The sequence below is a fragment of the Pseudaquabacterium terrae genome (assembly GCF_013266755.1).
Taxonomy (GTDB): Bacteria; Pseudomonadota; Gammaproteobacteria; order Burkholderiales; family Burkholderiaceae_C; genus Pseudaquabacterium; species Pseudaquabacterium terrae.
In genome coordinates, this window is record NZ_JABRWJ010000002.1 from 676,353 (window position 1) to 733,264 (window position 56,912).

General features: G+C 69.6%; 49 protein-coding genes and 1 pseudogene (2 of these 50 cut by a window edge). 25 read left to right on the forward strand and 25 right to left on the reverse strand.

The genetic code is table 11. The annotated features are described in order from the left end of the window. Positions 1 to 839: the 3' portion of a DMT family transporter gene (locus HLB44_RS08190; RefSeq protein ID WP_343051252.1), read on the forward strand. The gene continues 109 nt to the left of window position 1, outside the view; only the last 839 of its 948 coding nucleotides appear in the window; its start codon lies beyond the left edge, outside the window; its stop codon occupies positions 837 to 839. A 28-nt stretch (positions 840 to 867) separates the two neighbouring features. On the opposite strand, the gene HLB44_RS08195 is transcribed toward HLB44_RS08190, so the two are convergent. From HLB44_RS08195 to HLB44_RS08240, 10 genes are all read right to left on the reverse strand, one after another. Then, positions 868 to 2,202: a HipA domain-containing protein gene (locus HLB44_RS08195; protein WP_173122054.1), complete on the reverse strand. Its 1,335-nt coding sequence runs from the start codon at positions 2,200 to 2,202 to the stop codon at positions 868 to 870. Beyond that, positions 2,192 to 2,434, reverse strand: a complete 243-nt coding sequence (locus HLB44_RS08200; RefSeq protein WP_173122055.1) for a helix-turn-helix domain-containing protein — start codon at positions 2,432 to 2,434, stop codon at positions 2,192 to 2,194. Before HLB44_RS08200 ends, HLB44_RS08195 begins: the two co-directional genes overlap by 11 nt. A 120-nt stretch (positions 2,435 to 2,554) precedes the next feature. Further along, positions 2,555 to 4,111, reverse strand: a complete 1,557-nt coding sequence (gene garD / locus HLB44_RS08205; RefSeq protein ID WP_173122056.1) for a galactarate dehydratase — start codon at positions 4,109 to 4,111, stop codon at positions 2,555 to 2,557. An 11-nt stretch (positions 4,112 to 4,122) separates the two neighbouring features. Next, a complete protein-coding gene (locus HLB44_RS08210; RefSeq protein ID WP_173122057.1) occupies positions 4,123 to 5,214 on the reverse strand; it encodes a lactonase family protein in 1,092 nt (363 codons plus the stop codon). Positions 5,215 to 5,233: 19 nt separating this feature from the next. After that, a complete protein-coding gene (locus tag HLB44_RS08215; protein ID WP_173122058.1) occupies positions 5,234 to 6,211 on the reverse strand; it encodes a Bug family tripartite tricarboxylate transporter substrate binding protein in 978 nt (325 codons plus the stop codon). 25 nt (positions 6,212 to 6,236) lie between these two features. Beyond that, positions 6,237 to 7,217: an SMP-30/gluconolactonase/LRE family protein gene (locus tag HLB44_RS08220; RefSeq protein WP_246312117.1), complete on the reverse strand. Its 981-nt coding sequence runs from the start codon at positions 7,215 to 7,217 to the stop codon at positions 6,237 to 6,239. Between the two features lie 3 nt (positions 7,218 to 7,220). Next, complete coding sequence (locus HLB44_RS08225) at positions 7,221 to 8,510, reverse strand: TRAP transporter large permease (RefSeq protein ID WP_173122059.1); 1,290 nt, start codon at positions 8,508 to 8,510, stop codon at positions 7,221 to 7,223. Beyond that, the gene (locus HLB44_RS08230; RefSeq protein ID WP_173122060.1) at positions 8,501 to 8,947 is read right to left on the reverse strand and encodes a TRAP transporter small permease; all 447 of its coding nucleotides are present in this window, start codon (positions 8,945 to 8,947) and stop codon (positions 8,501 to 8,503) included. Before HLB44_RS08230 ends, HLB44_RS08225 begins: the two co-directional genes overlap by 10 nt. Before the next feature lie 104 nt (positions 8,948 to 9,051). Continuing rightward, positions 9,052 to 10,023 (reverse strand): TRAP transporter substrate-binding protein, encoded by a 972-nt coding sequence (locus tag HLB44_RS08235; protein WP_173122061.1) that lies wholly within the window; start codon positions 10,021 to 10,023, stop codon positions 9,052 to 9,054. Positions 10,024 to 10,063: 40 nt separating this feature from the next. Beyond that, the gene (locus tag HLB44_RS08240) at positions 10,064 to 10,885 is read right to left on the reverse strand and encodes an NAD-dependent epimerase/dehydratase family protein (protein WP_173122062.1); all 822 of its coding nucleotides are present in this window, start codon (positions 10,883 to 10,885) and stop codon (positions 10,064 to 10,066) included. Between the two features lie 138 nt (positions 10,886 to 11,023). On the opposite strand from HLB44_RS08240, the gene HLB44_RS08245 reads away from it, so the two are divergent. Continuing rightward, positions 11,024 to 11,968 (forward strand): sugar kinase, encoded by a 945-nt coding sequence (locus tag HLB44_RS08245; RefSeq protein ID WP_173122063.1) that lies wholly within the window; start codon positions 11,024 to 11,026, stop codon positions 11,966 to 11,968. 17 nt (positions 11,969 to 11,985) lie between these two features. On the opposite strand, the gene HLB44_RS08250 is transcribed toward HLB44_RS08245, so the two are convergent. From HLB44_RS08250 to HLB44_RS08265, 4 genes are all read right to left on the reverse strand, one after another. Continuing rightward, positions 11,986 to 15,303, reverse strand: coding sequence for a GDSL-type esterase/lipase family protein (locus HLB44_RS08250; protein WP_173122064.1), 3,318 nt, complete (start codon positions 15,301 to 15,303; stop codon positions 11,986 to 11,988). Next, positions 15,303 to 18,653: a pectate lyase family protein gene (locus tag HLB44_RS08255; RefSeq protein ID WP_173122065.1), complete on the reverse strand. Its 3,351-nt coding sequence runs from the start codon at positions 18,651 to 18,653 to the stop codon at positions 15,303 to 15,305. The genes HLB44_RS08250 and HLB44_RS08255 overlap by 1 nt, the downstream gene beginning before the upstream one ends. A gap of 15 nt (positions 18,654 to 18,668) precedes the next feature. Next, on the reverse strand, positions 18,669 to 21,629 hold the full coding sequence (locus HLB44_RS08260; RefSeq protein WP_217283565.1) for a TonB-dependent receptor: 2,961 nt from the start codon (positions 21,627 to 21,629) through the stop codon (positions 18,669 to 18,671). Positions 21,630 to 21,787: 158 nt separating this feature from the next. After that, the gene (locus HLB44_RS08265) at positions 21,788 to 22,120 is read right to left on the reverse strand and encodes a cupin domain-containing protein (RefSeq protein ID WP_173122066.1); all 333 of its coding nucleotides are present in this window, start codon (positions 22,118 to 22,120) and stop codon (positions 21,788 to 21,790) included. Positions 22,121 to 22,294: 174 nt separating this feature from the next. Here HLB44_RS08265 and kduI point away from each other — a divergent pair, with 174 nt between their 5' ends. From kduI to HLB44_RS08355, 18 genes and pseudogenes are all read left to right on the forward strand, one after another. Next, a complete protein-coding gene (kduI, locus tag HLB44_RS08270; protein ID WP_173122067.1) occupies positions 22,295 to 23,131 on the forward strand; it encodes a 5-dehydro-4-deoxy-D-glucuronate isomerase in 837 nt (278 codons plus the stop codon). 5 nt (positions 23,132 to 23,136) lie between these two features. Further along, positions 23,137 to 23,898, forward strand: coding sequence for a 2-dehydro-3-deoxy-D-gluconate 5-dehydrogenase KduD (gene kduD, locus HLB44_RS08275; RefSeq protein WP_173122068.1), 762 nt, complete (start codon positions 23,137 to 23,139; stop codon positions 23,896 to 23,898). 78 nt (positions 23,899 to 23,976) lie between these two features. Then, the gene (locus HLB44_RS08280) at positions 23,977 to 24,864 is read left to right on the forward strand and encodes a carbohydrate ABC transporter permease (protein ID WP_173122069.1); all 888 of its coding nucleotides are present in this window, start codon (positions 23,977 to 23,979) and stop codon (positions 24,862 to 24,864) included. Beyond that, on the forward strand, positions 24,861 to 25,709 hold the full coding sequence (locus HLB44_RS37085) for a carbohydrate ABC transporter permease (protein ID WP_217283566.1): 849 nt from the start codon (positions 24,861 to 24,863) through the stop codon (positions 25,707 to 25,709). The genes HLB44_RS08280 and HLB44_RS37085 overlap by 4 nt, the downstream gene beginning before the upstream one ends. A gap of 6 nt (positions 25,710 to 25,715) precedes the next feature. Beyond that, positions 25,716 to 26,843 (forward strand): sn-glycerol-3-phosphate ABC transporter ATP-binding protein UgpC, encoded by a 1,128-nt coding sequence (locus tag HLB44_RS08290; protein WP_173122070.1) that lies wholly within the window; start codon positions 25,716 to 25,718, stop codon positions 26,841 to 26,843. After that, positions 26,828 to 28,129 carry an extracellular solute-binding protein gene (locus HLB44_RS08295; RefSeq protein WP_173122071.1) on the forward strand — a complete coding sequence of 434 codons (1,302 nt, stop codon included), beginning with the start codon at positions 26,828 to 26,830 and terminating at the stop codon, positions 28,127 to 28,129. The genes HLB44_RS08290 and HLB44_RS08295 overlap by 16 nt, the downstream gene beginning before the upstream one ends. Before the next feature lie 11 nt (positions 28,130 to 28,140). Further along, entirely contained in the window at positions 28,141 to 29,319 is a 1,179-nt protein-coding gene (locus tag HLB44_RS08300; protein WP_173122072.1) for an oligogalacturonate lyase family protein, read from the forward strand. Positions 29,320 to 29,379: 60 nt separating this feature from the next. After that, entirely contained in the window at positions 29,380 to 30,201 is an 822-nt protein-coding gene (gene kdgR, locus HLB44_RS08305) for a DNA-binding transcriptional regulator KdgR (RefSeq protein WP_173122073.1), read from the forward strand. Between the two features lie 73 nt (positions 30,202 to 30,274). Then, positions 30,275 to 31,057: a FadR/GntR family transcriptional regulator gene (locus tag HLB44_RS08310; RefSeq protein WP_343051254.1), complete on the forward strand. Its 783-nt coding sequence runs from the start codon at positions 30,275 to 30,277 to the stop codon at positions 31,055 to 31,057. A 103-nt stretch (positions 31,058 to 31,160) separates the two neighbouring features. Further along, a complete protein-coding gene (locus HLB44_RS08315) occupies positions 31,161 to 32,126 on the forward strand; it encodes a Bug family tripartite tricarboxylate transporter substrate binding protein (RefSeq protein WP_173122075.1) in 966 nt (321 codons plus the stop codon). A 1-nt stretch (position 32,127) separates the two neighbouring features. Continuing rightward, complete coding sequence (gudD, locus tag HLB44_RS08320) at positions 32,128 to 33,471, forward strand: glucarate dehydratase (RefSeq protein WP_173122076.1); 1,344 nt, start codon at positions 32,128 to 32,130, stop codon at positions 33,469 to 33,471. Positions 33,472 to 33,483: 12 nt separating this feature from the next. Continuing rightward, the gene (locus tag HLB44_RS08325; protein WP_173122077.1) at positions 33,484 to 34,458 is read left to right on the forward strand and encodes a Bug family tripartite tricarboxylate transporter substrate binding protein; all 975 of its coding nucleotides are present in this window, start codon (positions 33,484 to 33,486) and stop codon (positions 34,456 to 34,458) included. 16 nt (positions 34,459 to 34,474) lie between these two features. Then, the gene (garL, locus tag HLB44_RS08330) at positions 34,475 to 35,248 is read left to right on the forward strand and encodes a 2-dehydro-3-deoxyglucarate aldolase (RefSeq protein ID WP_173122078.1); all 774 of its coding nucleotides are present in this window, start codon (positions 34,475 to 34,477) and stop codon (positions 35,246 to 35,248) included. 4 nt (positions 35,249 to 35,252) lie between these two features. Beyond that, a complete protein-coding gene (locus HLB44_RS08335) occupies positions 35,253 to 36,149 on the forward strand; it encodes a 2-hydroxy-3-oxopropionate reductase (protein WP_173122079.1) in 897 nt (298 codons plus the stop codon). 182 nt (positions 36,150 to 36,331) lie between these two features. After that, positions 36,332 to 36,637 carry a M48 family metalloprotease gene (locus HLB44_RS08340; protein WP_246312118.1) on the forward strand — a complete coding sequence of 102 codons (306 nt, stop codon included), beginning with the start codon at positions 36,332 to 36,334 and terminating at the stop codon, positions 36,635 to 36,637. Between the two features lie 139 nt (positions 36,638 to 36,776). Next, the gene (locus HLB44_RS08345) at positions 36,777 to 37,733 is read left to right on the forward strand and encodes an ABC transporter substrate binding protein (protein WP_173122081.1); all 957 of its coding nucleotides are present in this window, start codon (positions 36,777 to 36,779) and stop codon (positions 37,731 to 37,733) included. A 211-nt stretch (positions 37,734 to 37,944) separates the two neighbouring features. Then, positions 37,945 to 38,262 (forward strand): annotated as a pseudogene (locus tag HLB44_RS08350) (NAD-binding protein); the annotation flags it as partial. Positions 38,263 to 38,327: 65 nt separating this feature from the next. Next, positions 38,328 to 39,473 carry an ATP-binding protein gene (locus HLB44_RS08355; RefSeq protein WP_173122082.1) on the forward strand — a complete coding sequence of 382 codons (1,146 nt, stop codon included), beginning with the start codon at positions 38,328 to 38,330 and terminating at the stop codon, positions 39,471 to 39,473. 16 nt (positions 39,474 to 39,489) lie between these two features. Here the strand turns inward: HLB44_RS08355 and HLB44_RS08360 are convergent, their stop codons facing one another. The 6 genes from HLB44_RS08360 to HLB44_RS08390 form a co-directional block, all read right to left on the reverse strand. Beyond that, positions 39,490 to 39,708, reverse strand: a complete 219-nt coding sequence (locus tag HLB44_RS08360) for a hypothetical protein (RefSeq protein ID WP_343051255.1) — start codon at positions 39,706 to 39,708, stop codon at positions 39,490 to 39,492. Positions 39,709 to 40,041: 333 nt separating this feature from the next. Continuing rightward, complete coding sequence (locus HLB44_RS08365; protein ID WP_173122083.1) at positions 40,042 to 40,524, reverse strand: GNAT family N-acetyltransferase; 483 nt, start codon at positions 40,522 to 40,524, stop codon at positions 40,042 to 40,044. 18 nt (positions 40,525 to 40,542) lie between these two features. After that, entirely contained in the window at positions 40,543 to 41,082 is a 540-nt protein-coding gene (locus HLB44_RS08370) for a hypothetical protein (protein WP_246312120.1), read from the reverse strand. After that, positions 41,079 to 42,422 (reverse strand): tetratricopeptide repeat protein, encoded by a 1,344-nt coding sequence (locus HLB44_RS08375; RefSeq protein ID WP_173122084.1) that lies wholly within the window; start codon positions 42,420 to 42,422, stop codon positions 41,079 to 41,081. Before HLB44_RS08375 ends, HLB44_RS08370 begins: the two co-directional genes overlap by 4 nt. Then, positions 42,419 to 43,213 (reverse strand): SRPBCC domain-containing protein, encoded by a 795-nt coding sequence (locus HLB44_RS36735; protein WP_246312121.1) that lies wholly within the window; start codon positions 43,211 to 43,213, stop codon positions 42,419 to 42,421. The genes HLB44_RS08375 and HLB44_RS36735 overlap by 4 nt, the downstream gene beginning before the upstream one ends. An 8-nt stretch (positions 43,214 to 43,221) precedes the next feature. After that, the gene (locus HLB44_RS08390) at positions 43,222 to 43,782 is read right to left on the reverse strand and encodes a DUF1697 domain-containing protein (protein ID WP_173122085.1); all 561 of its coding nucleotides are present in this window, start codon (positions 43,780 to 43,782) and stop codon (positions 43,222 to 43,224) included. Positions 43,783 to 44,083: 301 nt separating this feature from the next. On the opposite strand from HLB44_RS08390, the gene HLB44_RS08400 reads away from it, so the two are divergent. Genes HLB44_RS08400 through HLB44_RS08410 form a run of 3 tightly spaced genes read left to right on the forward strand, consistent with a single transcriptional unit; the run spans position 44,084 to position 48,566 of the window. Beyond that, positions 44,084 to 44,464 carry an ANTAR domain-containing protein gene (locus tag HLB44_RS08400; protein ID WP_173122086.1) on the forward strand — a complete coding sequence of 127 codons (381 nt, stop codon included), beginning with the start codon at positions 44,084 to 44,086 and terminating at the stop codon, positions 44,462 to 44,464. Continuing rightward, the gene (locus tag HLB44_RS08405; protein WP_173122087.1) at positions 44,461 to 47,793 is read left to right on the forward strand and encodes a PAS domain-containing protein; all 3,333 of its coding nucleotides are present in this window, start codon (positions 44,461 to 44,463) and stop codon (positions 47,791 to 47,793) included. The genes HLB44_RS08400 and HLB44_RS08405 overlap by 4 nt, the downstream gene beginning before the upstream one ends. A 53-nt stretch (positions 47,794 to 47,846) precedes the next feature. Next, on the forward strand, positions 47,847 to 48,566 hold the full coding sequence (locus HLB44_RS08410; protein ID WP_173122088.1) for a response regulator: 720 nt from the start codon (positions 47,847 to 47,849) through the stop codon (positions 48,564 to 48,566). A gap of 16 nt (positions 48,567 to 48,582) precedes the next feature. On the opposite strand, the gene HLB44_RS08415 is transcribed toward HLB44_RS08410, so the two are convergent. Beyond that, complete coding sequence (locus HLB44_RS08415) at positions 48,583 to 49,278, reverse strand: aspartate/glutamate racemase family protein (RefSeq protein WP_173122089.1); 696 nt, start codon at positions 49,276 to 49,278, stop codon at positions 48,583 to 48,585. 56 nt (positions 49,279 to 49,334) lie between these two features. On the opposite strand from HLB44_RS08415, the gene HLB44_RS08420 reads away from it, so the two are divergent. Both HLB44_RS08420 and HLB44_RS08425 read left to right on the forward strand, forming a co-directional pair. After that, positions 49,335 to 49,553, forward strand: coding sequence for a hypothetical protein (locus HLB44_RS08420; protein WP_173122090.1), 219 nt, complete (start codon positions 49,335 to 49,337; stop codon positions 49,551 to 49,553). Positions 49,554 to 49,664: 111 nt separating this feature from the next. Continuing rightward, a complete protein-coding gene (locus HLB44_RS08425; RefSeq protein WP_173122091.1) occupies positions 49,665 to 53,189 on the forward strand; it encodes an EAL domain-containing protein in 3,525 nt (1,174 codons plus the stop codon). A 246-nt stretch (positions 53,190 to 53,435) separates the two neighbouring features. Here the strand turns inward: HLB44_RS08425 and HLB44_RS08430 are convergent, their stop codons facing one another. From HLB44_RS08430 to HLB44_RS08445, 4 genes are all read right to left on the reverse strand, one after another. After that, positions 53,436 to 54,506 (reverse strand): alpha/beta fold hydrolase, encoded by a 1,071-nt coding sequence (locus HLB44_RS08430; protein ID WP_173122092.1) that lies wholly within the window; start codon positions 54,504 to 54,506, stop codon positions 53,436 to 53,438. A gap of 25 nt (positions 54,507 to 54,531) precedes the next feature. Continuing rightward, a complete protein-coding gene (locus tag HLB44_RS08435; RefSeq protein WP_173122093.1) occupies positions 54,532 to 54,840 on the reverse strand; it encodes a DUF2917 domain-containing protein in 309 nt (102 codons plus the stop codon). A 240-nt stretch (positions 54,841 to 55,080) separates the two neighbouring features. After that, the gene (locus HLB44_RS08440; RefSeq protein WP_246312122.1) at positions 55,081 to 56,256 is read right to left on the reverse strand and encodes an ABC transporter permease; all 1,176 of its coding nucleotides are present in this window, start codon (positions 56,254 to 56,256) and stop codon (positions 55,081 to 55,083) included. Between the two features lie 37 nt (positions 56,257 to 56,293). Beyond that, positions 56,294 to 56,912, reverse strand: partial view of an ABC transporter permease gene (locus HLB44_RS08445; RefSeq protein WP_173122095.1) — the 3' portion only. 590 nt of this gene lie beyond the right edge of the window; 619 of the gene's 1,209 nt are visible here — the last part of the coding sequence; the start codon falls outside the window, past its right edge — the gene reads right to left on this strand; the stop codon is at positions 56,294 to 56,296.

A 56,912-nucleotide genomic window follows, 5' to 3' on the forward strand; every position in this document is an offset into this window, starting at 1 on the left:
CCGCCGCGGCCGCGCCGGTGCTGATGGCGCTGTGGGTGCGCTACGTCGTGCAGACGGTGGTCACGGGCGCGATGCTGCTGCCGAAGCAGGGCCGGTCGCTGTTGCGCAGCGAGCGGCCGGGGTTGCAGCTGCTGCGCGCGCTGCTGCTGATCACCTGCAACGGCATCGGCTTCGTCAGCCTGGGCCGCATGCACGTCGGCGAGTTCACCGCGATCGTGATGTTGACGCCGCTGCTGCTGACGGTGATTGCCGCCTTCGGCATGAACGAGCGCGTGTCGTGGCTGCGCTGGGCCTGCCTGGCCGGTGGTTTCGCCGGCACGCTGGTGATGCTGCGCCCGGGCCGCGAAATGTTCACGCCGGTGTTGCTGCTGCCGCTGGTGCTGGTGGTGGCGAACGCCGGCTTCCAGGTGCTGACCAGCGCGCTGGCGAAGATCGACCAGCCCGGCACCATTCACCTCTATTCAGGCCTCGGCGGCTTGGGGGTGACCAGCGCTTCGCTGCCCTTCGTGTGGCAGCCGATGCCCGGCCCGATCTGGGTCGCGATGGTGCTGATGGGCCTGTTCGGCGCGCTCGGCCACTTCCTGCTGATCATGGCCTACGCCCGCGCGCCGGTGGCCGTCCTCACGCCCTACCTGTACCTGCAGGTCGGCTTCGGCACGCTCGCCGGCTGGCTGGTGTTCTCGCACGTGCCGGACGCCTGGTCGCTCACCGGCATCGGCCTGATCGTCGCGTGCGGCGTCTACGGCACCTGGTTGACCGGGCGCGAGATCCTGCGCGGCGAGCGCACGCCCGACGCGCAGTCGAGCATCGCGGCGATCGCGGGGGCGGACGAGCGGTGAACGTGCCGCGTCGTCGCGACAGGCGCCGTCAGATCCGCCCCGCCATCTCCGCCGCCTGCGCCGCGCGCGCGAGCACGCGCGGCAGGACCTCGTCACGCAGGAAGGCCGCGTTCGCGTCGCCGACGCGCGGCGCGAGGCGCTCGAATTGGGCCGGCGCATCGCGCGCAATGGCCTTGCCGAGATTGCGCAGGGCAAGCCGCAGCGCCTGGATGCGCACGCGGTGCGGCGCCAGGCAGGTCTCGTGGAAGGCGGTGAAATGTTCCGGCGTGATGCGCGTCTCGTCCTCGCAGCCGCCGATCATCAGCGCCGGTGCGGCGTCGAGCCAGCCGTAGGCGGTGGTGCACATCATGTCGTACGGGGGCGAGACATCCCAGCGACCGCGGTTCCACAGCAGTGAATGGTTCTTCCAGTGCGCGTCGGCGTTGCACATCAGGAAGTTCATCACCCGCAGGTTCAACAGCGCCGACAGCGCGGCGGCGGGCGCAGTGGCATAGCGGGCGGCCAGGCTGAACATCAGCGCCATCTTCGCGCCGCCGGATTTCTCGTACTTGGCTGCCGTGGTCGCCCATTCGTTGCGCAGCTGCAGGAAGTCGATCTGGTGCAGCCGGCGCACGTGGCCCGCGGCCTCGCGCCGATCGAACCGGGTGACCGCATAGGCCCACTCGCGTTCACCACCGGGCTCGTGACCGTCGGCGCTGTGGAGCAGGAAGGGTTTGGGCGCACCGACGAGCGCGTGCGCGAGCGACATGCAGAAGAACTCGTTGACCGCCACGTGCTTCAGCCGGCGCTCGCGCGGGGGCTCGGGCTTGAGGATGTGGGTGGTCGGCGCCTGGTCGACGGGTTCGAGCAGCTCGGCGATCGGGGTGATGTCCGCCGCCGGCGTGGTCCGCACAGCCAGCTTGTCCTGTGCGCCGGCCAGCGACATGCGCGAGGCTTCGAGCAGCGAGCCGCCCTCGACGCGCATGCGTCGAATCCGCGTCAGCAGCTCGGCGGCCGGCAAGGGCCGGTAGCGCTCGTCCTGCGGCAGCGCGTGCGGATCGGCGGACACGGTGATCGCGCCCGCGGTCTCGCGACCGAAGCGGCGCAGCAGGTCGAAAGTGTCGCCGGCGCTCGCATCGAGGCGGTGTTCCAGCCGCCGGCGCGCGTCGCCTTCCGGCAGCAGGTTGTCGAAGTACTTCTCGACCAGACCGTCCTCGGCGGCGTCGTCGTAGGGTGACGCACGCAGCGCCAGGTGGGGCGACAGCGGAAAGGCTTCAGGATCGTTCAGCCAATCGGCTGCGTAACTCAGCCGCCAGCCGCGCGGCCCGTCCTCGAGCGTGCCGACACGCTTGCCGTCGTTGAAGAGGAACAGCTCATCGGCCATGCCGGTCCTCCGCCGTCTGGCCCGGGCCGTGCACGTGGATCTGCAGCCCCAGCGCCGCGCAGACCTCGAGGACCTTGGTGGTCGACAGGCCGGCGCGCTTGCCGCCTTCGAGCTGATTCAGGAAGGGCACGCTGACGCCACAGGTGGCAGCCGCGACGTCCTGCGTCAGACCGAGCGCCTTGCGCGCCGAGCGAACCGCCGTGCCGAGTTCGGCCAGGGTGTGGACCTGCATGACTAAACCATCGTGTAGGAAGCACGACGATGGTAGCCACCCGGATTATGAAACTCAACAAATGATTAGTAAATCAGGTGAGGCGAGACGCATTCTAAAAAACTAAACATTCACTTAGCTTCAGGTCACCGGCCCCGGTGCGAAAAGCACCAGCGAATTCGCCACGCCCCACTTCTCGGCCCAGGTCTTCCGGCCGCTCGCCGTCTCCAGCAGCAACCGGAACAGCTCCCAGCCCATCTCCTCGATCGACACCTCGCCGTCGGCGATGCGCCCGGCGTTCAGGTCCATCAGGTCGTGCCAGCGGCGCGCCAATTCGCTGCGCGTCGCGACCTTGATCACCGGGCAGGCCGCCAGGCCGTAGGGCGTGCCGCGGCCGGTGGTGAAGACGTGCAGGTTCATGCCGGCCGCCAGTTGCAGCGTGCCGCAGATGAAATCGCTGGCCGGCGTCGCGGCGTAGATCAGGCCCTTCTGGTCGGGCCGCAGCTTCTCGCCCGGCGGCAGCACGCCGCTGATGGCGCTGGAGCCGCTCTTGACGATCGAGCCCATCGCCTTCTCGACGATGTTGGACAGCCCGCCTGCCTTGTTGCCCGGCGTGGTGTTCGCGCTGCGGTCGGCGCGGCCGCGCGCGAGGTAGCGGTCGTACCAGTCCATCTCGCGCACCATCGCCTCGGCCACTTCCGGTGTCGCGGCGCGGGCGGTGAGCTGGTCGATCGCGTCGCGCACTTCGGTGACTTCCGAGAACATCACCGTCGCGCCGGCGCGCACCAGCAGGTCGGCGGCGATGCCGACCGCCGGGTTCGCGGTGACGCCGGAGAACGCGTCGCTGCCGCCGCACTGCACGCCGACGACCAGCGCGCTGGCCGGGCAGGGCTCGCGGCGGCGCTGGTCCAGCAGCGCGAGGTGGCGCTCGGCGCTCTCGAGGATCGAATGAATCATCGACTGGAAGCCGATGTGCGCCGCATCCTGCAGGCACACCGTGTCCAGCGCCTCGCCGCGCTCGTCGTTCAGCGGGATCGTGCCCGGCGGCAACAGCCGTTCGGGCTGCAGCTTCTCGCAGCCCAGGCTGACGACCATCACCTCGCCGCCGAAGTTCGGGTTCAGGCTGATGTGGCGCAGCGTGCGGATCGGGATCGCGGCATCGGGCGCATCGATCGCCACGCCGCAGCCGTAGCCGTGCTCCAGGCCGACCACGTCGTCGACGTTCGGATAACGCGGCAACAGCTCGTCCCGGATGCGCTTGACCGCGTGCTCGACGACGCCGGCGACGCACTGCACGGTGGTCGTGATGGCCAGGATGTTGCGCGTGCCCACCGAGCCGTCGGCGTTGCGGTAGCCCATGAACGTGAAGCCTTCGAGCGGCGGCTGCGGCGGTGGCTTGACGGTGGCGATCGGCAGACCGTCGAGCGCACGCGCGGCGGGCATCTCGAGCAGCCGTTCGTGCACCCAGCTGCCGGCCGGGATGTCGGCTTTGGCAGTGCCGATGGTCGTGCCGTAGCGCATCACCGGCGCGCCGGCGGCGATGTCGACCAGCGCCACCTTGTGGGCCTGCGGCACCTTCTCGCGCAGCGTCGGCCCGCCGGGCAACGCGGTGCCCGACGGCAGCCCGCCTTCGTTCGCCACGATCGCCACGTTGTCGGCGTCGTGCATGCGGATGATCAAGGGGCTCGTGTTGCTCATCGGTTCACAGCTCAGGGCAGCTGGACGATCTCGACCCAGTTCGGGTTCTTGCCGAGGATCAGCGTGGTCTGCGGCGCCAGCCGGCCGCTGTCGGCATCGATGCGGTAGACGCTCATCTGGTGCGATAGCTGACCGACCGCCAGCAGCCAGCGGCCGGAGGGGTCGATGCGGAAGCCGCGCGGCTGCTTCTCGGTCGGCTGGTGGCCGATCAGCGTCAGCTCGCCGGTCGTGGCGTTGACCTTCCACATCGCCAGCGTGCTCGTCGTGCGCTCGCTGGTGTAGAGGTGGCGGCCGTCGGGCGTCAGGTGCAGGTCGGCGGCCCACGGCTTGCCGCCGAAGCCCGGCGGCAGGCTCGACCAGTGCTTGCGTGCCGTCAGCGTGCCGCGCTGCGCATCGATGTCCAGCAACTCGACGCTGGCGTCCAGCTCGTTCAGCAGGTAGGCGTGGCGGCCGTTCGGGTGCAGCACCAGGTGGCGCGCACCGCTGCCTGGGCGCAGCGCCAGCGCGGGCGGCTCGGTCGGCGTCAGCGCGCCGCTCGCGGCATCGAAGCGCCACTGCATCACCTGATCGCTGCCCAGGTTGGTGACGTACAGGTGCCGGCCCGCGGCGTCGGGCACCGCCGCGTGCGCGTTCTTGCCGGTGGCCAGGATCTGCTGCGCGGCGCCGGCCACGCCGTCGGCGCCGATCGGGCTGACGCTGAGCTTGTGGCCGCCGTACGAGGCGGCGAAGAGCCAGCGGCCGGTCTTGTCGGTGGCGATGTAGGCCATGCTGTCGGGCAGAGGCGCCTGGCCGATGGCCTTCAGCTGGCCGGCGCTGTCGCCCGCGCTGCGGTCGATCGCGAAGCTGGCCACCGTGTAGGGCTCGGAGCGCAGCGCGGCGTACAGGAAGCGCTGGTCCGGGCTCAGCGCCAGCGGCATCACCGTGCCGCTGACGGGCACCGTCTGCAGCGGTTTTACTGCCCCCGCGCCATCGAGCGCCAGCACGCTGATCTCGCGGCTGTCGGCATTGGCGACGTAGGCGACGCTGCGCGGCGGGGTGCTGCAGGCTTGCATCAGCAGGATTCCGATCGCGGCGCCCAGCACCGAAAGTGAGCGTGTGACCATGCGTTGACTCCGTGAATGTTCATTCGACCTTGATGCCGCCTTCCTTGACGACCTTGGCCCACTTCTCGCGTTCCTTGATTTCGAACGCCGCCAGCTCTTCCGGCTTCATGCCCGAGGGCTCGAGCCCCAGCGCATCGAGCCGCTGGCGGATGTCCGGCTGCGCCAGCGCCGAGGCGATCTCGGCGTGCAGCCGGGCGACGATCTCCTTGGGCGTGCCGGCCGGCGCATGCACCGTCTGCCAGCTGACGACGTCGTAACCCTTGACGCCCGATTCGGCGATCGTCGGCACGCTCTCGAAGCCCTTGACGCGCTTGCCCGCGGTGACCGCCAGCACGCGCAGGGTGCCGGCCTTGATGTGTGCCGCGGTGGCGACCAGCGTGTCGATGCCGAAGTTCACCTGGCCGGCGATCACGTCCTGCACCGCCGGGCCGCTGCCGCGGTACGGGATGTGCACGATGAACATGCCGGCCATCTGCTTGAGCAGCTCGCCGCCCATGTGCTGCGACGAGCCGGTGCCGGCCGACGAGAAGCTTAAGCGGCCGGGATTGGCGCGCGCGTAGCTGATCAGGTCCTGGATCGTCTTGAACGGGCTCGAGGCCGGCACGACCACCGCGTTGCTGGTGGTGCCGATCATGGTCACCGGCGCGAAGTCCTTGGCCGCGTTGTACGGGATCTTCGGGTTCAGGACCGGGTTGATCGCCTGCGTCGAGATCGTGCTGCCGAGGATCGTGTAGCCGTCGGGCGGCGCCTTGGCGACCATGTCGGCGCCGAGCACGCCGCCGGCGCCGGCCTTGTTGTCGATCACGAAGGTCTGGCCGAGCACATTGCCGATCTTCGGGCTCAGCAGGCGCGCCAGGATGTCGGTGGTGCCGCCGGCCGCGAACGGCACGACGTAGCGGATCGGCTTGTTGGGCCACGGTGACTGCGCGCGAGCGCCTGCGAACGGCGCGGCGGCGAGCAGGCCGAGCGAGGATTGCAGCAGGCGGCGGCGTTGCATGGAAAGTCTCCTTTGACCGGCGCCTTCAGGCGGCGCCCTGGGTATTGACGTAGAGGGCGTACAGCGAGTGGCTGGCCGCCATGAAGAGCCGGTTGCGCTTCGCGCCGCCGAAGCAGACATTGGCGCAGCGCTCAGGCAGGTGGATGTGGCCGATCGGCGTGCCATCACGATCGAACACGCGCACGCCGTCGAGCGCGGCGGCATCCGCGCCGGCCGAGCCGTCGCTGCCCCAGCCGCACCACAGGCGGCCGTCGATGTCGACCGCGATGCCGTCGAGCGCACCGGGGCCGTCGGCGTCGATCTGCAGGCGCTTGTTGATCAGGCGCTGGCCGTCGACGTCGTAGGCCCAGACCTTGCGATGCGGCTTCGCGCGGCTCTCGACGACGTAGAGCACCGATTCATCGGGCGAGAAGGCCAGGCCGTTCGGGCCGGCCAGGTCGTCGAGCACGCAGTCGAGGCGGCCGCTCTCGCCATCGATGCGGTAGACGGCGTGCGGGCGCTCGGCCTCCGCCGGGTCGCCCTCCCACCAGCCGGCGATGCCGAAGGTCGGGTCGGTGAACCAGATGCTGCCGTCGCGCGCGCAGACGATGTCGTTCGGCGAATTGAGGCGCTGGCCCTCGAAGTGAGCGGCCAGTTCGGTGATGCTGCCGTCGTACTCGGTGCGCGTGATGCGGCGGCCGCCGTGCTCGCAGGTCAGCAGTCGACCCTGGCGGTCTCTCGCCAGCCCGTTCGCATGGCGCGCGGGCTGGCGGAACACGCTCGTTCTCCGTGAGCATTCGTCCCATCGCAGGATGCGGTCGTTCGGTATGTCGCTCCACAGCAGGCAGCGCAGGTCGCCGAACCACTGCGGCCCCTCGGCCCAGCGGCAGCCGCTGTAGAGCTGCTCGATGCTGGCGCTGAAGAGCCGCAGCGCGCGGAAGCGCTCGTCGAGCACCTCCACCGCCGCATCGGGATAGCGGGCGCTGGGGGTGAACGGCACCGTGGTGCGCATGGCCGCGTCCTTCATGCGCTACTTCATCAGCCCCGGCAGCCACAGCGAGAAGGCCGGCACGTAGGTGACCAGCATCATCGTCGCGATCAGTGCGCCGTAGAACGGAGCGATCGAGCGCATCACCTCGCCGACCGAGATGCCGCCGATCGCGCAGCCGACGAACTGCGTGGTGCCCACCGGCGGCGTGTTCAGGCCGAGCGCGCAGTTGATCAGCAGCATGATGCCGAACTGCGTCGGATCCATGCCGTACTGCTGGCAGATCGGCAGGAAGATCGGCGTGCAGATCAGGATCGTCGCCGCCATGTCGAGGAAGGTGCCGAGCACGAACAGCAGCACGTTGACCATCAGGAAGATCAGCCACGGCTGCTCGGTCACCTGCTTCATCAGCTCGCCCGTCTGCTGCGGCACTTCGTACAGCGCCATGAAGTAGCCGAAGGCGGCGGAGATGCCGATCAGCAGCAGCACGACGCCGGTGGTCTTGCAGGCCTTGGCGCAGGCCTTGAGGAAGTTCTGCCACGACAGCGTGCGGTAGACGAAGACGGTGATCAATAGCGCCCAGAACACCGCGGTCGCCGCCGACTCGGTGGCGGTGAAGACGCCCGACAGGATGCCGGCGAGGATGATCACGACGACCATCAGCCCTGGCAATGCGGCGATGAAGGCGAGGAGCACCGCGCCCCAGCCGGGGAACGCGCCATGCGTCGGATAACCGCGTTTGACGGCGACCCAGTACGCGGCGACCAGGTTCGCCACCGTCAGCAGCATGGCCGGGATGACACCAGCGAGGATCAGGTTGAACACGCTGACCGAGGCGATGCCGGTGGTGGCGAGCGCGAAGATGATCAGGTTGTGCGAGGTCGGCATCAGCGCGCCGACCAGCGCGGCATGCGTCGTCACGTTGACCGCGTAATCCGCGTGATAGCCCTCCTTCTTCATCAGCGGGATCATCACCGAGCCCATCGCCGACACATCGGCCAGCGGCGAACCGGCCACGCCGCCGAACAGCGTGCAGCCGACGACGTTGCTCATGCCCAGCCCGCCGCGCACGTGGCCGACCAGGCTGTTGGCGAAGCGCACGATGCGCTCGGCGATGCCGCCGTAGAGCATCAGCTCGCCGGCGAAGACGAAGAACGGGATCGCCAGGAAGCTGAAGACCTGCATGCCGCCGACCATCTTCTGGAAGACGATGGCCACCGGCAGCCCGGCGGCGACGATGGTGGCCACCGACGCCAGCCCGATCGAGAAGGCCACCGGCACGCCCAGCAGCAGCAGCAGCGTGAAGCTGGCGCCGAGCACGGTCAGTTCCATGCCGGCTCCACGATCGTGCCGCGCAGCAGCGCGACGATGTGCTCGATCGAGAACAGCACGATCAAGGCGCCGGCGATCACCAGCGGCAGGTAGTCCAGCCCCGCGGGCACGGGCAGCATCGGCTTGCGCTCGCTCCACTTCAGCGTCGTCCACATCCAGCCGCTGTGCAGCATCAGCGCGCCGAACAGCGCGACCAGCGCATGGATCAGCAGCTCGAGCTTCAGCCGCCAGGCCTCGGGCAGCAGCCCGATGACCGATTCGAGCCCGATGTGGCCGGCATCACGCACGCCGACCGCCACGCCGAGCGCGGTGACGTAGGACACCAGCAGCAGCGCCAGCGCCTCGGCCCAGGTCGGCGTGTCGTTGAAGAGGTAGCGGCCGATCACCTGGTACTGCACGCACAGGATCAGCGCCAGCAGCCCGGCGATCGCCAGCATCAGCGCGCCCTTGGAGAGCGTGGCGCAAAGGCTTAGAGCAGCCCTGGCGCTTCGCGCCTCCCCGCCAAGCGGGGGCTGAGCCCCTTCGGGCGGCCGGGCGGGGCTCACTTGGTGTCCTGGATGGTCTTGACCAGGCGCTTCAGGTCGTCGGTGGTCATGAACTTGCTGTAGACCGGACTCATCACGCCCTGGAACGAGGCCTTGTCGACCTCGACGATCTCGGCGCCGCCGGCCTTGACGATGGCCAGCGACTTCGCTTCCTGCTCGTCCCACTTGCGGCGCTGGAAGGCGACCGATTCCTTCGCCGCGGCGCGGATCATGTCCTGCTCGGCCTTGGGCAGCTTGTCCCAGACGGTCTTGCTCATCAGCAGCATCTCGGGCGCCATCGAGTGCTCGGTGCGCGAGTAGTACTTGACCGCCTCGAAGTGCTTGAAGCCGTCGTAGCTCGGGATGTTGTTCTCGGCGGCGTCGATCAGCTTGGTCTTCAGCCCGGTGTAGACCTCGCCGATCGGCATCGGCGTGGCATTCGCGCCCATCGCACTGACCAGCGCCACCCACAGGTCCGACTGCTGCACCCGGATCTTCATGCCCTTGGCATCGGCCACCGTCTTCACCGGCTTGTTGCCGTAGATCGAGCGCGCGCCGGAGTCGTAGAACGCCAGGCCGATGAAGCCCTGGTCCTCGCAGCTCTTGAGGATCTCCTCGCCGGCGGGGCCGTCGAGCGCCTTGCGCATGTGCTCGACCGAGCGGAACAGGAACGGCATCGTCGGCACCTGCGTCTTGGCGCAGATCGAATTCATCGGGCTGATGTTGACGCGCGTCAAGTCCAGCGCGCCGATCTTCACCTGGTCGATCGTCTCCTTCTCCGAGCCGAGCGCGCCCTTGTTGAAGACCTTGATCTTGTGCTTGCCGCTGCTGGCCTTGGCGAGCAGCTCGCTCATGTGGCGCACTGCGGCGACGGTGGGGTAGTCGTCGCTGTTGTGCACGTCGGACGAGCGGAACTCGACGGCGTGTGCGGCAGTGCCGATCGCGAGCGTGGCGGCCAGGGAAAGGGTGGTCTTCAGCGAGGGCTGCATCGGTGTTTCCGAAAGGAGGTGGGGGGGAAAGGAAAGGGGGTCAGTCGTAGGGGCCGAGCTCGACGAACACGCCGCCGTGGTACAGCCGCGTCGGGTCGTCGGGATCGGGCACCGGCTGCGTCGCTTCGATCTCGGCGCGCCAGGGCTCCGAGCTGTCCTGCGGGCGGTAGCCGATGTGCGCGGCGAGGCGGTTGTCCCACCAGCGCGTGCGGTTGTCGCTCAAGCCGTAGACGATGCTGTGGCCGGCGTTCGGCGCGGTCAGCGCGGCGAGCACCAGGCGCTCCAGGTCGTCGTGGCTCAACCAGGTGGCGAGCATGCGGCGGTTCTCCGGCGCCGGCGTCGAACTGCCGATGCGCAGGCAGACGGTCTCGATGCCATAACGCTCGAAGTACATGCGCGACAGGTTCTCGCCGAAGGCCTTGCTGACGCCGTACAGCGTGTCCGGCCGCGGCGGCGCCAGCGCATCGATCACCTCGTGCTGGCGGTAGAAGCCGACCACGTGGTTGGAGCTCGCGAAGACGATGCGGCGCACACCGTTCAGGCGTGCCGCTTCATACAGGTGATAGACGCCGGTGATGTTGGCGGCCTGGATCGGCTCCCACGCCGCCTCGACCGCGATGCCGCCGAGGTGCACCACCGCGTCGACCTCGCGCAGCAACTCGCGCATCGCGGCGCGGTCCTCCAGCGCGGCGGGCTGCAGTTCCTCGCCGTCGGCCGCGCTGCCGAGGTCGGCGCGGTCCGACAGCCGCAGCCGCTGGCAGTGGCGCCGCAGCCGCGGCCGCAGCACCCGGCCCAGCCCGCCGGCAGCGCCGGTGAGCAGCAGCCGATGGAACGGCGGGGTGGATGAGGAGGCGGAGGCCATAGTTGTCAGTTGTCGTACAACTGGAATCTTGAGGGTGCCCGGCGGGGCGTTCAACCAGCGTTTTCCCTGGGAACGGGATCTGGCGCAACGGTTTTCGAATATTATCGAAACGATGTTCCAAATCTTCTAGGGGATTCCATGAATCCGGTGCGACGGGTGGTGCTGTTCGGGGAATGCATGCTCGAGCTGCAGGGCGAGGCCTACGGCACGCTGCGCCAGACGTTTGGCGGGGACACGCTGAATACTGCTGTGTATCTGGCGCGGCTGGTGGGGGGAGGTGGGGTCGAAGTGGCGTATGCCACCGGCGTCGGCGTCGATACGCTCAGTGAGGGCTTGCTCACGCGCTGGCGCGAGGAAAACGTGGGCACGGGCCTCGTGCGCCGAATCGAAGGCCGCCTGCCGGGCATGTACATGATCGATGTCGATGCCCGCGGCGAGCGCCACTTCAGCTACTGGCGCGACACCAGCGCCGCGAAGGCCTACTTCGACGGCGACGATCCGGCGCCGCTGGAAGCCGCGGCCGGCGCGATCGACCTGCTGTACCTGAGCGGCATCAGCCTGGCGATCCTGCCGCCGGCCGGGCGCGAGCGCTTGTTCGTGCTGATGGCCGCGCTGCGTGCGCGCGGCGCGGCGGTGGCCTTCGACAACAACTACCGGCCGCGGCTGTGGCCGGATGCGGCCGAAGCGCGCGACTGCTTCGCGCGCGCCTTCGGCCTGGCGAGCATCACCTTCGTGACGGCCGACGACCACCAGGCACTGCTCGGCCTCACGACGCTGGACGACGGCATCGCCGCAGCCCGCGCGCTGCCGACGCCGGAGCTGGTGATCAAGCGCGGCGCCGCAGCGACGCTGGTGCGCAGCGACGGCCGGTGGGCCGAGGCGGCCACCGAGCCGGTGGCGCGCGTCGTCGACACGACAGCAGCCGGCGATTCGTTCGCGGCCGGTTACCTGAGCCGGCGGCTGCTCGGAGCGTCAGCGGTCGACGCTGCGCGCTTCGGCAATCGGATCGCTGCACGCGTGATCCAGCATCCGGGCGCCTTGATCGATCGCGAGGCGATGCGGGACCTGGTTCCAGGCGGGTAGCACCGTCGGAGCGCCTCTCACCGGGCGGGCATCAACGCACCGGCCGGCTCCGCATCGATGATCCGGCCGCGTCCTTGCTGCGCGTCACGCAGGATGCGTGCATCGATCGGATCGCGGTCCCACGGCCGGGCCCCAACGGCCGCCGGCAGTTCGCGCAGCACGCGCTCGGCCCGCAGCGGCAGCAGGCCCGGCGGCAGGTAGGGCGCGGCACCGGTGACGAGCCGGGCCGTGCGCGCCATGCCCTCGCCGCGGCGCAGCGCGGGCTCGTCGACGCCCGGCGCCAGCGGCTGGCCGTCACCCGGCACGGCAATGCGCACGGGTGCCGGCGCGCCGGCCGCGTCGAAGGCCAGGTTGTCCGCCATGAAGAGCTCGAGGTCGCCGACGCCTTCGAGCGCGAGGAACGGCGTGCCGGCCAGCGTGTCGGGCCCCGCGCGCAGCACATTGCCCTGCAGCGCCAGCCGGCCGTTGACCGGTGCCTGGCCGCTCCATTCATCCGCCAGCAGGTTGTAGTGCACTGCGCGCGTGCCGGGATTGACGATCAGGTTGTTGACCATCGCGCCACGCGCGCCGCCCTTGAACAGCGCATTGCGCTCGCGGTTCGAGACGTAGACGTTGCCATACAGCAGGATGCCGCTGGCGTTGTCGTGGATCAGCGTGCCTTTCGAATGCTCGCCCTTCTCGTGCACCGAGTGACTCAGGCCTTCGGCGATCAGGTTGTGGCTGTAGGTGATGCGGTGCGAGGTCGCGCGCCGCCAGGCTTCCGGCGGCGGCCCGCCGTCGAAGCGTGGGCCGGAGGCCGAGAGGTTCTCGTCGGTGGCCCAGGTGAAGCTGCAGTGGTCGACGATCACGTCGTGCGCGCCGTCGACGGTGGAGATGCCGTCGTGGTCGTTGCCCGACTTCTTTCGGCGGCCATAGGCTCCGGGGCGGAACGAGAGGTGCTGCACGATCACGTCGTGTGTCGCGACCTGCGTCTCGCCGCGGATCAGCGTGATGCCCGGCGCAGGCGCGCTGTCGCCCGCGATGCTCAGGTGCGGCCTGCGCAGCACCAGCTTGCCGCCCGCCAGGTCGATGCGGCCGGCGACGTCGAAGACGACAGTGCGCGGGCCGTCCGCATCGATGGCTGCGCGCAGCGAGCCGGGACCGTCGGCGGCGAGCGTCGTCACGCGGATCACGCGGCCGCCTTCGCCGCCGCGGGTGCGGGTCCAGCCGGTCGGGCCGATCCCGCGGGCATCGAAGCCGGGCTCGGCCGCCGACCAGCCGCCCGGCGGCGCCACCCCGAGCGCGCGCAGCGCCTGCGCGGCGAGTTGGGCCATCGCGAACGCGCCTTGCGCGCTGAAGTGCGTGTTGTCGCGGATGCCTTCGGGATGGCGATCGAGGTCGCCGGGCTCCGCGTGCACGAAGAGTCGCTTCGACTCGTCCGGACCCAGGCGCTCCAGCAGCGCGGCGCTGGCGCGCTGCAAATCGAGCAGCGGCAGCTTCAGCTCGGCGGCGACCGCGCGGGCCATCGCCGGGTAGTCGCCGTGCGTGTCGCGCAGGCGGCCGGTCGCGTCGAACTCGCGGCGGGCGAGCGGCGTCGCCAGCAGCGGCGTCGCGCCGCGTTCGCGCACTTCCTGCGCGAAGCGGCGCAGGTTGTCGCGGTAGGCGCCGCGCGCATCGGCGAAGCGCTTCGGATCGTCGGCTTTCGCATCGTTGTGGCCGAACTGGATCAGCACCATGTCGCCGGCGCGCAGCTGGCTCAGCAGATGGGCCCAGCGGCCTTCATCGCGGAAGTTCTTCGTGCTGCGGCCGTTCATCGCGTGGTTCACGATGCGCTCCGGCTCGGCGACCAGCGTGCGGAACAGCGTTCCCCAGCCGTGCTCGAGGTTCGGCGGTGATGCCGGCTTGTCGGCCAGCGTCGAGTCGCCGACCAGGTGCAGCGCCGGGTGCACGCTGGCCAGCGGTCCCGGCCGGTGCACATGTGCGACGAGGCTCGCGAGGTAGGCCTCCAGCGGCGTGGTGCCGCTGCGCGGGTCGATGCGTGCGCCGTCGCGCGGATCGGCGCGATCGAGGCCGTGCGCCGTTTCCCAGGCGTCGGGCAAACCGTCGCGGTCGCCGTCCGCCGGTGCGGGCAGTGATTGCAGCGCCGGCCAGCCGCCAACCTCGCGCTGGCTGTCGATCAGGCGGCCCGAGCGCTGGCGCACGTGGCGCACGATCCGCAGGTCGACCAGGTCGCGCACGAGCGATGCGCCGGCATGCGCGAGCACGCGATCCTGGGCCGTGTCCGCCGCGTCGGGCGTCACCGCCCCGTTGTCCGGTGGCTCGGCCAGCCCGTAGCCGGACGGCAGTCCGTTCGGCAGATGCTTCGGATGCGCACGCACGAGACTGTACGGGTCGGCCGGGATTACGCCGTTCATCGCATTGCGCGCAAAGTACGCGTGCGCAGCGGTGCTGCTTTCCTCGAACGCCAATGCCCCGGTCGACATCGGGCCGGCGATGTAGGCGTTGTCGGTGAAGCGGTAGGTCGAGCGCGTGTTCGTCGAGTCGAGGTTGTAGCCGGCGCGGTCGCGGCCCCAGCCGTAGAAGACATTGGCGCGGAAGTCGAACACCGCCCCCTGCGGGTCGATGTCGGGCTGGTGCCAGTTGCCCGGGCGCGGCATGCGGTCGAGGTGCAGCGCCCACAGGTTGTGGTGCATGCTGATGCGCGCACCGCGGCTGGCGCGCAGCAGCGTGCCGAAGCCATGCGCCTCGCCGCGCTTTGGTCGGTTGAGGTTCAGCGATTCGGTGATGAAGCTCCACTGCACCGTCACGTCACCGAAGCTGCGCTCCGGCGTGTCGAAGCGCGCCGACAGCGACAGCGCCTCGTCGGTCGACCAACTCGCCGAGACGTGGTCGAGCATGATGCGGCGGCCGGCGACGACGCCGATCGCATCGCCGTCGACGCCGGATTCATCGCCGAGCCGCGAGCGGATGAAGCGCACGACCACGTCGTCGGCCGCGATCTCGAACGGCTGGTCGCGCAGCGTGATGCCGTCGCCGGGCGCCGTCTGGCCGGCAATCGTGATGCGGCCGTGGGTGATGCGCAGCGGCGTCTTCAGCGCGATCGTGCCGGAGACTTCGAAGACCACCGTGCGTGGGCCGCTCGCCTCGACCGCGGCGCGCAGCGAGCCGGGGCCGCCATCGCCGAGGTGCGTGACGTGGAAGACCGCACCGCCGCGGCCACCGAGTGCGAAGCGTCCGGCGCCCTCGGCGCCTGGGAAGGCGAGCGGCTGTGGCGCGGCCGGGGTCGTCGGCGGCGGCAGCGTGCAGGCGGCGAGCGCCGACGCCGCGGCCGCGGCCGCGAGCCGCCGCAGCGCCATCACGGCGCCGGCACCCAGCCGCCCGGCGCGCCGGTGGCGATCGTGCTCTTGAAGAACACCTCGGCGCGTGTCGCCAGGCCGCTGGTGCTGTCGAGCGGCTTGGCGAGCTGCACGGTGGCCGGCTGGCCGTTGACGCTGACGGTCGCCGCACCCAGGCGGCCGCTCACATCGAGCGGCAGGCCGCCGAGGTCCATGCTGCCCCACTCGCGCCAGCCGGCCGCGTCGGTCGCGCCGCCGTTCGCGGTGCCGGCCCACGGCGGCGGGTTGCTGCCGCAGGCGCCCTGCGCCGTGCCGGTGCGGCTGGTGCCGGTTCCGACACACCAGCCCACGGGCAGGATGTGCGGCCCGATGCGCGTATTGATGAACGCGATGTTGTCGACATAGGTGCTGCTCGTCGTGCTGCCGCTGCGTGCCAGGTAGGCCTGCGTGACGCCGGCACCGGCGCTGAGCGTCGAGTCGAGGAAGACGAAGCCCGCATCGCCCGGTGTCGCGCGGGCCTGCAGGATGAAGCCCGGCGAGCTGCTCGAGGGATCGAAGACCGAACGGATCTCGCTCTGCTCGAACAAGGCCGCCATCGGGCCGCCCCAGATGAAGTCGACGTTGCCGGCGACCAGCGAGCGCCACACCCACACGTAGCCCTTCAGCTGCAGCGTGTCCTGTTCGGACAGGAAGTTCATCTCCTTCGCAAGCAAACGCGCCGCGGCCGGCGTCTGGCTGGTGTTGAAGTAGATCGCTTCGGCCTGGTTGTCGTAGAGGCCGCTGCGCGTGTGCGGATTCTCGAGCGTGAAGTTCTGCAGCGTCAGCAGGTCGGCGTTCTCGACCAGCAGCACCGCGCGCCCGCCGCCCAGCACGCGGTGGCCGGGCACGCGGCCGGACGTGGTGAGCGTGGTGCCGGCGCTGGTGGCCGTCGCGCCGCTACCGGAGTTCAGCGACTCGAAGTTCACCGCACCGACGCGCACACCGTCGCGGCTTTCGCCGACGATGCTCAGGTTGTGCACGTTGCGCAGCGTCGCGAGTTCCGGGTAGACGCCGTTCTTCAGCGTGATGGTCTTCGGCGTTGCGACGGTATGGCAGCCCCACGCCGGCGCGCTGCCGGTGGAACACGAGGCCATCACCCAGTTCAGCGCGCCCTGCAGCGTGCGGAAGTCGGCGGTGCTGCCGTCGTCGTCCACCGTCACGCTGGACCGGCTGGCCGGGGCGCTGCGCGTCGTGAAGCTCCACTGCGCGCCGGCGAAGGGTGCGTTGTGCACCGTGCCGCCGAAGGCTGCGGCATCGATGGTCACGGTGTAGGTGGTGTCGAAGGCGAGGCGGTTGTTGTGCAGCTTGATGGTCGCGGTGTTGCCGCTGGTCGTCACCGGCCGGACCCAGACGAAGCGCGCGCGGCCGTCCAGCATTGCGCCGGCGGCCAGCGCGTCGATCTCGAGGTTGCTGCGTGGCAGGATGGTCTGCGTGTCGCCCGTCGACGGCGTGCTCGACAGGTCGATGCGGTCGACGATGGCACCGTCGCTCGCGCGGCGCACGGTGACGAAGCCGCTGGTGCCGAGCTTCGGTGCGCCGTCGAACGCGAGCAACAGCGCCGTGTCGACATGCACGCCGCCCGCGCCGGCCGCGGGCAGCAGCGTGCCTGGCGTCGCGCCGACGTTGCCGCTGCCGGTGATGGTGGTTTTCAGCTTGCCGGCGCCGGCCTTGGCGAGCGCATTGGCCTTGACCAGCGACGTCGGCCGCGGCGTGAACGGGTAGGGCACGCTCCAGGCCACCGCCGACGACACCGGACAAGCGCCGAGCGCCGCGCCGTTCAAGAGCGAACCGGCGTCGGCAAAGGCGCTCGCCGCGTTGGCATTCAAGGTCTGCAGCACGCTCGCACAACCCGGCGCCGCACCGCTGATCGCGTAGACGTTCGCATGCGAGATCACCTGCGCGCCGGTGCCGATGCCCACGCTGTACGAATGCCCGTACACCGGCGCCCCCTTCGCGCCGGCGTGGTAGTTGTTGAACACGTGCACCTGGCCGAAGCGCACGCGCGGCGCGCGCTGGCCGACGGCATTGAACACGTTGTTGGCAATCGTCACCTTGAGCCGGCCGATGTCGGCGGTGAAGCTGTCGGAGTGGCCGATCAGCATCGTCTTGTCGTGGCGGTCGATCAGGTTGTACGAGACCGTCACGTGGTTCGCGCCGCGCGTGATGTCGATCGCGCCGTCGTGGCACTGCCGCGTCTTGCCGTTCTCGATGGGCAACTGGTCGTCGGTGACCGGCGCGTCGGTGATCGTGTTGCGGTCGATCCAGACGTGGTCGGCGCCGAGGATGGTGATGGCGTCGTAGGCGGCGTTCCAGTTGCCGGTGGCGCCGTCGTTCGGGTCCCACACCGGCGCGATGTCGCAGGGCGCGGCGAGGTGCAGGTTGCGCACGATGACGTTGGACACGCCGATGATCTCGATGCGGCCGTTGGCGAGGCCGGCGCCCGGGCCGCTGCCGATCAGCGTGGTGTTCGAGGGCAGCCGCACCATCGCGCGCTGGTCCTGGTCGGCGCGGCTCGCGTAGGGCAGGCCCTCGCTCATGTCGATGCTGCCGACCACCTTGATGATCTTCGGCTTGACGCCGCCGTTGTTGATCGCGGCCAGCAGCTGCGCGCGGTTCGACACCGCGTAGATCTGCTCGGCGCTGGCGGCCGCGCCGCCGCTGGTGCCGCCGGCCATCGCCGCCCAGCCGTCGGCCGGCGCGGACTCGCGTGCCGGATCGGTCTGCGCGGCCACCGGCAGCGCCAGCGCGGCCGCGGCCAGCACGCCGAGCGAACGGCGCCGCAGGCCGCTGCCGGCCGCCGCGCCGAGCGCCGCGGCGATCAGCGCGATGGTTGCCGGCTCGGGCACGCTGTTCAGCTGCAGGTTCAGCGGACCGAAGCCGTCGCGCAGCTGCACGTCGGTCAACTTCAGCTTCAGCGCGTGGCCGCCGTCGATCAGCGTGGCATCGATGCTGCCGGCGGCGAGCATCGAGTGATCGACGCTGACGCTGCCCAGCGGCGCGAGCAGCCCGGCGAACGACAGCGTCAGCTCGGTGCTGCCGCTCCAACCCGTGCCGCCGTTGTCATACAGCTGCACGAGGCCGCTGCTGAACAGGTCGATCGCGAGCGTGAAGTCCGCGCTCAGCAGCTCCAGGTCGGAGTCGGTGAGCGTGACGACGTTCGAGCCGGCGCCCGGCTGGAAGCCCGTGTCCAGGCCCAGCAGGCTGGCCTGGCCGTCCTGCCGCGCAGTGACCAGCGTGCCCAAGGGCACTGGCGCAGCGGCCAGCGGCAAGCTCGCGCCGAGCAAGGCCGCCGCGGCGAGTGCGGCGGCCGCGAAGGAAGCGATGCGATTCATCGGCAGCCTCCGGCTTCAGAACTTGTAGCGCAGGCCGAGCAGGTACTCGCGGCCCGTGACGTGGTAGACCACCGAGCTGTTGCGTGCGCGGCTGATGAACTGGTCGTTCGGGCGGTCGGTCAGGTTGACGCCCTCGAGCGTGAACTCGACCTGGTCGCTCCATTTGTACGATAGCGATGCGTCGATGTTGACGCTGGAGTTCTTGCCTTCGACGTCGTTGTTGTTCTGCCCGGGCACGCGCTGCAGGAAGCCCATGCGGTAGGCGCCGGAGACGCGGGCGCTGAACTTGCCGTCGTCGTAGTACAGCGTCGCGTTCCACGACTTGGGCGACAGGTTCAGCAGATCGTCGGTGATCGTCGCCCCGCCGTTCGGCGACACCAGGTACTCGATCTTCGACTTGACGTGCGTGTAGTTCAGCAGCGTGCCGAAGTTGCGGCCGATGCCCGGCAGGAAGGTGAAGGGCTGCTGGATGTTGATCTCGAAGCCGTTCAACTTGCCGCCCTGGGTGTTGACCGGCGTGGTGACCTGGAACACCTCGTCGCCGGTGAAGTTCGACGGCAGCAGCGACAGCGGCAGCCCCGTGTCCTTGTACGGCACGTTGGTGCGCAGGCTCTGGATGTAGGTGTTGATGTCCTTGTGGAACAGACCCAGGCCGACGAAGGCGTTGCGCGAGTGGTACCACTCGAAGCTGGTGTCGAAGGTCTTGGCGCGGAAGGGCTTCAGCAGCGGGTTGCCGCTGGTGATCGACAGCGTGCCGGTGGTGCTGATGGTGCCGCCCGGGTTCAGGAAACCCAGCTGCGGACGCGCCATGACCTTGGCCGCGGCGAAACGCACGACGAAGTCCTTCGTCAGGTTGGCCGACAGGTTCAGCGCCGGCAGCACGTCGTCGTAGCTCTGCGCCACCTGCACCTCGGTGCCGCCCGCGGTGGCCTGGTAGCCGGTGGCCACCTGCTCGGTCTTGACGTAGCGCACGCCGAAGTTGCCGCGCAGCGGAATGCTGCCCAGCGCGGTCGTGAAGTCGGCCATCAGGAAGCCGCCGGTGTCCTTCTCGCTCACCGAGCGGTTGTTGCCTCGCGCGTTGCCGTTCGTGATCGACGACAGCGTGAAGTCGCCGGGGCCGCCGACCGGGCCGCTCTTGAGGCAGTTGCAGTAGATGTCGTAGGTCTGAGCGATCGCGTTGAGGTTCGGGATCGCCCACGCGGTGGGTGTACCTGCCGGCAGGTCCAGGCCCTTGCCGAAGCCGCTGATCATCGTCACCAGATTGGCGATCGGCACCCCGGCGGCCGGCGCGAAGATGGTGTCGTTCTGGTTGATGCGGCGGAATTCGTAGGTGTCGAAGTCGTACTTCTTGTAGTCGGCGCCGGCCTGCAGCGTCAGCTTGTCGGGCACGATCTCCCACGCCACGTCGGCATGCAGGATGTCGTTGCGGTTGTTCGAGCCCTGCGGGCGGATGCGGATCTCGCTGCTGGTGGTGTTGGCGATGGTGGTCGGCTGCGTGCCGCTGGTCACCTGCGGCACGCCGACCAGGGCGAGACTGCCCGTGCCGGCCTGCGTGGGATCGAACGGATAGCCGATCACCGGCAGGCGGCTGTTGTTGCGGAAGTCCAGCGTGTAGCCGTTGACGTTCAGCGCGTCCAGCGTCGTCGTCGTCTGCACCGGATTGCGGAACTTCGAATCGGCGCGGCCGAGCTTGGCATTGACGGTGACGAAATCGCCGAAGCGCTGCTGCAGCGTCAGGCTGGGCTGCGTGAACTCGGTGCTCAGCTCGTCGAAGCGCGACTCGGCGCGGATGTCGACGCCGTTGTAGCGGCCGAACTGCAGCGCACCGTTGGCGGCGTAGTCGGCCTGCAGCACGCTGGTTTGCGGCTTGCCGCCCTGGCCCGCGGTGCGGCTGAACGAGATCGCCTCCAGGAAGTCTTCCTGCCGCGTCGCCTCGAGCTTGGCGTACAGCACGTCGAAGGTCAGCAGCGTGTTCTCGCTCGGCTTCCATTGCACCGAGCCGGTCAGGCCCAGGCGGTCCTGGTCATGCGTCAGCCGGCCGTAGCGCGGCAGGCGCGGGTGGAAGTTCGCCGCGTTGCTCGATGCGTTGTAGGCGGCGATGGCCTCCGGCGTGCCGGGTATGCGTGCCACGCCCTGCGCGGCCGGGCCGCAGGTGGTGGCGGTGGAATTGCTCGGGTTCGCCGGCGTCACGCCCTGCGGCGCGCACCAGCCGCCGGACGACGGACCGTTGTCCCAGCGCACGGTGGAGAAGCCTTCCTCGAGCAGCTGGCGCTTCGAGTAGGCGCCCGACAGCAGCACGCCGAAGCTCTTGTCCTGGTTGGTGTTCGAGACCAGGAACGCGACGCGCGGATCGGTCTTGCCCGACAGGTCGTTGTAGCGGCCCTTCAGCGACGCGGTGGCCTTGAAGCCGCGCGGGAAGTCCAGCGGCCGCGAGGTCTGCAGGTCGACGGTCGCGCCGAGCGAGCCTTCGTCGACATCGGCGGACGAGCTCTTGCGCACGGTGATCGAGTTGAACAGCTCGGCGGCGAAGACGTTGAAGTCGAAGCCGCGCGAGCGGTTCGCGCCGCCCGACGAATCGGTGCCGCCGGTGGTGGCCAGCGCTTCGATGCCGTTGATGCGCACGCGCGTGAAGTCGAGGCCCAGGCCGCGCACGGTGATGTTGCGGCCTTCGCCGGCATCGCGGTCGATCACCACGCCGGGGATGCGCTGCAGCGATTCGGCGAGGTTGGTGTCCGGGAACTTGGTGATGTCCTCGGCCTTGATGACGTCGACGATGCCGCGGTCCTCGCGCTTGGCGTTCAGCGCGCTTTCGAGCGCGGCGCGCATGCCGGTGACGACGACCGTCTCGCCGCCGGACTGCGCGGGCTTGGCTGCCGGCGCGGTCTGCGCGTGTGCGGGGGCATTCAGCGCGGCAAGGACCGCCAACGTGACGGCGGTGGGCAGGGCTTGCGGGAAGCGCGGCGTGCGCATGCTCATGGTCTTGTCTCCTGATGTCGTTCAAAAGGCGCGGCCACGCGCAGGCAGCACCGGGCCGCCGGCGTCGAATGCCGGAAGTTCAAGCACAAGGGGCGCGCGCAGGGCGCCTTCCGAACCGAGGCGCGGGCGGCTGCAGTGCCGCACGCGCCGGATGGGCGCTAGAGGTAGTCCTCGCGCCGCGGGGAGAACTGGTCGAGCAGCGTGCTGCCGGCTTCGAGCGCGACCACGCCGTGCTCGACGTCGTGCGGCGCGATGAACGCGTCACCGACCTTCAACACGCGCTTGACGCCACCGACGGTGGCCTCGAACGAACCGCTGACGACGAAGGCGATCTGGTCATGCACCTCGTGCGCATGCGGCGTGCCGACGGCACCGCGATCGAACTGCACCAGCACCGACATCAGCTGCGGCGTGTGGCCGACGATCTTGCGGCGGATGCCGTCGCCGAGCTCGGTCCACCGCGTGTCGTCGTTCGTGAAGTAGCTGCTCATCCGGTCTCCTCTTCACTCTCCGCCTGCGGGCAATCCCGGGTTCGGCAAAGCTTGCGAAACGTTGATTTGCAGGTACTATAGCCGCACGAATTCTTTTTGAAACATCGGTTCAATCAAAAAGAATAGCGATTCCGGGAAAGTCCCGAGACGACCCCAAGGACCCAGGAGCCCCTGATGGAAATCCGCCAACCGATCCACAGCGATCACGCCCGCACGCTCGACACCGCCGGCCTGCGCCGCCACTTCCTCGTCGAGAGCCTGTTCCAGCCGGAGCAGGCGACGCTGACCTACAGCCAGATCGATCGCATCATCGTCGGCGGCATCCACCCGGTGCGCGAGACGGTGCGCTTCGCGCCCGAGCTGGGCAAGCAGACCGGCACCGACTTCTTCCTGCAGCGGCGCGAGCTCGGGCTGATCAACATCGGCGGCGATGCGCTGATCGAAGCCGACGGCAAACGCTACGAGATCGGCCCGCGCGAGGCGCTCTACATCGGCCAGGGCGCGAAGGAGCTCAGCTTCCGCAGCGTCAACCCCGATGCGCCGGCCAAGCTGTACTTCAACTCGGCACCGGCGCACTGCCACTACCCGAACCGCAAGATCACGCTCGCCGAGGCCTCGCCGGAGACGCTGGGCGATGCGAAGACCAGCAACCGCCGCACGATCCACAAGTTCATCGTGCCCGACGTGCTGCCGACCTGCCAGCTGCTGATGGGCATGACGCAGCTCGAGCCCGGCAGCCTGTGGAACACGATGCCCTGCCACACGCACGACCGGCGCATGGAGGTCTATTTCTACTTCGACATGCCGGCCGACGGCGTCGTCTTCCACATGCTCGGCGAGCCGAGCGAGACGCGCCACCTCGTCGTGCGCAACGAGCAGGCGGTGATCGCGCCGAGCTGGTCGATCCATTCCGGCGTCGGCACGCAGGCCTACACCTTCATCTGGGGCATGGTCGGCGAGAACCAGGTCTTCAAGGACATGGACCACGTGCCGATGTCCACCTTGCGTTGAGCAGCATGGTCCTGCAGCAATTCAGCCTCGGCGGCAAGGTCGCCATCGTCACCGGCTGCAATACCGGGCTCGGGCAGGGCATGGCGCTGGCGCTGGCCGAGGCCGGCGCCGACGTGATCGGCGTCAACCAGAGCGAGCCGAGCGAGACGATCGCGCGCGTGCACGCCACCGGCCGCTACTTCCTCGACCTGCGTGCCGACCTGGGCGACACCGGCTGCATCGACGGTGTGCTGCGCGAGGCGGTGGCCTGGGGCGGGCATGTCGACATCCTCGTCAACAACGCCGGCATCATCCGCCGCGACGATGCGATCCGCTTCTCGGAGAAGGACTGGGACGACGTCATCAACGTCAACCTGAAGACGGTCTTCTTCTTCTCGCAGGCGGTGGCGCGCCAGTACCTGGCGCAGCAGTCCGGAGGCAAGATCGTCAACGTGGCATCGATGCTGTCGTTCCAGGGCGGCGTGCGCGTGCCTTCGTACACCGCCAGCAAGAGCGGCGTCGTCGGCATCACGCGGCTGATGGCCAACGAGTGGGCTGCGCACCGCATCAATGTCAATGCGATCGCGCCCGGCTACATGGCGACCAACAACACCGCCCCGCTGCGCGCCGACGCCGACCGCAGCGCCGCGATCCTCGAGCGCATCCCCGCCGGCCGCTGGGGCGTGCCGGCCGACCTGGCGGGACCGGTGGTGTTCTTGGCGTCAGCGGCGTCCGACTACGTCAACGGCTACACCGTGGCTGTCGACGGCGGCTGGCTGGCGCGCTGAAATGAAACCCCCACGTTCGCTTCGCTCACTGCCCCCCGAGGGGGCGCTCAGTACCTTCGGAACGGCCGGGCGGTACTGATGTACGAGAACCGACGCATCGGCTTCCTCTTCGTGCTGCCCTTCGTGCTGGGCGTGCTCGGCTTCAAGCTGTTCCCGTTCGTGATGAGCTTCGCGCTCAGCTTCACGCAGTACGACGTGTTCTCGCCGCCCGAATTCATCGGGCTGCAGAACTACGTCGAGCTGGCGACGCAGGACCGCATGTTCCGCAAGTCGCTCGGCGTGACGCTGCTGTTCGTCGTGCTCGCGGTGCCGTTGCGCGTGGGCTTCGCGCTGTTCATCGCGCACGTGCTGAACTTCAAGCTGCGCGGCATCAACTTCTTCCGCTCGGCCTTCTACCTGCCGTCGATCCTCGGCGGCTCGATCGCGGTGGCGGTGCTGTGGCGCTTCATCTTCTCGCAGCACGGGCTGGTCAACAGCCTGCTGGTTCGCGCCGGCTTCGAGCCGATCCTGTGGCTGGCCGACGAGCACTATGCGATCTGGACCATCGTCACGCTGTTCACCTGGCAGTTCGGCTCGTCCATGGTGATCTTCCTGGCCGCGCTGCAGAACGTGCCGCAGAGCCTGTATGAAGCGGCGGAGATCGACGGCGCGTCGAAGTGGCAGCAGTTCACCCGCATCACCGTGCCGCTGATCACGCCGGTTATTTTCTTCAACCTGATCATGCAGATGGTGCACGGCTTCCAGGAGTTCAACGGGCCGTACATGGTCACCGAGGGCGGGCCGCTGCATGCCACCTACGTGCTGAGCCTGTACATCTACGAGGAGTGCTTCAAGTACTTCAACCTCGGCTACGGCGCCGCGCTGTCGTGGGTGATGTTCGCGCTGATCGGAGCGCTCAGCGCCTTCAGCTTCTGGAGCTCGAAGTACTGGGTCTTCTACGCCGGCGAGAAGGAGGCGCGCCAGTGACCGCGGCCGCCAGCGAGCGCGCGACCGTCGTGTTGCGCTACGCCGCGCTCGGCCTGGTCGGGCTGATGATGCTGTACCCGATCCTGTGGCTCGTCGGCGCGTCGTTCAAGTCGAACGCCGAGATCTTCAGCGAGATCGGCTTCTGGCCATCGCGGTTCGATATCGCCGCCTACGTGAAGGGCTGGAAGACGAGCAGCGAGTACACCTTCGCGACCTACTTCCTGAACTCGTTCCTGATCGTCGTGCCGCGCATCGTCGTCACGGTGATCTCGTGCGTGCTGGTCGCGTATGCCTTTGCGCGCTGGGAGTTCCCGGGCCGCAAGTTCCTGTTCTCGGTGATGGTCACCACGATCATGCTGCCGCACATCATCCTGCGCATCCCGCAGTACCTGATGTTCAAGGAGTTCGGCTGGCTCGATGGCTACCTGCCGCTGATCGTGCCCTCGGCCTTCGCCACCGACACCTTCTTCGTCTTCATGCTGGTGCAGTTCCTGCGCGCCATCCCGCGCGACATGGAAGAGGCCGCGATCATCGACGGCTGCAACCCGCTGCAGCTGCTGCTGTACGTCATCGTGCCGCTGCTGAAGCCGGCGATCGTCTCGGTGATCGTCTTCCAGTTCATCTGGACGATGAACGACTTCATGGGGCCGCTGATCTACCTGTCGTCGGTGGAGAAGTACCCGGTGTCGCTGGCGCTGAAGATGACCATGGGCGCGACCGAGGAGGTCGAATGGGCCAGCGCGATCGCCATCTCGGTCGTCGCGCTGATTCCGTCGGTCGCGGTGTTCTTTGCGGCGCAGAAGCATTTCATCGAAGGGGCCACGTCCAGTGGCATCAAGGGCTGAACAAACGTGGCACAGCTGAGCCTGAAGAAGATCGAGAAGACCTACCCGAACGGCTTCAAGGCCGTGCACGGCGTCGACCTGGAGGTGCGTGACGGCGAGTTCATGGTCTTCGTCGGCCCCTCGGGCTGCGCGAAGAGCACGCTGCTGCGCATGGTCGCCGGGCTGGAAAGTATCTCCGGCGGCGAACTGGCGATCGGCGGCCGGGTGGTGAACCAGCTGCCGGCCAAGCAGCGCGGCATCGCGATGGTGTTCCAGAACTACGCGCTCTATCCGCACATGACCGTGTTCGACAACCTGGCGTTCGGCCTGAAGCTCGCCGGCACGCCGCGCGCCGAGATCCAGGCCCGCGTCGGCGAGGCCGCGAAGCTGCTGGAAATGGAGCACCTGCTCGAGCGCTACCCGAAGCAGCTCTCCGGGGGCCAGGCGCAGCGCGTTGCCGTCGGCCGCGCGATCGTCAAGCGGCCCGGCGTGTTCCTGTTCGATGAGCCGCTGTCGAACCTCGATGCCAAGTTGCGCGCCTCGATGCGCGCACGGCTGACCGACCTGCACCGCACGCTGCGTGAATCGGGTCGGCCGTCGACGGTGGTGTACGTCACGCACGACCAGGTCGAGGCGATGACGATGGGCGAGCGCATCTGCGTGCTGAAGGACGGCACCATCCAGCAGGTCGACACGCCGGCGGTGCTGTACGAGCGGCCGGCGAATGCCTTCGTCGCCGGCTTCATCGGCTCGCCGGAGATGAACCTGCACGCAGTGCAGGTGACGACCGATGGGGGGGCGCTGTCCTGGGGCGGCCTCACGCTGCCGCTGCCGGTTTCGCGGCAGGCGCTGCTGCACTCGCGCGCCGGGCGCCAGGTGATCCTCGGGCTGCGGCCGGAGCACCTGGGCGCCTTGCCGACGCACGCCGGCGCCGTGCCGCTGCCCGGCACGCTGCGCTTCGTCGAGAACATGGGCAGCGAGGTCTTCGTGCACGCCGACATCGGCGGCCTGCCGTTCACCGCGCGCATCGCGCCCGATGTGCTGGGCGATCTGGCGGGCAAGAACCGCGGCGATGGCCACGTCTTTCACCTGCAAGCTGCGGCGCTGCACCTGTTCGATGCCGACAGCGGGGTCAACCTGTGCACGCTGCACTGAATCGCCGCCGCGTCCTGCTGTCGGCCGCCGGCCTCGCCGCGCCGGCGCTGGTCGGCGCGGCCGAGCCGGTGACGCTGCGTTTCCTGTGGTGGGGCGGCGGCGATCGCCACAAGCGCACGCTGGCGGCGATCGCCGCGTTCGAGGCGCGCAACCCCGGCGTGCGCATCCGGGCCGAATACATGGGCTCGGTCGGCTACCTGGAGAAGCTGACGATGCAGATGGTCGGCGGCACCGAGCCCGACCTGATGCAGATCAACTGGGCCTGGCTGAACATGTTCAGCCGCCACGGCAACGGCTTCCTCGATCTCGGCACGCAGCGCGAGGCGCTGGCGCTGGACGAGTTCAGCGACGAGGACCTTCGCATCTGCACCGTCGGCGGCAAGCTCAACGGATTGCCGGTGTCGTACACCGCGCGCATCTTCCTGTGGAACAGCGCGAGCTTCGGGCGCGCCGGCCTGCCGGTGCCGACGACCTGGGACGAGCTGTTCGCCGCCGGCGAGCCGTTCGGCCGCGCGCTCGGCGAACGCGCGTATCCGATCGACGGCGAGATCTACGACATGCTGCTGCTGGCCCAGGCCTATGTCTTCCAGCAGCACGGCAGCCCTTACGTGCACCCGAGCGAGCCGCGTGTCGCGATGAGCGCGGCCGCGCTGCTCGACTGGGTCAAGACCTACAAGCGGCTCTTCACCAGCCGCGCGGCGACGCCGGTGCCGTACCGCGCGAGCCTGGGCGGTGCCGAGAAGCCGCTGGAGCAGCAGCCCGACTGGGTGGTCGGCCGCTGGGGCGGCACCTACACCTGGGACACCGTGCTGCGCTCGCGGCTGTCGACGCTCGATGCGCAGCAGAAGCTCGACGTCGGACCATTCCTGACGCTGCCCGGCGCGAAGAACAGCGGCATGTTCGGCCGACCGACGGCGCTGTTCGCGATCAGCAAGCGCACGCGGCATCCGGCGCTGGCCGCGCGTTTCCTGAACTTCCTGCTCGCCGATCCGGGGGCCGCGCGCCTGCTCGGCCTGACGCGCGGCGTGCCCTCGGCGGCCAGCGCCTACCGTGTGCTCGACGAGGCGCGGCTGCTGCCGGCGCTGGAGCTGAAGGCCTACCGCCAGATCGCTGCGCAGCGCGAGGCCGGGCGCATCGACCTGCCGTCGATGCGTTTCGAGGACGCGCGCTTCCGCCGCTTCCTGCGCGAGATCTTCGAGCTGCTGGGCTACGACCGCATCAGCGAATCCGACGCCGCGCGCCGGCTGATGGACGACGGCAACGCGCTGCTGGCGCGCATCAAGTGAAGAACACCGCAATGACCCCACCGACCGGCAAACACACCGTCCGCACGCTCACATTCGACGTCAGCGAGGATCCCGACACCGGTGCCCGGATGACGCGGCTGACGCCGATCGACGTCACCTGCCACCGCAATTACTTCTACCAGAAGTGCTTCACGAACGACGGCCGCAAGCTGCTCTTCGGCGGCGAGTTCGGGCCCGACACCGACTGGCACTACCACCTGCTCGACCTGCAGACCGGCGCCGCGCTGCAGCTCACCGACCAGGCCGAGGAGAACACCTTCGGCGGCTTCCTGAGTCCCGATGACCGGCACCTGTACTTCGTGCGCGCGAAGCGGCAGCTGATCCGCCTCGAGCTCGACTCGCTGCGCGAGGAGGTGGCCTATGTCGTGCCCGACGGCTGGGTCGGCTACGGCACCTGGGTCGCGAACAGTGCCTGCACGAAGATGGTCGGCATCGAGATCCGCGCCAGCGACTGGTTCCCGCTAACCGACTGGCAGAAGTTCCGCGAGATGTTCTTCGCGAAGCCGCGCTGCCGGCTCATTCGCATCGATCTCGCGACCGGCGCGCGCGAGACCATCCACGAAGTGGATTGCTGGCTCGGCCACCCGCAGTACCGGCCGCACGACGACCGCACGGTCGCCTTCTGCCACGAGGGCAACCACGACCTGGTCGATGCGCGCATGTGGTTCATCGACGAGGACGGCACCAACCTGCGCTGCGGCAAGCGACACGCCGAGGGCGAAAGCTGCACGCACGAGTTCTGGGTGCCCGACGGGTCGGCGATGGTCTACGTCTCGTACTTCAAGGGCCGGCCCGAGCGCTGGATCCGCGCGCTCGACCCGCTGACCTTGCACGACCGGGCGCTGGCGCAGATGCCGCCGTGCTCGCACCTGATGAGCAACCACGACGGCACGCTGATCGTCGGCGACGGCTGCGCCAGCCCGGCCGACGTCGACGACCAGGCCGGCTACGCGATCGGCGTCGATCCCTACCTGCACCTGTTCGATCTCAGCGCCGGTGCCGGCCGGGCGACGACGCGGCGCATCGCCCGCCACGACAGCTCATGGAGCGTCTACAAGGGCGACCGCCAGGTCACGCATCCGCATCCGTCGTTCACGCCGGACGAGCGGCAGGTGCTGTTCAGCTGCGACAAGGCCGGCGAGCCGGGGCTCTTCCTCGCCGACCTCTGACGCGCTCCGATCGGAGCGAGAATCCCAATCCTGAAACGCCATACCAGAACAGTCGAAACGATGGACGACGATAGCTACGACCCGAAGCAGCCGGAGTCCGTTGCCGCGGTGCTGAAGGTGTTCGCGATCCTGCAGGCGCTGTCCGAGCGTGACGAGACCGGCGTGTCCGAGCTCTCGGTGCGCCTGGCGATGCCCAAGGCGACGATCTACCGCTTCCTGCAGACGATGAAGAGCCTGGGTTATGTGCGCCAGGAGGCCGACAGCGAGCGCTACGGCCTGACGATGCGGATGTTCGAGCTCGGCACCAAGGCGCTGCAGTACCACGACCTGGTCGAGCTGGCGAAGACACGCATGCAGCTGCTGGCCGACGAGACCGGCGAGACGGTGCACCTGGGCATGCTGATCGACAGCGAGATCATCTACGTGCACAAGGTCGACTCGCGCCACATGCTGGGCATGTACTCGCGCGTCGGCCGCCGCGCGCCGCTGCACTGCACGGCCATCGGCAAAGTGCTGCTGGCCTGGGAGCATCCGGAGCGCCGCGAGCGCATCCTCGCCGGCTGCGACTTCCAGCGCTACCGCGACAAGACGATCACCGACCGCGGCGCGTTCGCGGCCGAGCTGGACCGGGTGCGCGCGCAGGGCTTCGGCGAGGACCGCGAGGAGTTCGACGACCACATCCGCTGCCTCGGCGTGCCGATCTTCGACCGGCTGAACCAGCCCGTCGCGGGCCTGAGCGTCAGCTTCCCGACCTTTCGCTTCGACGAGGCCAATGCGCCCGCGGTGGTCAAGGCACTGCAGCAGGCCAGCCGGCAGATTTCCGGCGAGCTGGGCTGCATGCACTTCCCGCTCGACCCACCGGCGGCGGCAGGGCGGCGATGAGCCCGCCTTACGCGGGATTTCCATGGTTGCGGGCAGCTAAGAGTTACGTTGTCATACAACCATGAGTGATTCGGTGCTCGCCCGGCGAGGCGACAGGGCAGATGCGGCACAAGCCGGCAGCGATCGGCCGCTGCGCCGCCGCCCGCGCACCTTGGCACTGGAGCTGGTCGATTCGCTCGGCGAGCGCATCCGCGACGGCCGCCTGGCCACCGGCGACAAGCTGCCGACGGAGGCGGCGATCATGGGCGAGTTCGGCGTCAGCCGCACGGTGGTGCGCGAGGCGATCTCGAAGCTGCAGGCCTCGGGCCTGGTCGAGACGCGCCACGGCATCGGCACCTTCGTCAGCGGCATGGGCGAAGCGGCTTTTCGCATCGGCGCCGACCAGCTGGCGACCTTGCGCGACGTGATCGCGGTGCTCGAGCTGCGCATCGGCGTCGAGACCGAGGCCGCAGGCCTGGCCGCGTTGCGGCGCAGCGAGGCCAACCTGGCGGTGATGCGCGAGGCGCTGGACACCTTCACGCAGGCGGTCGGCGAGGGGCGCGATGCGATCGCCGCCGACCTGCAGTTCCACCAGGAGATCGCCCGCGCGACGCAGAACCTGCACTTCGTGCAGCTGATGTCGACGCTGGGCGCGTCCATCATCCCGCGCGCGCGGCTCACGCCGCCGGCCGATGCCCTGGCGCAGGACCCCGAGCGCCAGACCTATCTGCGCCGCGTCAACGCCGAGCACGAAAGCATCCTCGATGCGATTGCCGCGCAGGACCCCGATGCTGCACGCGCCGCGATGCGCACGCACCTGACCAACAGTCGCGAACGGCGCCGCCGCGCGGCGCAGCAGGCGGGCGCGGCCCCCTGACGCGGGACAACGGGGCGACAAGCCCCGGCCAGCGGATCGGCCATTGGCACCAACTTCGTCTTATGTTGTACGATGACTGACAACTGCTGGAGTTGTTCACGTGATGCGGATTTCGAAGTGGCTCGCGCCGATGTTGCTGGCGGCGTCTTCCCTGCTGGGCACGGCACAGGCTTATCCCGACAAGACGATCACCCTGATCGTTCCGTTCCCGCCCGGCGGCTCGACCGACAGCCTGGCGCGAGCGATCGCGCCGAAGCTGCAGGAGCGCCTGGGCCAGTCGGTGGTCGTCGACAACAAGCCCGGCGCCACCGGCACGATCGGCGCGGCGCAGGTGGCGCGTGCGCCGGCCGACGGGCACACGGTGCTGGTCGCGTCGCTGGGGCCCTTCGTGATCGTGCCGCACCTGCTCAAGAGCGTGCCCTACGACGCGCTGAAGGACCTGGACCTGCTGAGCGTCGCGGTGCAGGCGCCGAACGTGCTCGTCGTGCCGGCCGCGTCGCCGTGGAAGAGCGCGGGGGATGCGGTCGCGGCGATGAAAGCCGCGCCGAACAAGCACACCTTCGCCTCCTCGGGCAACGGCTCGTCGGACCACCTGACGGTGGAAGTGTTCTGGCAGCAGACCGGCACCAGCGGCACGCACGTGCCGTACAAGGGCGGCGCGCCGGCGATCAGCGACCTGCTCGGCGGCCAGGTCGACGCCTCGTTCCAGAACGTCAACGCGGTGCTGCAGCACATCGCGAGCGGCAAGCTGCGCGCGCTGGCCGTCACCGGCGACAAGCGCTCGGCCGTGCTGCCGAACGTGCCGACGCTGGCCGAAGCCGGCATCCGCAACGTCAACGTCTATTCGTGGCAAGGCATTGCGGTGCCGCGCGGGCTGCCGGCGGACACCAAGGCCAAGCTGCACGCGGCGATCGTCGCGGCGCTGAACGACCCCGCCGTCAAGTCCAAGTTCACCGACATCGGCATCGAGGTCGTCGCCAACACGCCGGCCCAGGCCGTCGCCTTCCAGCAGCAGGAGCATGCGCGCTGGAAGACGGTGATCGAGACCGGCAAGATAACGGCCGATTGAGATGGCATCCTCCGACACCCCCCGCATCGCGTCGCTGCGCGCGATTCCCGTCGCCGGCCGCGACGGCATGCTGCTGAACCTCAGTGGCGCGCATGCCCCGTTCTTCACCCGCAACCTGGTGATCCTGACCGACAGCGCCGGCCGCGCCGGCGTCGGCGAGGTGCCCGGCGGCGAAAAGATCCGCCAGACGCTCGAAGACGCCGCGCCGCTGCTGATCGGCCAGCCGGTCGGCGCTTACCGCAACCTGCTGCAGTCGCTCGAGAAGGCCTTCGCCGACCGCGACGCCGGTGGCCGCGGGCTGCAGACCTTCGACCTGCGCACCGCCATCCACGCGGTCACGGCCATCGAGTCGGCCCTGCTCGACCTGCTCGGCCAGCACCTGGGCGTGCCGGTCGCCGACCTGCTCGGAGAGGGCCGCCAGCGCGACGAGGTGCCGGTGCTCGGCTACCTGTTCTTCGTCGGCGACCGCAGGAAGACCGACCTGCCGTATGTCGATCCGGCCAGCGAACCCGATGCCCGCGACGCCTGGTTCCGCCAACGCCACGAAGCAGCGCTGACGCCTGAAAGCATCGTCCGCCTCGCCGAAGCCGCGCACGCCCGCTACGGCTTCGAGGACTTCAAGTTGAAGGGCGGTGTGCTGCGCGGCGAGCAGGAAGTCGAGGCCATCCGCGCTTTGCACGAGCGTTTTCCGCAGGCCCGCGTGACGCTGGACCCGAACGGCGGCTGGCTGCTGAAAGACGCGATCCGCCTGACGCGCGACCTGCACGGCGTGCTGGCCTATGCCGAAGATCCCTGCGGCGCCGAGGACGGCTTCTCCGGCCGCGAGGTGATGGCCGAGTTCCGCCGCGCCACCGGCCTGCCGACGGCGACCAACATGGTGGCGACCGACTGGCGCCAGCTGGTGCATGCGCTGTCGCTGCAGTCGGTCGACATTCCGCTCGCCGATCCGCATTTCTGGACCCTGGCCGGCTCGGTGCGCGTCGGCCAGACCTGCCGCGACTGGGGCCTGACGTGGGGATCGCATTCGAACAATCACTTCGACGTGTCGCTGGCGATGTTCACGCAGGTCGCCGCCGCGGTGCCCGGCCGCGTGACGGCGATCGACACGCACTGGATCTGGCAGGACGGCCAGCGGCTGACGAAGGAGCCGCTGCCGATCCGCGGCGGCCGCATCGCCTTGCCGCAACGTCCTGGCCTCGGCGTCGAGCTCGACATGGCCGAGGTCGACAAGGCGCATGCGCTGTACCGCCAGCATGGCCTTGGTGCGCGCGACGACGCGACCGCCATGCAGTACTTGATTCCCGGCTGGCGCTTCGACCCGAAGCGACCCTGCCTCGACCGTTGAGGAGACTCCTGAATGCTGCGTAGAAACACCCTTCGTGCGCTCGGCCTGGCCGCCGGCGCGCTGCTGCTGTCCCCGCTGGCCGCGTTGGCGCAGGACTGGCCTGCGAAGCCGATCAAGATCGTCGTGCCCTACACGCCGGGCGGCTCGTCGGACATCATCGCCCGCGCCATCGCCACGCCCTTGCAGGAGGCGCTGAAGCAGACGGTGATCGTCGAGAACCGGGCCGGCGCCAATGGCAACACCGGCACCGATCTGGTCGCCAAGTCACCGGCCGATGGCTACACGCTGCTGCTGTGCGATGTCGGCGCGTTGTCGATCACGCCCTCGGTGTACCCGAAGCTGCCCTTCGATCCGTCGAAGGACCTGGCCGGCGTGACGATGCTGGCCTACTCGCCGCACCTGCTGGTCGTGCACCCGTCGGTGCAGGCCGGCAATCTGAAGGACCTGGTCGCGCTGTCGAAGAAATCGAAGATCGATTTCGCGGTCACCGCGATCGGCAGCGCGCCGCACCTGGCCGGTGTCGCGGTCGAGAAGGCCACCGCCGCGCAGTGGGCCTACATCCCGTACAAGGGCGGCTCGCAGGCCATCAACGACACGGTGGCCGGCCAGACGCATGTGCTGATGAACGGCATGCTGGCGACGCTGCCCTTCGTCAAGTCGGGTCAGCTGAAGGTGCTGGGCGTCTCGGCCGAGAAGCGCGTTGCGCTGCTGCCCGAGGTGCCGACGATCGCCGAGCAGGGCGTCAGCGGTTTCCAGTCCGGCACCTGGCAAGGCGTGCTGGTGCCGGCCGGCACGCCGTCGGCGGTCGTGCAACGACTGTCGGCCGAACTGACGCGCATCATCAACACGCCCGAGATCCGCAGCCGCCTCGCCGCGCAGGGCGCCGACGTCGTGACGATGACGCCGCCGGAGTTCGCGAGCTTCTTCGCCCGCGAGCGCAAGCACTGGGCCGACGTCGTCGCCCAGGGCGGCGTGAAGATCGAGTGATGCAGAGGACCCGACGATGAGCCCGTACACCGGCATTCCGAACCGCCTGCGCGCCGACCTGCGCGAGGGCAAGCGCCTGATCGGGCTGTGGGCCTCGCTGGCCAGCCCGATCACCACCGAGGTGGCCGGCGTCGCCGGCTTCGACTGGATCCTGCTCGACGGCGAGCACGCGCCGAACGACGTCGGCACCTTCATTCCGCAGCTGATGGCGCTCAAAGACAGCGTCAGCGCCCCGGTCGTGCGCCCGACATGGAACGACACGGTCGAGATCAAGCGCCTGCTCGACGCCGGCTTCTACAACTTCGTGATCCCGATGGTCGAGAGTGCCGACGCGGCGCGCGCGGCCGTGGCGGCGACGCGTTATCCGCCCGCCGGCAACCGCGGCGTCTCGGTCAGCCAGCGCAGCAACCGCTACGGCAGCGTGCCGGACTACTTCCGCATCGCCAACGACCACATGTGCGTGATCGTGCAGATCGAGAACCATGCCGGCGTGCAGGCGGTGGCCGACATCGCGGCGGTCGACGGCGTCGACTGCGTCTTCGTCGGACCGTCCGACCTGGCGGCCAACTTCGGCCACCTCGGCAATGCGGCCCATCCGGAAGTGCAGGCGGCGATCGAGCGCATCTTCGCGGCCGCGAAAGCCGCGGGCAAACCGAGCGGCATCCTCGCGCCGGTCGAAGCCGATGCGCGGCGCTACCTCGCCATGGGAGCGACCTTCGTCGCCGTCGGCAGCGACCTCGGCGTCTTCCGTGGCGCGACGCAGGCGCTCAGGGACAAGTACAAGGAGTGATTGAATGAGCAAGCTCGGATTCGTCGGCCTCGGCATCATGGGCGCGCCGATGGCCGGCCATTTGCGCGCCGGTGGGCATGAGCTCTACGTGCACACGCGCAGCCAGGTGCCGGCGGCCTTGACCGATGCCGGCGCGATCGTCTGCCCGAGCGCGGCCGAGGTGATGCGCCGTGCCGACACGGTGTTCCTGATGCTGCCGGACACGCCGGACGTCGAGAAGGTGCTGTTCGGTGCCGGCGGCATCGCCGAAGGCTTGGCCGGCTCGTCAGGCAAGACGGTGGTCGACATGAGCTCGATCTCGCCGATCGAGACCAAGACCTTCGCCGAGCGCATCGCCGCGCTCGGTGCCGACTACCTCGACGCGCCGGTCTCCGGCGGCGAGGTCGGCGCCAAGGCCGCGAGCCTGACGATCATGGTCGGGGGCAGCGAGGCCGCGTTCGCGCGCATGCAGCCGTTCTTCTCACTGATGGGCAAGAACATCACGCATGTCGGCGACGCCGGCGCGGGCCAGGTCACGAAGGTCGCGAACCAGATCATCGTCGCGCTGAACATCGCCGCGGTGGCCGAGGCGCTGGTCTTCGCCAGCAAGGCCGGCGCCGATCCGGCCAAGGTGCGCCAGGCGCTGATGGGCGGCTTCGCCGCCAGCCGCATCCTCGAGGTGCATGGCGAACGCATGATCAAGCGGACCTTCAACCCGGGCTTTCGCATCGGGCTGCACCAGAAGGATCTGAATCTCGCGCTGCAGGGCGCGAAGGCGCTGGGGGTTGCGCTGCCGGGCACGGCGAACGCCGCGCAGTTGATGCAGGCGTGTGCCGCGCAGGGCTGGGACCAGCTCGACCACTCGGCGCTGGTGCGGGCGCTGGAGCTGATGGCCAGGCACGAAGTGGCGCCTGCGGGCTGAGTCCTTTGTCGAGCCGGTCAGCGTCGGCGTCGGCCTGCAGGACTTCGGCGTCGTCGCCGCTTCAGCCGGCGCGTGTTCACCGCTACCCCTACGGCCCGACACTGCGCGACTGGTCCGGGCAGTTCCAGCTCACCGAGATCCGGACGATGTCGCCGGCCTGGCGGAGTAGAGTCGGCGTTGCCATGGCGCGCCTCGCCCCGCTCGCATCGCTGCTCACCGCGCTTGTCGGCGGCCTGGACATGAGCGCCGCCGAGATCTCCGCGGTCACCGGCCACGAGATCGCGCATGCGCTGCGCGAGCACTCGCGCGAGAAGGTGCCGCAGCAGGGGTTGTCGCAGGCCGTCGTCACCAGCATCGCGGTCTCGGACGCGCGCAATGCCGGCGCCTACGGCGCGCTCGCCGGCGTCGGCTCGCTGCTGTTCCGCGCGCTCGACGAGGCGGTGCCGAAGGTGATCGGGCTGTACGAGGCCGCGCTGAAAGCGCGTTAGGCGCATGCGCACCCGACCGAACCCTGGCCCTGTCGGCAGGCCCCAAGCCCACGCTGCAGAACGCGCCTCACCTCGAACCGTCGGCGCATGCTCGTCCCATTCTGGTGACGAGGGATTCATGCGCAGGCGTCATGCTTCCGTGGCGATCGTTCTGCTTGCTCCGGTATACGGCACCTCCCGGGCGCAGCGGACCCGGGTGATCCGCATCGGCATTCTGGCAACTCCGACTCCGGAGGCGTGGGAGCCGCGCCTCGTGTGGTTCAAGCAGGCGCTCGCCTCCCGCGGCTACGTCGAAGGCCAGGACTATGTCCTCGTGCCACGCTTTGCAAACAACAACATCGACCAACTCGACAGTCTCGCCGCCGAGCTGGTGCGGCTGAAACCGGACCTCATCGCGACTATTGGCGCAGCGCCGACGAAGGCCGTGATGAACCAGACGGGCACGATACCGATCGTGGTGATCGGCGCTGGTGACCCGGTCGGATCGGGTCTCGTCAAGAGCCTGGCGCGGCCTGGTGGCAATGTCACCGGAACCTCGAATTCGTTTACCGACCTGACACCCAAGACGCTGCAACTGTTGCGCGACACAGTGCGTGACCTGTCGCGCATCGCGGTCCTGGTCCTTCCCGGTCAAGCGTCACATCAGCAGGTTGTGCGGACCATGCACACACTCGCCCCCGGGATCGGTATCCGGGTGATTCCGGTGGAAATCCCATCGGCGCGCGAGCTTGAACAAGGCTTTCGGACGATGACGCATCAGGGCGCGCAGGCGGTCGTCGTCGCGCACGCCTCGATATTCCTCGGCCTCAAGCGGCAACTGGCCGAGTTGTGCCTCGCAAACCGCTTGGCGGGAGCCAGCTTTGCGCCAGAGTACGCCGATGCCGGCCTGCTGATTGGCTACGGCCCGGATCCCGTTGAGTTTTACAATCGCACCGCGTACTTCATCGACCGCATCCTCAAGGGCGCATCGCCGGCAGACCTGCCGGTGGAACAGCCGACGAAGTTCGAGTTCGCCCTCAATCTACGCACCGCTCGTGCGCTTGGTATCAGCGTGCCACAAGCGTTGCGGTTACGCGCGGATCGCATTATCGAGTAGCGGTCTCCCGACGCCACCCACCAACCCCCAGGAGCGCAAGACATGCTCTCCATCACCAGTGCCGAGCAGTTCGCGCGCGATTGGCTCGCACTCCTGGACAGGCTCGCTCCGCTCGGTCTACCGCAACACGATGACCCGGCCTGCGAGTGACGCCTGACCCCGATCGAGAGCCGTCGAGTCGGTCGAGCAATGGCTCGGCGTCCTGCCGCGCAGCAAGGCCGGCGCCGACCCGGCCAAGGTGCGCCAGGCTTTGATGGGCGGCTTCGCCGCCAGCCGCATCCTCGAGGTGCATGGCGAACGCATGATCAAGCGCACGTTCAACCCGGGCTTTCGCATCGGGCTGCACCAGAAGGACCTGAACCTCGCGCTGCAGGGCGCGAGGGCGCTGGGGGTCGCGCTGCCGGGTACGGCCAACGCCGCGCAGTTGATGCAGGCGTGTGCCGCGCAGGGCTGGGGCCAGCTCGATCACTCGGCGCTGGTCAGGGCGCTGGAGTTGCTGGCGGCGCACGAGGTGACGCCGCAGACATAGCGAGTAATTTCAGGACCATCGGAAAAAACTCGCGAGTTTTTTCCGATGGACGTAAGATCGCCCGGATGCCTTCCGCGGACGACCCGTTTGCCATTGCCGCTCCAGCGCACCGCTATCTGCGGGCGCAGGTGGAGGAGGACTTGGCATTGAAGATGGTGTTCATCGGCGGCCCACGCCAGGTCGGCAAGACGTCGCTGGCCCGCTCGCTACTGCCGGACCCGGCCTGCGAGCTCAACTATGACGTCGCTGCGCACCGGTTGGCGCTGCTCCGCCACGAATTGCCGGCCACCGACTTCTGGTTCTTCGACGAAATCCACAAGTACCGTGGTTGGCGCAACTACCTGAAGGGACTGTTCGATCAGCACGGGGGCCGGCGCCGCATTCTGGTTACCGGTTCGGCCCGCCTCGACCTCTACCGTTTCGGCGGTGACTCGCTGCAGGGCCGCTACTTCTACTTGCGGCTGCATCCGTTCAGTGTCGCGGAACTGGGTGGCCAAGCCGATGTTGTTCCGGCCCTGCTGGCCCTCGGCGGGTTCCCCGAGCCATTTCTCTCTGCGAGCGAACGCTTCGCGCGACGCTGGGCACTCGCGTACCGAGAGCGGCTGGTCCGAGAAGAAATCTCCGGCCTCGAGCAGGTGTCCGACCTCGGCCGGCTCGAACTGCTGGCGGCAACTCTGCCCGAACGCGTGGGCAGCCCTCTGTCGCTCAACTCCCTGCGCGAGGATCTGCAGGTGTCTCACCAGACCGTCTCACGCTGGGCGGACATGCTGGAGCGCGTGTACGGTATCTTCCGCCTGGCCCCGTTCGGCGCGCCCAGACTGCGCGCCGTCAAGAAAGAGCGCAAGCACTACCACTACGACTGGTCGGTGGTCCCCGATGCCGGCGCCCGCTTCGAGAACATGGTGGCCAGCCACCTGTTGAAGTGGGTCGAGTTCCAGATCGACACCGAAGGCCGCGACCTGGAACTACGCTACTTCCGTGACATCGACGGCCGCGAAGTGGACTTTTTGATCACCGAGCGACGGCAGCCGATCGCGATGGTCGAGTGCAAGTTGGGCGACGACGTGGTGTCGCCAGGTTTGCGCTATCTCAAGGCGCGCTTTCCGGACGTCATCGCATGGCAGGTTTCTGCGCATGGCGTGCGCGACTATCTCAGCGTCGAAGGCGTGCGCGTTGCACCTGCCGTGCGCCTGCTGCGCGAGCTGGTGTAACCCAGCTACCGGCCCATCACGCCGTGGCGGAGGGCTGAAGCCACGCGGAGCGCGTCACGGCCAGCGCCTGGCTGGTGTGGCGCTCGTCGATCCACGCGCGGCCCTGGTCCAGGGCGTAGCGGATCGCGGCGCGGTGGTCGTCGAACAGCGGCGTGAAGCGCAGCACGCGGTCGTGCGTGGCGCTGCCCTGGCCGCTGCGGATGGAGACCGATGCCGCATAGCGGCTATCGGGCAAACGACGCGTCAAGGTGGAAACGCGGTACTTGCCGATGTCGATGGTCGTGTTCGAGTTGTTGATATCTTGCTTTCGTTGAATTGCGCTGGAACAGCGCTGCGAGCAGGCGACGCCGCGCTCCGCACATGCTCGCGCTGTGCTGAAAACACCAAGCAATCAATGACGGGGGAGATTCGACCGGAACGACCCGCGGCGAGCGCGGCGGGTGTACAGAGGAGTGACCTGCGAAACGACGGTCTTGAGCGTGCCTACGGGGCGCATGGTACACGCCGGACCCCGTGTCATGGCCGCGATGCACGAATTGACCCTTTGCGGCGGACCGATCCGTGGATTTCAGCCCCTTTTCAGCGCCATTTCGAAGAATTGCATGCCTTCGACCGGTGCCTCGTAGTACGGCGCCGTCTCGGTGAAGCCGAAGCGCTGGTACAGGACCTGAGCGGCGCGGGTCCGGGGCACGGTGTTCAGCACCAGCCGGGCGTAGCCGAGCGAGCGGGCGCGGTCCATCAGCGATGCGACCAGCCGCTCGCCGAGCGCCGCGCCGCGGTAGGCTGGCCGCACGAACAGCCGCTTCACCTCGGCCACCGCATCCGAATGCCGCAGCAGGCCAACGCAGCCGGCGATCTCGCGCTCGGCCTCGGCGACGAGGAACAGCCCTGACGGCGCGCTGAACAGCTGCTCGAGCGCAGCGGTCTCGGCGATGAAGCGTTCCGACAGTTCCATGTCGAGCCAGTCGACGTAGTCCTGGATGATGGAGCGCAGGCCAAGGCTGTCGGCCGGGAACGCGGCTTCGCGGATCTGCGGTGTGCGCTCGTGCATGCGAAAGAACCGGGTTCCTCAAGTACGCGGCGCCGCCGGCGCCACGCAGCCCGCCGCAGCACCCAGGCCCTTCAGATACGCACGCCGGATCGTGCCGGCGGCGATCGCCGAGCTGACTTCCTTCGAGTAGCGCTCGGCACCGCTCAATTTGCGCACCCAGCCGCGGAATGGCACGATGCCCTCGGCGGCGCTGCGCACCGCGCCGACGGCGGCGTCGCCGACCGCGCCGCTGCCGCGCTCGACCAGGCTCGGATTGCTCTCGGTGGCCGGCGTGTCGAGGTCGGCGCCGAGCGCGGCGTCGAGCGTGCGCACCTGCGCCGCCAGCGCCGTGCAATCACGCTCCGCCGGCAGTGCGTAGGGCGCCCGCTGCGCCGTGGCGAGCACCGCCGGGATGTCCGCGCGCACCAGGTTCAGGTCCGACAGCGGCGTGGTCGCGGCCTGGCCGAGCGGCGTGCTCGTCGTGCTCGGGGTGTCGCCGCCGCCGTTGCGGCGAGTGGCATCGGGGGTCGAGCAGGCGGCCAGCGCCGCCAGCAGCATCAACATCGAGATGGATTTCATGCGCGCTCCTGGAGTGTGACGATCAACCCGGCGACCGGCTGGCGCTGGTCCTCGCGGATCGGTTGCTCTTCGATCAGCAGCACGTCGAAGCCGTGCCGCTCGGCCAACGCTTCGAGGTAGCGGCGCGACTGCGCGTAACGCGCGCTCGGCCGCAGCACGAAGTCCTGCGCATCGTCGGCGCGCTCGACCGAGAAGCAGAACAGGCCCCCCGGCTGCAGCACGCGCCGCGCGCCTTCGAACACCGCATCGAGCGCGCCAATGTAGATGAACACGTCGGCGGCGACCAGCAGCGCGTAGCGTTCGGCGGTCTGCTGCAGGTGCCGCGCGATGTCGGCCTGCACCAGGCTGCGGTAGACGCCGCGCTCGCCCGCCTTCGCCAGCATCGGCGGCGACAGGTCGACGCCATCGAGCTGCTCGACCAGCGGCGCGAGCAGCGGCCCGCACAGGCCCGTGCCGCAGCCGAGGTCGAGCGCCGCGCCGAGGCGCCTGCCGGCCCCCTGCGCGGCCACCTGCGCGGCGACTTGCGCGCCGACCTGCTGCGCGATCAGCTGCGGTGCGCGGTAGTGCAGCGCCTGGACCAGGTGCGCGTCGAAGCTGCCGGCATAACCGTCGAACAGCCCGCGCACGTAGAGCGGCGGCGCCTGCACCGGCGCGGCGCCGCCGGTCACCGACGCCAGCAGGTAGGCGTTCAGCGCGGCATCGCCGCCGAAGGCAAGTGCCTGGCGGAAGCAGTGCCCGGCCTCGTCGAGCTGCTGCCGGTCCTTCAGGATCGCGCCGCAGCCGCTCCACGCATCGGCGAGCTGAGGGTCGTGGACCAGCGCCTGCCGATAACTCGTCAAGGCCTCGTCATGGCGATCGAGCTCCTGCAGCGTCTGGCCACGCCGCCACCACGCCTCGGCGCGCTGCGGGTCGATCTGCAGCAGGCGATCGAAGCAGGCCAGCGCCTCGGCCGGGCGCCGCAGCCGGTTCAGCGTCAGCCCCTGGTGATAGCTTGCAGCGACGTGGCTCGGATCGTCCGGCTGCACCTTGGCGTAGGCGGCCAGGGCTTCGTCGTCGCGGCCCAGGTCGGCCAGCGCATGGCCGCGGTGGAACCAGGCTTCACCGAGCGTGGGTTCGGCGGCGAGCACGGTCGACAGACCCTCGAGTGCCTGCTGCGGCAAGCCCAGCTTCAGCCGCGTCTGGGCCAGGTTCAACAGCGTCGACGTGCGGCCCGGCACCAGCGCCAGCGACGCAGCGAACTGCTGCTGCGCCGCTTCGTAGTGCTCGGCCTCGAAGGCCCGCACGCCGTCGATGAAATGCCGGCGCGCGGCTTCGAACACATCGCTCCCGACATCGTTCATGCGTCACTCCCGTTCGAACCCCGCAGATCCTCGACCGACTCCGGCGACAGCCACAGCACCGAGCTGAGATAGGACTCGATGTGCGCGAGGATGGCTTCACGCGGACCCTGCAGCCAGGCCCGCGAGCCGTAGAACGCATCCTGGCGCGCCTGCAGGTCGGCCAGGTCGTCGTAGGCGCGGACGAGGTGATAGCTGTCGGCCGCGTGCGCCGACGGACCGAAGGCCACCACGTCGGTCGCCCAGTCGCGCAGCAGCGGCACCGCCTGCTGCAGCACCTGGGCGTGGAACGCCGCCTGCGTGCCCGGCTTCAGCTGGTACGAACGCACCTCGACCAGCCGCGCTCCACCCGGCGCGCGCTGCGCCGCCAGCACCGCGGCCAGGCGATCGAGGTTCTGCTCGTTGGCCGGGCCGGCGAAGGGCGCGACGCGCGCGCATTCGGCGGCATCGTCGAACACCTGCTGCCAATCGATGCGCGTGCGGCCGCCGTCGTCGGTGAGCGTGATGGTCAGCGTGAAGGCGTGCACCGGCGCGACATGCCGCACGACGAAACGCGCTGGCCCGGCGAGCTCGGTGAAGACGCACTCGTTGGGGTAGTCGGTGCCGTCCGGCCCGTGCATCGTGAACAGCCAGCGCCCGCCGGGGCGCGGCTCGAAGACCTCGAAGGTATTGCGAAAGCCCGCCGGCCCCCACCAGCGCGCCAGCCGCGCCGGGTCGATGAAGGCGGCGAACACGCGCTCGCGCGGCGCGTCGAGCGCTCGGGTGGTGGCGAGGGTGCGGGCGTCGTCGTTCATGAGCGTCATCACTCCGGGGTTCCGAGCAGTCCGGCCAGCGCCTGCACCGTGCGCCAGTTGCGCCCGGTCGCCGGCAGGCCGACGCACTTGTCGATGAAATTGGGCGTCAGCTTCGAGGCGGGGATGCCGTGCGCGAAGTGGATCCACAGGCCGTCGCGCACGGTGCGGACGGTCTCGCCCGGCGCCGCACGTTCGCGCAGCAGCGCCTCGGCGGTGGCGACGGGCGCCTGGTTGGCCAGCAGCAGCATGACGCGGTTCGGCTCGCTCGCCGATGCCTCGGCGAAGGGGTTGTCGCGCAGGTACTGCTGCCAGCGCGCGGCATCGCGCACGATCACGTCGCTGTGGAAGCCGAAGTGCTCGGTGATCGATTGCTCCAGGCGCTTCGCGGCCGCGGCCGGCGCGCCGCTGACGCTGGCGATCAGGTTGCCGCTGGCCAGGTGCGTCTTCGGCGCGCCGAAGCCCAGCGCCTCGGCGATCTCGCGCAACGCGGCCATCGGCAGCTGGCGCTTGCCGACGTTGATCGCGCGCAGCAGCAGCACGCAGCGGGCAGGGTCCTTGGCGGCAGGCATCGAGCGATGCTAACCGTCGCGACGTGCGGCGCGCGGCATCGCCCATCCGTGTTCTCACGCGCATGCACCGAGGCGCGCGCGACGAGCGCCCCTTGTGTTTCATTTGAAATCGCCGCGCCGGGATCGGATACGGCGCGGCAACCATCGCCGCCGACAGTGGGGGCCATCCCCAGCCACCACCGACCGGAATCACGACGATGGAATCGACCCTCAGCTACCGCGGCGCGGTCTATCCCTGGCACTGCGACCACATGGGCCACATGAACGTCATGTGGACCATGGGCAAGTTCGACGAGGCAGTGTGAACCGATTGCGCGTGCTGCTGCACGACGTCGAGCCGGCGCTCGCCGAACTGCTCGACGAATGGCTCGCCGAGCTGGGGACCGAGCCGCTACGATCCTGCAGCAGCGTCCCCGACGGCCGCTGCCACCTCGTGATCACCGCCGTGCACTACCCGCGCCAGACCGATGCGCTCGCGCTGCGGCAGCTCGCCGCCGCGCACGTCGCGCCGGTGCTGGTGCTGTCGCCGACCTTCTTCGCCGCGATCGAATGCCACGGCCCGGTGGCCGAGGCGCTGGGCGTTGCCGGCGTGCTGCCGCAGCCGGTCGGGCGCGAGGCACTGCAGGCGGCGGTGCGGCGGCTGCTGAAGCTGCCGGCGGTTGCGGTCGGAGACCCATCGTGACCACCGAAGGGGTCCGCTGGCGCCACCTGCCGTGGCTGGGCGGGCTGTTCATCGCCGTGATCGTCGCGCTGGCCGGCTACGACATCTGGCGCGCCTACCACGCGACGATCGACACGACCACGCGTGAGCTGGAGGCCCAGGCGCTGGTGATCGGCGAGCAGACCGCGCGCAGCGTGCAGGCCATCGACGTGGTGCTGCGCCACCTGGCGCGCGTGCACCGCGCCGGCGGCTTCGATGCGCTGGACGCCGCGCAGCTGCATGCGCTGCTGCGCGAGCAGGCAGTGGGCCTCGGCCAGGCCGAGGGCCTGGCGCTGCACGATGCGCAGGGCGCCACGCGCGCGCTGTCGTGGCTGCATCCGGTGCCGCCGGCCATTGCCAGCGCGGCCGTCCGTCCCGGCTTCCAGCGCATCCGCGACGATCCGACGACCGAGCTGGTGCTCGGCGCGACGACCACCGGCCGGCTCGACGGCCTGGCCTTCTTCCCGATGGCGCGCCGGCTGACGACGCCCGACGGCCGCTTCGCCGGCACGATCACTGCGCGCAGCCGCGTCGCCTACTTCGAGGACTTCTACCGCGACGTGCAGATCGGCCCGACCGTGCGCATCGCGCTGCTGCATCACGACGGCACGCTGCTGGCGCGCTACCCGCCGCTGCCGGAATCGCTGGGCAAGCAGTTCCCGCAGGCGCTCGGCTACCTGGCCGCGATCCAGGCCGGCGGCAAGGCGCCGGCGCGCATGAAGAGCCCGGTCGACGGCCGCGACCGCTTCGGCGCGATGCGCCCGGTGCCGGACTACCCGCTGGTGATCGTCGTCTCGCGCGATGCCGATGCGGCGCTGGCGCCGTGGCGCGCGCAGGCGCTGGGCTCGGCGGCGCGCACGCTGGCGCTGGCCGGGCTGGCCGCCGTGCTGCTGGCCTTCGTCACGCGGCAGCTGAAGCGGCTGGACACGGCGCGCGCGTCGCTGGAGGTCTCGCAGGAACGCTACGCGCTGGCCGCCGCCGGTGCCGACGACGGCATCTGGGATTGGGACCTGGCCGCCGGCACCGCCTACGAGTCGGCGCGTGCGCGCGAGCTGCAGGGGCTGCCGCCGGGGCCCGAGACACAGCCGCTCACCGCGCTGCAGGATTCGCTGCAAGTGCATCCCGACGACGCCGAGCGCCGCCGCACGACGATGCAGCTGCACCTCGACGGCAAGACGCCGGCCTACGAGGTCGACTACCGCGTGCGCCATCCGGACGGTGGCTACCGCTGGATCCGCGTGCGTGCGCTGTGCATCCGCGATCCGCAGGGCAGGCCGCTGCGCATCGCCGGCTCGGTCAGCGACATCGATGCGCGCCAGCGCGCCGAGATGGCGCTGCGCGAGAGCCAGGAGCGCTTCGCGCTCGCCGTCACCGGCTCCGACGACGGCATCTGGGACTGGAACTACGCGGCCGGCCATGCTTTCGCGTCGGCACGCGGGCGCCAGATCCTCGGCCTGCCCGACGGGCCCGAGACGCAGTCCATCGACGAATGGTTCGCGCTGATGCGCGAGGCGCTGCATCCCGACGACCTGCCGCAGCGCGACGCGGCGATCGCCGACCACCTGGCCGGCCGCACGCCGGCTTACGCCGGCGAATGGCGCGTGCGCCAGGGCGACGGCAGCTACCGCTGGATCCGCGTGCACGGCGTGTGCATCCGCGACACCGCCGGCAAGCCCTACCGCATGGCCGGCTCGGTCAGCGACATCGATGCCGAGAAGCGCGCCGAACAGGGGCTCAAGCTCTCCGAAGAGCGCTACGCGATCGCGATGAGCGGCTCGAGCGAGGCGCACTGGGTCTGGGACATCGCGGCCGACCAGGTCTTCGTCTCCGACTACATGCGCCAGCTGTTCGACCTGCCGCCGGAGATGGTCAGCCCATCGATGCGCGCGCTGCTCGACCAGGTGCCGGTGCACGAGGCCGACCATGCGCGCGTCGGGCAGGCGGTGGCCGACCACCTGGCCGGGCGCACGCCGCAGCTGGACATCGAATACCGCATCGTGATGCGCGATGCGCAGGGCCAGGCCGCGCCGCGCTGGGTGCACACGCGCGCCACCTGCTTCCGCGGCCCCGACGGCCGCGCGCAGCGCCTGGCCGGTGCCTCGGTGGAAATCAGTGCGCGCAAGAACGCCGAGGCCGAGCGCGACCGGCTCGAGCTGCAGCTGCGCCAGGCGCAGAAGCTCGAAGCCATCGGCACGCTGGCCGGCGGCATCGCGCACGACTTCAACAACATCCTGTCGGCGATCCTCGGTTACGGCGAGATGGCGCAGAAGGACGCGCCCGAGCGCAGCGCGCTGCGCCGCCATGTCGACGCCATCGTCGCCGCCGGGCTGCGCGCGAAATCGCTGGTCGAGCGCATCCTCGCCTTCAGCCGCAGCGGCATGGGCGAACGCGTGCCGGTGCCGGTGCAGGCGGTGGTCGCCGAGGCGCTCGACGGCGTGGCGGCGACGCTGCCGGCCGGCATCGCGCTGGCGCGCCGGCTCGATGCCGGCGACGCCGCGGTGCTGGGCGACCCGACGCAAATCCACCAGGTCGTGCTGAACCTGTGCGCCAACGCGGTGCAGGCGATGCGCGGCGAGGGCGTGCTGGCCGTGGCCGTCGAGCGGGTGCAGCTCGAGGGCGCGCGGCCGGTGGCCACCAGCGTGCTGCAGCCCGGGGGCTACCTGCTGCTGACGGTGCGCGACAGCGGCTCGGGCATCCCGCCCGGGCTGCTCGAACGCATCTTCGATCCGTTCTTCACGACCAAGGAGGTCGGTGTCGGCACCGGGCTCGGGCTGTCGCTGGTGCACGGCATCGTCACCGACCTGGGCGGCGGCATCGCGGTCGACAGCGTCGAGGGGCACGGCGCCACCTTCAGCGTCTACCTGCCGTGGCGCGGTGACACCGCGATCGCGCCGGCCGTCGCCGACGAGCCGATCGGCAGCGGCGCCGGCGAGACGATCCTGCTGGTCGACGACGAGGAGCCGCTGGTGCGTCTGGGCGAAGAGCTGCTGGCCGGCCTGGGTTACGAGCCGGTCGGCTTTGCATCGAGCAGCGCGGCGCTGCAGGCCTTTCGCGCCGATCCGCAGCGCTTCCACGCGGTGCTCAGCGACGAGGCGATGCCCGGGCTGACCGGCTCCGAGCTGGCGGCCGAGATCCGCCGCCTGCGGCCCGAGATCCCGATCGTGCTGATGAGCGGCTACGTCAGCGCCGCGCTGGCGGCGCGGGCGCGCGCGGCCGGCGTCGCGGAGGTGCTGGCCAAGCCGCTCGTGGCACGCGACATCGCGCGTGCGCTGGCCCAGGCGCTCGGCGCCGTCGACGTCTCTCAAGGATGATCCCGATGCTGGCCGACTTGCATGCCCGACCGCTTGCGCCGATGCTTGGCGCCATGTCTTCGCTGCCCCATGTGCTCGCGCTCGACGACGACCCGTCGATCCGCGAGCTGCTGAGCGACTACCTCGGCCAGAACGAGCTGCGCGTCACCACGGTGGCCAGCGGCCGCGAGCTGGCCGACGTGCTGTCCCGCGAGACGATCGACCTGCTGGTGCTCGACGTCCGGCTGCCGGGCGAAGACGGCCTGCAAATTGCGCGCCGGCTGCGCGAGGACTCGGCGATCCCGATCCTGATGCTGACCGGCCGTGCCGAGGAGGCCGACCGCGTGATGGGCCTGGAGCTCGGCGCCGACGACTACCTGACCAAGCCCTTCAGCCCGCGCGAGCTGCTGGCGCGCATCCGCGCGCTGCTGCGGCGCGCGCAGGCTCAAGGGGGCGGCGCCAAGCCGAAACTGCGCGCCTACCGCTTCGCCGGCTGGGAGCTGAACATGGGCCTGCGCAAGCTGAAGGACCCGCAGGGCCGGCCGGTCGAGCTGACCAACGGTGAATTCAGCCTGCTCAGCGCCTTCCTGTCGTCGCCGCAGCGCACCCTGACGCGCGACCAGCTGCTCGACCTCTCGCGCCTGCACAACGCCGAGGTCTACGACCGCTCGATCGACGTGCAGATCCTGCGCCTGCGCCGCAAGATCGAGGCCGACCCGGCGAATCCGCTCTACATCGTCACGCAGCGCGGCGCGGGGTATGTGTTCAGTGCGGACGTGGAGATCGTGCGTTAGGGAATCGGGCGCTGCGTCATGGCGCCAACGCCTCCTCGGCCGCCGCCCGCGCATGGATCGCCGTGGTGTCGAACAGCGGCACCGGCGAGTCCCCGGGCGTGACCAGCAGCGAGATCTCGGTGCAGCCGAGGATGATCGCCTGCGCGCCCTGGCCGGCGAGGTCCGCCATGATCCGCCGGTAGGCGCTGCGCGATGCTTCGGTGATCACGCCCAGGCACAGCTCCTCGTAGATGATGCGGTGCACGATCGCGCGGTCGTCCGGCTCCGGCACGATGATCCGCAGGCCGTGGCGTTCACTCAGCCGCTCGCGGTAGAAGTCCTGTTCCATCGTGAAGCGCGTGCCGAGCAGGCCCACCACCGTGTGGCCGGCCTGGCGGATCTCGGCGGCCGTCGTGTCGGCGATGTGGAACAGCGGGATGCCGACGGCGGCTTCGATCGCCGGCGCGACCTTGTGCATCGTGTTCGTGCACAGCACCAGGAAATCGGCGCCCGCGGCCTGCAGCGCGCGGGCGGCGTCGGCCATCACCCGGCCGGCCGCGGGCCAGTCGCCGTCACGCTGCAGTTGTTCGACCTCGTGGAAGTCGACGCTGTACAGCACGATCCGCGCCGAATGCAGCCCGCCCAGTCGCTGCTTGATCGTCTCGTTGATCTGGCGGTAATACGGCACGGTCGATTCCCAGCTCATGCCGCCGATCAGGCCGATGGTCTTCATGGGCGGATGCTAGCCGCACCGATGGCCGGCCCGTACTGCGCCGGCATACTCGACGCATGAAGACGCGACTGCTCCTCTCCCTCGCCGCCCTCGGTCTGCTGGGCGCCGGATGTTCGACCTCCCATTGGTACAACCAGGTCCAGGGCGCGCAGTACGACAAGTGCGAATCGCTGGCCAACACGGAAGACCGGCGCCGCTGCAAGGAGGCGACGCGCCCCGACGCCGACAAGTACGCGAAGGAACGGGACGCGTCACGCGGCACCGCCAAGCCCTGAATTTGTCTCGTTTTCGGCGCGCGCCGGCTCAAGCGGCCGCGTGGGGGCGCCGATATGCCGGGGACACCCCCGGCCTTCGGCTTCCACCCCCCGACCCGCGCAGATGTACCCATGAGCAGCGAGCGCGCCGTCGAGCACAGCGATGAATTCGACCCGCTGGCCGCGCTGCGCGAGAGCGAGGCGCGCTTTCGCAGCCTGACCGAGCTGTCCTCCGACTGGTACTGGGAGCAGGGCCCCGATTTCCGCTTCTCGGTGCGCGCCACCGGCCCGTCGCCGCATGCCGCGCTGCACCCGCAAAGTGATCTCGGCAAGACGCGTTGGGAGCTGCCGACCGTCGGCGTCAGCGAGGCGCAATGGGCCGAGCACCGTGCGATGCTGCAGGCGTACCGGCCGTTCCGCGACTTCGTCTACCAGCGCCGTGACGAGACCGGCCGGCTGCGCTGGGTCAGCGTCAGCGGCCACCCGGTGTTCGACGAGCACGGCGCCTTCCGCGGCTACCGCGGCGTCGGCAAGGATGTCACCGAATCGAAGCGCGGCGGGCTGCTGCTGGCGCTGGAACATGCGGTGGCGCGCTGCCTGGCCGATGCCGACGACGCCGCGGCGGCGCTGCGCGCCGTGATGCAGGCGGTCTGCGAGGCCGAGAACTGGGAACACGGCGCCTACTGGCGCGTCGACGAAGCGGCCGGCCTGATGCGCATGGCCGGCGCCTGGCACCAGCCGAACGAGCAGCTCGCGCGCTACACCGAGAGCTCCAGCCACGTGGTCTGCGCGCCCGGCGTCGGGCTGGTCGGCATCGTCTGGCAATCCGGCGATCCGCTGTGGGTCGAGGACTTCGGCCGCGACGAACGGGTCTACCAGAAGAGCCTGGCGCGCGACATCACCCTGCGCGGCATGTTCGTGTTTCCGGTCAAGTCCGACGGCCGCACGCTCGGCGCCTTCGCCTTCTTCAGCCGCGAGGTGCGCGAGCCCGACCAGCGCCTGCTGGCCGCGGCGCGCGTCATCGGCAGCCAGGTCGGCCAGTTCCTGCATCGCAAGCACCGCGAAGCGGCGCTGCGCGACAGCGAGGCGCGCTTTCGCGGCCTGTGCGAGCTGTCGTCCGACTGGTACTGGGAGCAGGACGCCGAGCTGCGCTTCACGCTGATGTCCGGCGGCTTCCTGAACAAGGGCAACTTCCGCATCGACAACGCGCTCGGCAAGCGCCGCTGGGAGCTGCCGATCGTGCCCGACGACGCCGACTGGACGGCGCACCGCGCAACGCTCGAGGCGCGGCTGCCGTTCACCGACTTCGAATACCGCGTGCGCACCGACGATGGCTCGGTGCGTCACTACAGCGCGCGCGGCGAGCCGCTGTTCGATGCCCAGGGCGTCTTCACCGGCTACCGCGGTGTCGCCAACGACATCAGCAAGCGCAAGCAGCGCGACGAGGAGCTGCGGCGCTTCCGCGCGGCGCTGGACACGACCGCCGACGTGATCCTGCTCGTCGATCCGGACGCGATGCGCATCGTCGACGTCAACAGCACCGCCTGCGCGTTGTTGGGCTACACGCGCGCCGAGCTGCTGACGCTGGGCCCGCACGAGGTCTGCACGCTGACGCGCGAGGAGCTGGCGGCCGGCTATCACGCGCTGATCACCGGCACCAACCCGTTCGGCCAGATGCGGATCACGCTGCGCTGCCGCGACGGCAGCCTGCTGCCGGTGGAAGCGTCGCGGCGTGCGATTCCGTCGGGCGACGGCTGGATCATCGTCGGCATCGTGCGCGACATTCGCGCGCGCCTGGCGGCCGAGGCGACGATCAACCGCCACGCGAAGCAGCAGAGCCTGATCGCCGCGTTCGGCCAGAAGGCGCTCGCCAACGTCGAGCTCGACGAGCTGCTGGTGCATGCGGCCGAGGTGGCCGCGCAGGGGCTGGCGGAAGACTTCAGCCTCGTGCTGCAGCTGTCGAGCGACGGCCGCTCGCTGCTGCTGCGCGCCGGCAGCGGCTGGCTCGACGGCGCCGAGGGGCGCCGCATCGCCGGGCTCGACGGCGCCCATGAAGACAGCGGCGTGATGGCACTGGCCGCGCCGCGGCTGGTCGACGACTACGCCGCCGCCGGCGCGGCGATCGCGCCGCCGCTGCTGGCGGCCAAGGGCATCCGCAGCAGCGTGTGCGTGCCGATCCACGGCATCGGCGGGCCCTACGGCGTGCTCGGTGCCTGTTCGCCGGCGCCGGGCCGCTTCGCACAGGAGAGCCTGCACTTCCTGAACAGCCTGGCCAATACGCTGGCGACGGCGATGGACCGCAAGGGGGCCGAGCAACGCCTGAGTTATCTGGCGCAGTTCGACACGCTGACCGGCCTGGCCAACCGCAGCCTGTTCCTCGACCGCTTCGCGCAGACGCTGAAGCAGGCGCAGCGCACCGGCTCCAGCGTCGGCGTGCTGTTCATCGACCTCGACCGCTTCAAGCTCGTCAACGACACGCTCGGCCATTCCAGCGGCGATGCGCTGCTGATCCAGGTCGCCGGGCGGCTGCAGGACTGCCTGCGCGCCGAGGATGCCGCCGGCCGCTTGGGCGGCGACGAATTCGCCTTCGTGCTGCCGCACCTGGCGCGGCCCGACGATGCGGCGCTGGTGGCGCAGAAGGTCGTCGCCGCGCTGGCCCGGCCGTTCCGGCTCGAGGGCCAGGAGCTCTACGTCACCGCCAGCCTGGGCATCGCCGTCTACCCGGCCGACGGCGACGATGCCGACACCTTGCTGCGCAACGCCGACACGGCGATGTACCGGGCCAAGGAGGGCGGCCGCAACACCTACCAGTTCTACCTGCCGGAGATGAATGCGCTGGCGCTGCAGCGGCTGCAGCTGCAGATGGAGCTGCGCGGGGCGCTGGAGCGGCGCGAGTTCTTGCTGCACTACCAGCCGAAGGTCGACCTGGCCAGCGGCCGCATCAGCGGCTTCGAGGCGCTGCTGCGCTGGCAGCACCCGGTGCGCGGGCTGGTGCCGCCGCTGCAGTTCATCTCGATCCTCGAGGACACCGGGCTGATCATCCCGGTCGGCGAATGGGTCGTGCGCACGGTGTGCGAACAGCTCGCGCACTGGCAGGCGGTCGGCATCACGCCGCGGCCGGTGGCGATCAACCTGTCGGCACGCCAGTTTCAGCAATGCAACCTCGACACGACGATCGCCGCGATCCTCGACGAGACGGGCATCGACCCCGGGCTGCTCGAGCTGGAGCTGACCGAATCGATGCTGATGAGCAACCCGGACGACGCCGCGCGCATGTTGAACACGATGCGCGCGCACGGCGTGCGGCTGTCGGTCGACGACTTCGGCACCGGTTACTCGAGCCTCGCGTACCTGAAGCGCTTTCCGCTCGACGCGCTGAAGATCGACCGTGCCTTCATCCGCGACGTCTGCACCGATGCCGACGACGCGACGATCGCGCTGGCGATCATCAACCTCGCGCACAGCCTGAAGCTCAAGGTCATCGCCGAAGGCGTCGAGAGCGAGGACCAGCTGCAGTTCCTGCGCGCGCAGGGCTGCGACGAGATGCAGGGCTACTACTTCGCAAAGCCGCTGGCCATCGCCGACTGCACGCGCGCGCTGGTCGAGGATCGGCGGCTGCCGCGGTCGCAGCCGGCGCTGCACGCGGCCGTTGGCTGAAGATCAAGGCCTGAGCGTGATCCGGCCCTGAGGCCGCCGACGCGGCGGTGGCCGAAGTGACCCGTGCGTCCTCGAAACACAACGGGTCTTGCGTCACCGCGCCGAACAGGATCGTGTTGCTGGTGCCGTCGTTGACGCCGACGCGCACGCCGCGGAAGCACACATCGAAGCGCGAAGTTTCGCCGAGCACGATGGTGTTGCTGGTGCCGTCGACGATCGCGCTGCCGATGTCGGATGATCCCGGCGCTACACGACGTCGTCCAGCAGGCCTTCGCGGTCAGCCCGCAGCACGGCCTCGGCGCGGTTGGCGCAGCCCAGGGCGCGCAGCGCCAAGGCGACATGCATCTCCACCGTGCGCGGACTGAGGCCGAGTTCGCGAGCCACCTGCTTGTCCGTCATGCCCTGGGCCACCAGGCCAAGGATCTGCTTCTGGCGGCGGCTCAGGCGAGGCTTGTCCGGGCGAGCGCCACCGAGGAACGCCAGGGTCTCGGCGACGAACACACGGCCGGCCTCGCGGCGGGTCGGTAGGACATGGCTGTCGCTGTCGAGCGCGACGAAGCGGGCGCCCGGGATCCAGGCGACGAGCTTTCGGCTCTGGTCGGCCGTCACCATCTGGTCGTCGCGGGCATGGAACACCAGCGTCGGGCACTGCACCAGGGCACATTCCGCCTTCACGTCGATGGCGTAGTTGATGCGCATGTGGCGCTCGGCGACATCCGGCGTCATCGACAGCCTCATGCGTTCGCTGATGAGGTGCCGCGCGACGGGGTCGGCCGCATCCGAGCCCATCAGTTGCGCGAGGAAGATCTGCCGGAACGGCGACTTCTCCTGCGCCCAGCCCTGGCGGATGGTGGCCAGCATCAGCTTGGCCTCCTCGAGCAGGTGCGGTGGCGTGGTCGGGGCGCTGAAGTAGGCCCGGGCGTAGCCGTTGACGAGGACCAGCGACGAGACGCGCTCCGGGTGCCGTGCGGCGTAGGCGATGGCCAGCGGCGCGCCGCAGGAGATCCCGAGCAGGGCCGCGGGTTCCGGGGCCATCGCGTCCATCACCGTTTCCAGATCGGCGACGAGCGTCTCGAAGCCGAACGGCGGCACGTCGCGCGTCGACAGGCCGCAGCCGCGCGGGTCGTAGCGCAGCAAGGTGTGGTGGTGACTCAGCGCCTCGATCGTCGACCAGGTGTCGGGCTCGCGCGCCTCGCACTCCACGTGGCTGACCCAGGTGCCCGCCCGCACAAGCCGGGGGCCGCTGCCCGTGATGGCGCAGGCCAGGGTCACGCGGTCCGGAGTCTGGCAGAAGCGAAGGTCCTGTCGTGGTTCCACGGCGGGGCCTCAAGCAGCCGACGACTCAGCCATTGTGGGCGTGCGGCAGCGCGGCGGCAATCAGGACCTCCGCCTCCTCGTGCGCCTGCATCAGCACCCGGGGGCCGGGCTCCTGGTCGAAAACGTCGCCGGCGCCGAGCACGATGTCGATCGGCTGGCCGTCGCGGGTGATCCACAACCAGCCGCGCACGACCTGCAGCCGCTGCCGCCGGTTCGACAGGGTCACGATCGCGCCGCGCCGCATCGTGTGGCGCAGGGGCGCGGCCGGCGTCGCGCGGCGATCCGCCGTCGGGGCGACGAACCGGAAGCGAGGGAGGATGGCGTCCAGGTGCATGGTGGGCTCCTTGGGTACGGAGCCAGTCTGCGTGGCCGCCCGTCGACGCGGCAGACGGCCTCCTACGGTACGAGCCGGCGGCGGGTACGGTACGGCTACCGTAGGAACGGCGGCTTCGGGATCTGCGGTGGCGCGGCTGGCTGGGTCACCCTGTCACTCGATGCAGATCGAGTTGACGGCGGGGGCGCCGCGGCGCGACGCAGGGTGCTGCGCTCCTCAGTCGCTGCGCGCCGGCCGCCCCTATTCCGCCCGCAACGCCTCCACCGGATCCAGCCGCGCCGCCCGCCGTGCCGGCAGCACGCCCGCCGCCAGCCCGATCACCAGCGCCACGCCTTCGGCCAGCACGATGAACATCGGCGGCGTCTGCACCGGCAGTGCCGGCACCACCAGGCGCAGCGCCTGCGCCAGCGTGATGCCGATGACCAGCCCGAGCAGCCCGCCGGCCGCCGACAACACCACCGCCTCGCCGAGAAACAAGCGCAGCACGGTGGCGCGGCGGGCGCCCAGCGCCACCAGCAAGCCGATCTCGGCCGTGCGCTCGGCCACCGCGATGGTCATGATGGTCACGATGCCGACGCCGCCGACCAGCAGCGAGATGCTGCCGAGCGCGGCCACCGCCATCGTCAGCACGTCGAGGATGTTCGACAGCGTGCGCAGCATGTCGGCCTGCGTCACCAGCGTGAAGTCCTCGCGGCCATGGCGCGCGGCGAGCACGGCCTTGGCAGCGTCGGCCACCTGGTTCGCATTGGCGCCCTCGGCGTAGCTGAGGTTGATCTCCATCAGCCCGTCGCGGTTGAACAGTTCGAGCGCCCGCGCGGCCGGGATGTAGGCCATGTCGTCGAGGTCGATGCCGAGGAACTGGCCGCGTGCTTCGAGCACGCCGATGACGCGGAACTGCATGCTGCCCACCCGCAGCCGCGCGCCGAGCGGGCTGGCCACGCCGAACAGCTCGCGCTGCAGCTTGGCGCCGAGCACGACGAAGTTGCGCGCGCTGTCGGGGTCGTCGAGCGGCAGGAACTGGCCGCTCCTGATGCGCAGCTTGAAGGCGTCGATCAGCGTCGGCGTGGTGCCGTAGACCATCACGCGGCGCAGCCGGCCGTTGCCTTCGACCTCGGCGTTGCCGGTCACCCCCGGCGTCACCTGCAACACCTGCGGCACGCGGCGCAAGGCCAACGCGTCGGCCAGCGTCAGCGGCCGCACCGAAGACGGAAAACCCGGGTTGGCCCCGCCGGTCATTGTCTTGCCCGGCGTGATGCCGATGACGTTGGTGCCGAACTGCGTGAACTCGGCCAGCACGAAGCGGTGCAGCCCCTCGCCGATGGAGGTGAGCAGGATCACCGCCGCGATGCCCACCGCGATGCCCAGCAGCGTGAGAAAACTGCGCAGCCGGTGCGCGGTGAGTGCGCGCCACGACATGCCGATCGCATCCTGCAGCCGCATGTGCTTGGTCTTGCTAACGCCGTCCGAGCGCGGCCACCGGGTCGAGCGCCGCGGCGCGCTGCGCCGGCAGCACGCCGAACAGGATGCCGGTGACCAGCGCGGTGGCCAGCGCCGCCAGCACCGCCCAGGTCGGCGGCCAGGCCGGGAAGACCGGGTAGAGCTGGCGGATCACGAAGGCGCCGAAGTGGCCGACGCCGTAGCCGAGCACCGCGCCGGCCAGCGACAGCAACGCCGCTTCGGTGAGAAAAGCCGCGCGGATGGTGCGCGCGCTGGCGCCCAGCGCCTTCAGCAGGCCGACCTCGGCGCTGCGCTGCGTCACCGAGACCAGCATCACGTTCATCACCAGGATGCCGGCCACCGCCAGGCTGATCGCGGCGATGCCGGCGACACCGGCGGTCAGGGCAGTGAGCACGCGGTCGAAAGTGGCGAGCACGGCATCCTGCGTGATCACGGTGACGTCGGCCTCGCCGTCGTGGCGCTGCTTGAGGATCTGAATCACCTGCGCCTTGGCGGCGGGGATGGCCTCGCGGCTCCTCGCCTCGACCAGGATGCGGAACAAGGTGTTCGAGTTGAACATCGCCTGCGCCAGCACCACCGGCACGATCGCCAGCTGGTCGGTGTTCATGTTCAGC

Excerpts from the sequence above, each read along its gene's own strand:
- HLB44_RS08195 (WP_173122054.1), bottom strand. The coding sequence starts at position 2,202 with ATGGCCGATGAGCTGTTCCTCTTCAACGACGGCAAGCGTGTCGGCACG.
- HLB44_RS08200 (WP_173122055.1), bottom strand. The coding sequence starts at position 2,434 with ATGCAGGTCCACACCCTGGCCGAACTCGGCACGGCGGTTCGCTCGGCG.
- garD (WP_173122056.1), bottom strand. The coding sequence starts at position 4,111 with ATGAGCAACACGAGCCCCTTGATCATCCGCATGCACGACGCCGACAAC.
- HLB44_RS08210 (WP_173122057.1), bottom strand. The coding sequence starts at position 5,214 with ATGGTCACACGCTCACTTTCGGTGCTGGGCGCCGCGATCGGAATCCTG.
- HLB44_RS08215 (WP_173122058.1), bottom strand. The coding sequence starts at position 6,211 with ATGCAACGCCGCCGCCTGCTGCAATCCTCGCTCGGCCTGCTCGCCGCC.
- HLB44_RS08220 (WP_246312117.1), bottom strand. The coding sequence starts at position 7,217 with ATGAAGGACGCGGCCATGCGCACCACGGTGCCGTTCACCCCCAGCGCC.
- HLB44_RS08225 (WP_173122059.1), bottom strand. The coding sequence starts at position 8,510 with ATGGAACTGACCGTGCTCGGCGCCAGCTTCACGCTGCTGCTGCTGCTG.
- HLB44_RS08230 (WP_173122060.1), bottom strand. The coding sequence starts at position 8,947 with ATGCTGGCGATCGCCGGGCTGCTGGCGCTGATCCTGTGCGTGCAGTAC.
- HLB44_RS08235 (WP_173122061.1), bottom strand. The coding sequence starts at position 10,023 with ATGCAGCCCTCGCTGAAGACCACCCTTTCCCTGGCCGCCACGCTCGCG.
- HLB44_RS08240 (WP_173122062.1), bottom strand. The coding sequence starts at position 10,885 with ATGGCCTCCGCCTCCTCATCCACCCCGCCGTTCCATCGGCTGCTGCTC.
- HLB44_RS08245 (WP_173122063.1), top strand. The coding sequence starts at position 11,024 with ATGAATCCGGTGCGACGGGTGGTGCTGTTCGGGGAATGCATGCTCGAG.
- HLB44_RS08250 (WP_173122064.1), bottom strand. The coding sequence starts at position 15,303 with ATGGCGCTGCGGCGGCTCGCGGCCGCGGCCGCGGCGTCGGCGCTCGCC.
- HLB44_RS08255 (WP_173122065.1), bottom strand. The coding sequence starts at position 18,653 with ATGAATCGCATCGCTTCCTTCGCGGCCGCCGCACTCGCCGCGGCGGCC.
- HLB44_RS08260 (WP_217283565.1), bottom strand. The coding sequence starts at position 21,629 with ATGAGCATGCGCACGCCGCGCTTCCCGCAAGCCCTGCCCACCGCCGTC.
- HLB44_RS08265 (WP_173122066.1), bottom strand. The coding sequence starts at position 22,120 with ATGAGCAGCTACTTCACGAACGACGACACGCGGTGGACCGAGCTCGGC.
- kduI (WP_173122067.1), top strand. The coding sequence starts at position 22,295 with ATGGAAATCCGCCAACCGATCCACAGCGATCACGCCCGCACGCTCGAC.
- kduD (WP_173122068.1), top strand. The coding sequence starts at position 23,137 with ATGGTCCTGCAGCAATTCAGCCTCGGCGGCAAGGTCGCCATCGTCACC.
- HLB44_RS08280 (WP_173122069.1), top strand. The coding sequence starts at position 23,977 with ATGTACGAGAACCGACGCATCGGCTTCCTCTTCGTGCTGCCCTTCGTG.
- HLB44_RS08300 (WP_173122072.1), top strand. The coding sequence starts at position 28,141 with ATGACCCCACCGACCGGCAAACACACCGTCCGCACGCTCACATTCGAC.
- kdgR (WP_173122073.1), top strand. The coding sequence starts at position 29,380 with ATGGACGACGATAGCTACGACCCGAAGCAGCCGGAGTCCGTTGCCGCG.
- HLB44_RS08315 (WP_173122075.1), top strand. The coding sequence starts at position 31,161 with ATGCGGATTTCGAAGTGGCTCGCGCCGATGTTGCTGGCGGCGTCTTCC.
- gudD (WP_173122076.1), top strand. The coding sequence starts at position 32,128 with ATGGCATCCTCCGACACCCCCCGCATCGCGTCGCTGCGCGCGATTCCC.
- HLB44_RS08325 (WP_173122077.1), top strand. The coding sequence starts at position 33,484 with ATGCTGCGTAGAAACACCCTTCGTGCGCTCGGCCTGGCCGCCGGCGCG.
- garL (WP_173122078.1), top strand. The coding sequence starts at position 34,475 with ATGAGCCCGTACACCGGCATTCCGAACCGCCTGCGCGCCGACCTGCGC.
- HLB44_RS08335 (WP_173122079.1), top strand. The coding sequence starts at position 35,253 with ATGAGCAAGCTCGGATTCGTCGGCCTCGGCATCATGGGCGCGCCGATG.
- HLB44_RS08340 (WP_246312118.1), top strand. The coding sequence starts at position 36,332 with ATGGCGCGCCTCGCCCCGCTCGCATCGCTGCTCACCGCGCTTGTCGGC.
- HLB44_RS08355 (WP_173122082.1), top strand. The coding sequence starts at position 38,328 with ATGCCTTCCGCGGACGACCCGTTTGCCATTGCCGCTCCAGCGCACCGC.
- HLB44_RS08365 (WP_173122083.1), bottom strand. The coding sequence starts at position 40,524 with ATGCACGAGCGCACACCGCAGATCCGCGAAGCCGCGTTCCCGGCCGAC.
- HLB44_RS08370 (WP_246312120.1), bottom strand. The coding sequence starts at position 41,082 with ATGAAATCCATCTCGATGTTGATGCTGCTGGCGGCGCTGGCCGCCTGC.
- HLB44_RS08375 (WP_173122084.1), bottom strand. The coding sequence starts at position 42,422 with ATGAACGATGTCGGGAGCGATGTGTTCGAAGCCGCGCGCCGGCATTTC.
- HLB44_RS36735 (WP_246312121.1), bottom strand. The coding sequence starts at position 43,213 with ATGAACGACGACGCCCGCACCCTCGCCACCACCCGAGCGCTCGACGCG.
- HLB44_RS08390 (WP_173122085.1), bottom strand. The coding sequence starts at position 43,782 with ATGCCTGCCGCCAAGGACCCTGCCCGCTGCGTGCTGCTGCTGCGCGCG.
- HLB44_RS08410 (WP_173122088.1), top strand. The coding sequence starts at position 47,847 with ATGTCTTCGCTGCCCCATGTGCTCGCGCTCGACGACGACCCGTCGATC.
- HLB44_RS08415 (WP_173122089.1), bottom strand. The coding sequence starts at position 49,278 with ATGAAGACCATCGGCCTGATCGGCGGCATGAGCTGGGAATCGACCGTG.
- HLB44_RS08420 (WP_173122090.1), top strand. The coding sequence starts at position 49,335 with ATGAAGACGCGACTGCTCCTCTCCCTCGCCGCCCTCGGTCTGCTGGGC.
- HLB44_RS08425 (WP_173122091.1), top strand. The coding sequence starts at position 49,665 with ATGAGCAGCGAGCGCGCCGTCGAGCACAGCGATGAATTCGACCCGCTG.
- HLB44_RS08435 (WP_173122093.1), bottom strand. The coding sequence starts at position 54,840 with ATGCACCTGGACGCCATCCTCCCTCGCTTCCGGTTCGTCGCCCCGACG.
- HLB44_RS08440 (WP_246312122.1), bottom strand. The coding sequence starts at position 56,256 with ATGTCGTGGCGCGCACTCACCGCGCACCGGCTGCGCAGTTTTCTCACG.